Origin of the sequence: Rhodococcus sp. NPDC057297, assembly GCF_042667435.1 — a bacterium.
Taxonomy (GTDB): domain Bacteria; phylum Actinomycetota; class Actinomycetes; order Mycobacteriales; family Mycobacteriaceae; genus Rhodococcoides.
In genome coordinates, this window is record NZ_JBHUZE010000004.1 from 258305 (window position 1) to 315975 (window position 57671).

51 protein-coding genes (1 of these 51 cut by a window edge) are annotated in these 57671 nt (G+C 64.9%); 25 read left to right on the top strand and 26 right to left on the bottom strand.

Features of this window, described 5'->3' with window-relative positions:
* Nucleotides 1-170 precede the first annotated feature (170 nt).
* Complete coding sequence (locus ACFULT_RS14660; RefSeq protein WP_378481782.1) at nucleotides 171-1571, bottom strand: DUF349 domain-containing protein; 1401 nt, start codon at nucleotides 1569-1571, stop codon at nucleotides 171-173.
* Nucleotides 1572-1780: 209 nt separating this feature from the next.
* Here ACFULT_RS14660 and ACFULT_RS14665 point away from each other — a divergent pair, with 209 nt between their 5' ends.
* The 5 genes from ACFULT_RS14665 to ACFULT_RS14685 all read left to right on the top strand — a co-directional run bounded on the left by ACFULT_RS14665 (nucleotide 1781) and on the right by ACFULT_RS14685 (nucleotide 7022).
* A complete protein-coding gene (locus tag ACFULT_RS14665; protein WP_378481783.1) occupies nucleotides 1781-2515 on the top strand; it encodes a hypothetical protein in 735 nt (244 codons plus the stop codon).
* Nucleotides 2512-3429 carry a tRNA (adenosine(37)-N6)-dimethylallyltransferase MiaA gene (miaA, locus tag ACFULT_RS14670; RefSeq protein WP_378481784.1) on the top strand — a complete coding sequence of 306 codons (918 nt, stop codon included), beginning with the start codon at nucleotides 2512-2514 and terminating at the stop codon, nucleotides 3427-3429. Before ACFULT_RS14665 ends, miaA begins: the two co-directional genes overlap by 4 nt.
* 19 nt (nucleotides 3430-3448) lie before the next feature.
* Entirely contained in the window at nucleotides 3449-4318 is an 870-nt protein-coding gene (gene dapF / locus ACFULT_RS14675) for a diaminopimelate epimerase (RefSeq protein WP_378481785.1), read from the top strand.
* Between the two features lie 222 nt (nucleotides 4319-4540).
* On the top strand, nucleotides 4541-5989 hold the full coding sequence (gene hflX, locus ACFULT_RS14680) for a GTPase HflX (protein WP_052059547.1): 1449 nt from the start codon (nucleotides 4541-4543) through the stop codon (nucleotides 5987-5989).
* A gap of 19 nt (nucleotides 5990-6008) precedes the next feature.
* A complete protein-coding gene (locus tag ACFULT_RS14685) occupies nucleotides 6009-7022 on the top strand; it encodes a hypothetical protein (protein ID WP_378481786.1) in 1014 nt (337 codons plus the stop codon).
* A gap of 4 nt (nucleotides 7023-7026) precedes the next feature.
* Here ACFULT_RS14685 and ACFULT_RS14690 read toward each other — a convergent pair whose 3' ends face one another.
* Genes ACFULT_RS14690 through ACFULT_RS14705 form a run of 4 tightly spaced genes read right to left on the bottom strand, consistent with a single transcriptional unit; the run spans nucleotide 7027 to nucleotide 11211 of the window.
* On the bottom strand, nucleotides 7027-7284 hold the full coding sequence (locus ACFULT_RS14690) for an HPr family phosphocarrier protein (protein ID WP_019664096.1): 258 nt from the start codon (nucleotides 7282-7284) through the stop codon (nucleotides 7027-7029).
* A 54-nt stretch (nucleotides 7285-7338) separates the two neighbouring features.
* On the bottom strand, nucleotides 7339-9420 hold the full coding sequence (locus ACFULT_RS14695; protein WP_037112878.1) for a fructose-specific PTS transporter subunit EIIC: 2082 nt from the start codon (nucleotides 9418-9420) through the stop codon (nucleotides 7339-7341).
* Between the two features lie 10 nt (nucleotides 9421-9430).
* Nucleotides 9431-10447 carry a 1-phosphofructokinase family hexose kinase gene (locus ACFULT_RS14700; RefSeq protein ID WP_378481787.1) on the bottom strand — a complete coding sequence of 339 codons (1017 nt, stop codon included), beginning with the start codon at nucleotides 10445-10447 and terminating at the stop codon, nucleotides 9431-9433.
* A complete protein-coding gene (locus ACFULT_RS14705) occupies nucleotides 10444-11211 on the bottom strand; it encodes a DeoR/GlpR family DNA-binding transcription regulator (protein ID WP_037112882.1) in 768 nt (255 codons plus the stop codon). Before ACFULT_RS14705 ends, ACFULT_RS14700 begins: the two co-directional genes overlap by 4 nt.
* A gap of 188 nt (nucleotides 11212-11399) precedes the next feature.
* On the opposite strand from ACFULT_RS14705, the gene ptsP reads away from it, so the two are divergent.
* From ptsP to ACFULT_RS14720, 3 genes are all read left to right on the top strand, one after another.
* Entirely contained in the window at nucleotides 11400-13109 is a 1710-nt protein-coding gene (gene ptsP, locus ACFULT_RS14710; protein ID WP_378481788.1) for a phosphoenolpyruvate--protein phosphotransferase, read from the top strand.
* Nucleotides 13110-13132: 23 nt separating this feature from the next.
* The gene (locus ACFULT_RS14715) at nucleotides 13133-14398 is read left to right on the top strand and encodes a uracil-xanthine permease family protein (protein ID WP_378481789.1); all 1266 of its coding nucleotides are present in this window, start codon (nucleotides 13133-13135) and stop codon (nucleotides 14396-14398) included.
* 101 nt (nucleotides 14399-14499) lie between these two features.
* Nucleotides 14500-15642 (top strand): acyl-CoA dehydrogenase family protein, encoded by a 1143-nt coding sequence (locus tag ACFULT_RS14720; RefSeq protein WP_037112885.1) that lies wholly within the window; start codon nucleotides 14500-14502, stop codon nucleotides 15640-15642.
* 139 nt (nucleotides 15643-15781) lie between these two features.
* On the opposite strand, the gene lexA is transcribed toward ACFULT_RS14720, so the two are convergent.
* Complete coding sequence (lexA, locus tag ACFULT_RS14725) at nucleotides 15782-16480, bottom strand: transcriptional repressor LexA (RefSeq protein ID WP_019664089.1); 699 nt, start codon at nucleotides 16478-16480, stop codon at nucleotides 15782-15784.
* A gap of 408 nt (nucleotides 16481-16888) precedes the next feature.
* Between lexA and ACFULT_RS14730 the strand changes: the two genes are divergently transcribed.
* Nucleotides 16889-17302, top strand: a complete 414-nt coding sequence (locus ACFULT_RS14730) for a hypothetical protein (protein WP_378481790.1) — start codon at nucleotides 16889-16891, stop codon at nucleotides 17300-17302.
* A 127-nt stretch (nucleotides 17303-17429) separates the two neighbouring features.
* Nucleotides 17430-17894 (top strand): transcriptional regulator NrdR, encoded by a 465-nt coding sequence (gene nrdR / locus ACFULT_RS14735; RefSeq protein ID WP_026347603.1) that lies wholly within the window; start codon nucleotides 17430-17432, stop codon nucleotides 17892-17894.
* Nucleotides 17895-17905: 11 nt separating this feature from the next.
* Here nrdR and hrpA read toward each other — a convergent pair whose 3' ends face one another.
* Nucleotides 17906-21805, bottom strand: coding sequence for an ATP-dependent RNA helicase HrpA (gene hrpA / locus ACFULT_RS14740; protein ID WP_378481791.1), 3900 nt, complete (start codon nucleotides 21803-21805; stop codon nucleotides 17906-17908).
* Between the two features lie 84 nt (nucleotides 21806-21889).
* Between hrpA and ACFULT_RS14745 the strand changes: the two genes are divergently transcribed.
* Together ACFULT_RS14745 and ACFULT_RS14750 are read left to right on the top strand one after the other, a co-directional pair.
* Entirely contained in the window at nucleotides 21890-22534 is a 645-nt protein-coding gene (locus tag ACFULT_RS14745; RefSeq protein ID WP_019664085.1) for a Pr6Pr family membrane protein, read from the top strand.
* Nucleotides 22535-22544: 10 nt separating this feature from the next.
* Complete coding sequence (locus ACFULT_RS14750; RefSeq protein WP_378481792.1) at nucleotides 22545-23804, top strand: aspartate aminotransferase family protein; 1260 nt, start codon at nucleotides 22545-22547, stop codon at nucleotides 23802-23804.
* On the opposite strand, the gene ACFULT_RS14755 is transcribed toward ACFULT_RS14750, so the two are convergent.
* Nucleotides 23788-24012 (bottom strand): hypothetical protein, encoded by a 225-nt coding sequence (locus ACFULT_RS14755; protein WP_037112892.1) that lies wholly within the window; start codon nucleotides 24010-24012, stop codon nucleotides 23788-23790. The two genes, ACFULT_RS14750 and ACFULT_RS14755, sit on opposite strands and share 17 nt — an antisense overlap.
* Before the next feature lie 174 nt (nucleotides 24013-24186).
* On the opposite strand from ACFULT_RS14755, the gene ACFULT_RS14760 reads away from it, so the two are divergent.
* Entirely contained in the window at nucleotides 24187-24849 is a 663-nt protein-coding gene (locus tag ACFULT_RS14760; RefSeq protein WP_037112893.1) for a hypothetical protein, read from the top strand.
* Here ACFULT_RS14760 and ACFULT_RS14765 read toward each other — a convergent pair.
* Nucleotides 24839-25516 (bottom strand): PhzF family phenazine biosynthesis protein, encoded by a 678-nt coding sequence (locus ACFULT_RS14765; RefSeq protein WP_378481793.1) that lies wholly within the window; start codon nucleotides 25514-25516, stop codon nucleotides 24839-24841. The genes ACFULT_RS14760 and ACFULT_RS14765 overlap by 11 nt on opposite strands.
* 78 nt (nucleotides 25517-25594) lie before the next feature.
* Between ACFULT_RS14765 and ACFULT_RS14770 the strand changes: the two genes are divergently transcribed.
* On the top strand, nucleotides 25595-26530 hold the full coding sequence (locus ACFULT_RS14770; RefSeq protein ID WP_037112896.1) for a LysR substrate-binding domain-containing protein: 936 nt from the start codon (nucleotides 25595-25597) through the stop codon (nucleotides 26528-26530).
* Here the strand turns inward: ACFULT_RS14770 and ACFULT_RS14775 are convergent.
* From ACFULT_RS14775 to sthA, 4 genes are all read right to left on the bottom strand, one after another.
* Nucleotides 26518-29028: a DEAD/DEAH box helicase gene (locus ACFULT_RS14775; RefSeq protein ID WP_378481794.1), complete on the bottom strand. Its 2511-nt coding sequence runs from the start codon at nucleotides 29026-29028 to the stop codon at nucleotides 26518-26520. The genes ACFULT_RS14770 and ACFULT_RS14775 overlap by 13 nt on opposite strands.
* Before the next feature lie 60 nt (nucleotides 29029-29088).
* Entirely contained in the window at nucleotides 29089-30126 is a 1038-nt protein-coding gene (locus tag ACFULT_RS14780; RefSeq protein ID WP_037113345.1) for an alpha/beta fold hydrolase, read from the bottom strand.
* 216 nt (nucleotides 30127-30342) lie between these two features.
* Entirely contained in the window at nucleotides 30343-31320 is a 978-nt protein-coding gene (locus ACFULT_RS14785; RefSeq protein ID WP_094721747.1) for a proteasome assembly chaperone family protein, read from the bottom strand.
* 186 nt (nucleotides 31321-31506) lie between these two features.
* Complete coding sequence (gene sthA / locus ACFULT_RS14790) at nucleotides 31507-32922, bottom strand: Si-specific NAD(P)(+) transhydrogenase (protein ID WP_019664076.1); 1416 nt, start codon at nucleotides 32920-32922, stop codon at nucleotides 31507-31509.
* A gap of 154 nt (nucleotides 32923-33076) precedes the next feature.
* On the opposite strand from sthA, the gene ACFULT_RS14795 reads away from it, so the two are divergent.
* The 4 genes from ACFULT_RS14795 to ACFULT_RS14810 all read left to right on the top strand — a co-directional run bounded on the left by ACFULT_RS14795 (nucleotide 33077) and on the right by ACFULT_RS14810 (nucleotide 36909).
* Nucleotides 33077-34162 (top strand): S-(hydroxymethyl)mycothiol dehydrogenase, encoded by a 1086-nt coding sequence (locus ACFULT_RS14795; RefSeq protein ID WP_094653448.1) that lies wholly within the window; start codon nucleotides 33077-33079, stop codon nucleotides 34160-34162.
* Nucleotides 34159-34785 (top strand): MBL fold metallo-hydrolase, encoded by a 627-nt coding sequence (locus ACFULT_RS14800; RefSeq protein ID WP_378481795.1) that lies wholly within the window; start codon nucleotides 34159-34161, stop codon nucleotides 34783-34785. Before ACFULT_RS14795 ends, ACFULT_RS14800 begins: the two co-directional genes overlap by 4 nt.
* Nucleotides 34786-34886: 101 nt before the next feature.
* Complete coding sequence (locus ACFULT_RS14805; protein ID WP_378481796.1) at nucleotides 34887-35648, top strand: sensor domain-containing protein; 762 nt, start codon at nucleotides 34887-34889, stop codon at nucleotides 35646-35648.
* Between the two features lie 148 nt (nucleotides 35649-35796).
* Nucleotides 35797-36909, top strand: coding sequence for a DUF4192 domain-containing protein (locus ACFULT_RS14810; RefSeq protein WP_378481797.1), 1113 nt, complete (start codon nucleotides 35797-35799; stop codon nucleotides 36907-36909).
* 27 nt (nucleotides 36910-36936) lie between these two features.
* On the opposite strand, the gene galE is transcribed toward ACFULT_RS14810, so the two are convergent.
* Together galE and ACFULT_RS14820 are read right to left on the bottom strand one after the other, a co-directional pair.
* Nucleotides 36937-37920: a UDP-glucose 4-epimerase GalE gene (gene galE, locus ACFULT_RS14815; protein WP_037113010.1), complete on the bottom strand. Its 984-nt coding sequence runs from the start codon at nucleotides 37918-37920 to the stop codon at nucleotides 36937-36939.
* Nucleotides 37921-37934: 14 nt separating this feature from the next.
* Nucleotides 37935-38621 carry a metal-dependent transcriptional regulator gene (locus ACFULT_RS14820; protein WP_019664070.1) on the bottom strand — a complete coding sequence of 229 codons (687 nt, stop codon included), beginning with the start codon at nucleotides 38619-38621 and terminating at the stop codon, nucleotides 37935-37937.
* A gap of 158 nt (nucleotides 38622-38779) precedes the next feature.
* On the opposite strand from ACFULT_RS14820, the gene ACFULT_RS14825 reads away from it, so the two are divergent.
* Nucleotides 38780-40051, top strand: a complete 1272-nt coding sequence (locus tag ACFULT_RS14825; protein ID WP_176460104.1) for an acetoin utilization protein AcuC — start codon at nucleotides 38780-38782, stop codon at nucleotides 40049-40051.
* Nucleotides 40044-42722, top strand: coding sequence for a GNAT family N-acetyltransferase (locus tag ACFULT_RS14830; RefSeq protein ID WP_378481798.1), 2679 nt, complete (start codon nucleotides 40044-40046; stop codon nucleotides 42720-42722). Before ACFULT_RS14825 ends, ACFULT_RS14830 begins: the two co-directional genes overlap by 8 nt.
* Nucleotides 42723-42831: 109 nt before the next feature.
* On the opposite strand, the gene ACFULT_RS14835 is transcribed toward ACFULT_RS14830, so the two are convergent.
* The 3 genes from ACFULT_RS14835 to ACFULT_RS14845 form a co-directional block, all read right to left on the bottom strand.
* Complete coding sequence (locus tag ACFULT_RS14835; RefSeq protein ID WP_037113014.1) at nucleotides 42832-43803, bottom strand: sigma-70 family RNA polymerase sigma factor; 972 nt, start codon at nucleotides 43801-43803, stop codon at nucleotides 42832-42834.
* Between the two features lie 105 nt (nucleotides 43804-43908).
* Complete coding sequence (locus tag ACFULT_RS14840) at nucleotides 43909-45453, bottom strand: methyltransferase (protein ID WP_378481799.1); 1545 nt, start codon at nucleotides 45451-45453, stop codon at nucleotides 43909-43911.
* Between the two features lie 31 nt (nucleotides 45454-45484).
* The gene (locus ACFULT_RS14845) at nucleotides 45485-45853 is read right to left on the bottom strand and encodes a DUF3099 domain-containing protein (RefSeq protein ID WP_019664065.1); all 369 of its coding nucleotides are present in this window, start codon (nucleotides 45851-45853) and stop codon (nucleotides 45485-45487) included.
* An 82-nt stretch (nucleotides 45854-45935) separates the two neighbouring features.
* On the opposite strand from ACFULT_RS14845, the gene ACFULT_RS14850 reads away from it, so the two are divergent.
* The gene (locus tag ACFULT_RS14850) at nucleotides 45936-46172 is read left to right on the top strand and encodes a DUF3039 domain-containing protein (protein ID WP_037113017.1); all 237 of its coding nucleotides are present in this window, start codon (nucleotides 45936-45938) and stop codon (nucleotides 46170-46172) included.
* Here the strand turns inward: ACFULT_RS14850 and ACFULT_RS14855 are convergent.
* A complete protein-coding gene (locus tag ACFULT_RS14855) occupies nucleotides 46145-47356 on the bottom strand; it encodes a YihY/virulence factor BrkB family protein (RefSeq protein WP_378481800.1) in 1212 nt (403 codons plus the stop codon). The genes ACFULT_RS14850 and ACFULT_RS14855 overlap by 28 nt on opposite strands.
* A 205-nt stretch (nucleotides 47357-47561) precedes the next feature.
* On the opposite strand from ACFULT_RS14855, the gene ACFULT_RS14860 reads away from it, so the two are divergent.
* Nucleotides 47562-49298, top strand: a complete 1737-nt coding sequence (locus ACFULT_RS14860) for a DEAD/DEAH box helicase (protein ID WP_094721732.1) — start codon at nucleotides 47562-47564, stop codon at nucleotides 49296-49298.
* Between the two features lie 93 nt (nucleotides 49299-49391).
* Here the strand turns inward: ACFULT_RS14860 and ACFULT_RS14865 are convergent, their stop codons facing one another.
* A complete protein-coding gene (locus ACFULT_RS14865; protein ID WP_037113023.1) occupies nucleotides 49392-49586 on the bottom strand; it encodes a hypothetical protein in 195 nt (64 codons plus the stop codon).
* Between the two features lie 249 nt (nucleotides 49587-49835).
* Here ACFULT_RS14865 and ACFULT_RS14870 point away from each other — a divergent pair, with 249 nt between their 5' ends.
* Nucleotides 49836-50195, top strand: a complete 360-nt coding sequence (locus ACFULT_RS14870; RefSeq protein WP_094721731.1) for a DUF952 domain-containing protein — start codon at nucleotides 49836-49838, stop codon at nucleotides 50193-50195.
* Nucleotides 50196-50226: 31 nt separating this feature from the next.
* Here ACFULT_RS14870 and ACFULT_RS14875 read toward each other — a convergent pair whose 3' ends face one another.
* The 4 genes from ACFULT_RS14875 to ppgK all read right to left on the bottom strand — a co-directional run bounded on the left by ACFULT_RS14875 (nucleotide 50227) and on the right by ppgK (nucleotide 54604).
* Nucleotides 50227-50868, bottom strand: a complete 642-nt coding sequence (locus ACFULT_RS14875) for a response regulator transcription factor (RefSeq protein WP_094721730.1) — start codon at nucleotides 50866-50868, stop codon at nucleotides 50227-50229.
* Nucleotides 50865-52109: a sensor histidine kinase gene (locus ACFULT_RS14880; RefSeq protein WP_378481905.1), complete on the bottom strand. Its 1245-nt coding sequence runs from the start codon at nucleotides 52107-52109 to the stop codon at nucleotides 50865-50867. The genes ACFULT_RS14875 and ACFULT_RS14880 overlap by 4 nt, the downstream gene beginning before the upstream one ends.
* A gap of 125 nt (nucleotides 52110-52234) precedes the next feature.
* Nucleotides 52235-53641 carry an RNA polymerase sigma factor gene (locus ACFULT_RS14885; RefSeq protein ID WP_037113029.1) on the bottom strand — a complete coding sequence of 469 codons (1407 nt, stop codon included), beginning with the start codon at nucleotides 53639-53641 and terminating at the stop codon, nucleotides 52235-52237.
* A 123-nt stretch (nucleotides 53642-53764) separates the two neighbouring features.
* On the bottom strand, nucleotides 53765-54604 hold the full coding sequence (ppgK, locus tag ACFULT_RS14890) for a polyphosphate--glucose phosphotransferase (RefSeq protein WP_037113030.1): 840 nt from the start codon (nucleotides 54602-54604) through the stop codon (nucleotides 53765-53767).
* 162 nt (nucleotides 54605-54766) lie between these two features.
* Here ppgK and ACFULT_RS14895 point away from each other — a divergent pair, with 162 nt between their 5' ends.
* Complete coding sequence (locus ACFULT_RS14895) at nucleotides 54767-55735, top strand: inositol monophosphatase family protein (protein WP_241483917.1); 969 nt, start codon at nucleotides 54767-54769, stop codon at nucleotides 55733-55735.
* A gap of 77 nt (nucleotides 55736-55812) precedes the next feature.
* On the opposite strand, the gene cei is transcribed toward ACFULT_RS14895, so the two are convergent.
* The gene (gene cei / locus ACFULT_RS14900) at nucleotides 55813-56493 is read right to left on the bottom strand and encodes an envelope integrity protein Cei (RefSeq protein ID WP_037113397.1); all 681 of its coding nucleotides are present in this window, start codon (nucleotides 56491-56493) and stop codon (nucleotides 55813-55815) included.
* A gap of 539 nt (nucleotides 56494-57032) precedes the next feature.
* Between cei and ACFULT_RS14905 the strand changes: the two genes are divergently transcribed.
* A complete protein-coding gene (locus tag ACFULT_RS14905; RefSeq protein ID WP_019664051.1) occupies nucleotides 57033-57335 on the top strand; it encodes a DUF4193 domain-containing protein in 303 nt (100 codons plus the stop codon).
* Between the two features lie 93 nt (nucleotides 57336-57428).
* On the opposite strand, the gene ACFULT_RS14910 is transcribed toward ACFULT_RS14905, so the two are convergent.
* Nucleotides 57429-57671: the 3' portion of a DUF3093 domain-containing protein gene (locus ACFULT_RS14910; protein WP_378481906.1), read on the bottom strand. It continues 228 nt past the right edge of the window; the window shows 243 of its 471 coding nt (coding positions 229-471); its start codon lies beyond the right edge, outside the window — the gene reads right to left on this strand; it ends in the stop codon at nucleotides 57429-57431.

Sequence of the window (57671 nt, forward strand, 5' to 3'; positions counted from 1 at the left end):
AACCTGGGCGACAACCCACACGCGCGCCCACCCCCCCCGGCCCTACACCACACGGGCGCTAACGCCCGGTCCGGTCAGTCTGACTGACCGAACGGCGCTTTCGCTCCGGGACGGGGGTGCGCTCCGGGACGGGCGTGCGCTCCGGGACGGTGCGTGCTGTCGGGAAACGGCTAGAGCTCGCCGACCGCGCCTTCGGCGGCGTCGGCCCATTCGCGCCATTGCTGCGCCTGTTCGCGGGCGCGTTCGGCGTCCTTTTCCTTGCCCGCGGCGGATGCTTTGGCGGCCTGCTCCTCGAACTGCTCGACGCGCTCGCGGAACTGGGCGGCGCGGGCGAGCGCTTCGGGATCGGTCCGACGCCACTGCGCGTCGACGGCGTCGCGAACCGATTTCTCGATGGCGCGTAGCTTGCCTTCGAGTTCCTGCATCTTGTCTCTGGGCACTTTGCCCAGTGCGTCCCACTTCTCCTGCAAATCGCGGAGTGAGGCGCGGGCGGCGTCGAGGTCGGCGCCGGGGTCGATGCCGGCGTACTTCTGGAGCAGTTCCTCCTTGGCGACTGCGTTCGCCTCGAACTCGGCGTCACGTTCGGACGCTGCCGCGTTGCGTGCGGCGAAGAACACGTCCTGGGCCGCTTTGAAGTTCTTCCACAGTGCGTCGTCGGCGTCGCGGGGTGCGCGTCCGGCGGCTTTCCATTCGGTGAGCAGGTCCCGGAACGCTGCCGCTGTCGGGCCCCACTCGGTGGACGAGGACAGGGCTTCGGCCTGCGCAACGAGTTCTTCTTTGCGTGTTTTCGCAGCCCCGCGCTCTCGGTCCAGGTCTGCGAAGTGTGCTCCGCGGCGACGGTTGAAGTTCTCGCGAGCTTTGGAGTAGCGCTTCCACAGTGCGTCGTCGACCTTGCGGTCGACTCCGCGGATGGTCTTCCACTCGTCGAGAATTTCGCGCAGACGATCTCCTGCGTGCTTCCACTGCGTGGACTCAGTACCGATCTGTTCCGCCTCGGCGGCGAGCTCTTTCTTGCGTGCCGTGTGTGCGGCGCGCTCGGCTTCCTTCTCGTGGCGCGCAACGGCGGCGGCAGTCTCGGAGTGTTCGACGACGAGTTGCAGTCGCTCGGCGAGCGCGTCGAGGTCGCCGATGACCGCGGCGGTGGGCAGTGTCTCGGCCAGTGCTTCCGCGGCGGCCTTGGTCTTCTTCGCGTCCCCGGAACCGGCGGTGAGCCTGGCCTCGAGCAGAGCGATCTCGGTGGACAGATCGTCGTACCGGCGACCGAAATGCGCAAGACCCTCGGCCGCGTCACCGGCCTGCCACGAGCCGATCTGTCGTTCACCGTCAGCGGTCCTGACCCACGCCGTGCCGTCGTCGTCGACCCGTCCGAATTTGCTCGGATCACTCGGCGCCGCCAGGGCGGGCGTCACGGTTGTGACGTGCGTCGCCACCGGATGAGGCTTGGGGCCGCCACCAGGCTTCGGACTACCAGGCTTGGAGCCGCCGGGTTTCGGGCCGCCGGGCTTGGGGCCGCCGGGCTTGGGAGCACCGGGGGTGTTTTCCCCGCTGGTGTGGCCGTCGGTGTCGGTCATCGTTCCTCATCTCTGCCGCGCGTCACGGCTGCCTGTATCGCGCTGTATCGAGTGCTTCACCACCATCGGTCGGTATCGACCGATCGAACCATTCAAACAGGTGCGGGCGAGGTTGGTGTGCTCGTCCGGCGATTACGACGCCGAGTGTCTTCGCATGCGGTCGCTGCCGCGTCGTCCCGGTACTGCATCACCGGCTAGCGTTGGGTCCCGTGTTACGTGCCGTGGCCTTGGTGCCGTCCCCGCCCCTCCTGGTGCCCGAATTGACGGGAAGTGGTGCCGCCGACTCGATCGACGTCCGCGCGGCTGCCTGCGACGCTGCCTCCTACCTCGCATCGGTCGCTGATACCTGGGTGGCGATCGGTGTGGCCGACGTCGCTCGTCGGATCACGCACCCCGCCGCGGGGTCGTTCACGGGGTACGGCGTCGATGTGCGCGTCGATCTGTCCAACGGTGACTCCGAGTCCGATCCCACCATGCCGTTGCCTGCGCTGATCGCGGGATGGCTCCGCGGGCAGGTGTCGGCGGGGGAAGCATCGAGCGAGATCGCGGTCGACGTCGAGCTTGTGGCAGATCGTGGCGTTGCGAACGATCACCGGCGATTCGGGGCGAACCTGAGAACCGAGATCGACGGGCGGGGGACCGATTGGGGGCTGTTGGTCGTCGCCGACGGTGCGACAACATTGACTCCCAAGGCACCTGGTTCCTACGACGATCGAGCCGAGTCGGTTCAGCGTGACATCGACGACGCTCTTGCCGCAGCCGATACAGGAGCATTGACCCGGCTCGACCCCGTGCTCTGCGGCGAGGTCGGGGTCGGCGGATTGGCTGCCTGGCAAACCGCAGCCGGTGTCGTCGGTGACGACGTCGTCGATGTACGCACGCTCTACCGGGGTGCTCCGTACGGGGTCGGTTACTTCGTCGGCACCTGGACCCTCGCACGATGACCGACGTATCGAGCGAGAGCATGCGGCCGATCGCCGTGATCGGGCCGACGGCAACGGGTAAGTCCGATCTGGGTCTCGATCTTGCGGAAACGCTCGGCGGCGAGGTCGTCAACATCGATGCGATGCAGCAGTACCGCGGCATGGACATCGGCACCGCCAAGCTGGCGTTGGACGATCGTCGCGGAATTCCGCATCACCGGTTGGACGTTCTCGACGTGACCGAGACCGCGACGGTGGCGAACTATCAGAGCGCGGCGGTACGTGACGTCGAGGACATCATCGCGCGCGGCAAGATTCCCCTCATCGTGGGTGGGTCGATGATGTACGTGCAATCTCTGCTCGACGAGTGGTCCTTTCCCGCAACCGATCCCGATGTCCGCGCCAAATGGGAGAAGGTGTTGGCCGACGGAGGTACCGAGGCGGTCCACCGTGAGCTCGCGCTGAAGGATCCGGAGGCCGCGGCGTCGATCCTTGCCACGGACGGTCGGCGCATGGTGCGGGCACTCGAGGTCGTCGAGATCACCGGAGCACCGTTCGCGGCGTCGGCACCGACCATCGGCGAGCCCCGCTGGGGAACGCGCTTGCTCGGCGTCGACCGGGAGACCACCGAACTGGACGAGCGGATCGCGCGTCGTACCGATCTGATGTTCGCCGCGGGCCTCGTCGACGAGGTGCGCGCGCTGATCGACGTCGGTTTGAAGGACGGTGTCACCGCCTCGCGCGCGATCGGTTACGCGCAGGTCCTGGCGTTTCTCGACGGCACGAGCGACCTCGACCACGCACGTGAACGCACGTTCATCGGCACCCGCCGATACGTACGTCGACAGCGCTCGTGGTTCCGGCGCGACCCACGGGTGCACTGGCTCGACGGTGCGAACCCGTCCCTGCTGGCGTCCGCGCTCGAGGCGCTGTAGCGCGGATAGACTTCCGGTCATGCACTTCGCGAAAGGTCACGGAACGCAGAACGACTTCGTCGTGCTGCAGGATCCGAACGTCCAGATCGAGCTACTTCGGCCCCGGGTCGCCGCTCTGTGCGACCGTCGTCGCGGTCTCGGTGCCGACGGAGTGCTGCGCGTTGCACGGGCAGGGCAGTTGCGTGACGCAGGTGTGCTGGATCGCCTGCCTGCGGGTGTGTCCGCCGAGGACTGGTTCATGGACTACCGCAACGGTGACGGCAGCATCGCCGAGATGTGCGGCAACGGGGTGCGGGTGTTCGCCCACTACTTGCGGGCCACCGGGCTCGAGACCGAGGATCGATTCGTCGTCGGTTCACGAGCGGGAGCCAGGCCGGTCACGGTCCATCGCTTCGACGACACCACCGCCGACGTCACCGTCGAGATGGGCGACGTGCATCTGATGGGGTCGAGTGCTGCAGTACTGGGGGGCCGCCGCTTCGAGGGCATCGGTATCGACGTCGGCAACCCGCACCTCGCGTGCGTGGACCCCGATCTGGACGTCACCGCGCTCGGCGGGATGGACTTCTCGTCGGCACCCGAACTGGACGGTGACTTCTTCACCGCGGGCGCGAACGTGGAAATCCTCACCCGCCTGCAGTTCGGCCGGGTGGACATGCGCGTGTTCGAACGTGGTGTGGGGGAGACGCGCTCGTGCGGTACCGGCACGGTCGCGGCCGCGGCCGCGGCGCTGTCGTACGAAGGGCTCGACTCCGGCCAGGTCGTGGTCGGTGTACCCGGCGGCGAGGTCACCGTGTCGATCGACGATTCCGGCGCAACGCTGCGGGGCCCGTCCGTACTGCTGGCGAGCGGCGACGTCGACGACGACTGGTGGCGTCGCATCGCATGAGCCCACGACCGGGCGGGAGCGGGAAACTCGCGTGCACACGCTGGGGATTTCGTGGATCATGGATGAAGTTGGACAGACAACGAGTTGTAACAACCGGAATCGTTCGATTCCCGGACCTAAGGATTGACGGAAATAACGGATACACAGAATCACGACCACGCCGACGACTCGCAGAACGGGTTCGCCTGGACGCGTGAAGAGAGCGAAGCGTGGTCCAAGAGGATCGCGCGCTCTCCGCTTCCCGCGTCCGATCAGGGTGATGGCAGCTCCGACAGCAGACCGTCGACGGGCGACATGCAGCTCGAGGAGCGCACCGCTCTCCGGCGCGTCGCCGGGTTGTCCACGGAACTCGCGGACGTCACCGAGGTCGAGTACCGCCAGCTTCGGCTCGAACGCGTCGTCCTGGTCGGGGTGTGGACGACCGGAACCGCAGCGCAGGTGGAGAGCAGCATGGCCGAGCTCGCCGCACTCGCGGAAACAGCGGGCTCCGAAGTACTGGACGCATTGGTTCAGCGACGAGACAAGCCGGACACCGCTACGTACATCGGCTCGGGCAAAGCGCACGAACTGAGGGACGTCGTGCTGTCCACCGGCGCCGACACGGTGATCTGCGACGGTGAGCTCACACCCGCGCAGCTCAACGCACTGGAGAAAGTGGTGAAGGTCAAGGTCATCGACCGGACCGCACTGATCCTGGACATCTTCGCCCAACACGCGACATCGCGTGAAGGCAAGGCGCAGGTCGCGTTCGCGCAGATGGAATACATGCTTCCGCGTCTGCGCGGCTGGGGTGAATCGATGTCGCGTCAGGCCGGCGGCCGTGCAGGCAGCAATGGCGGTGTGGGCCTTCGCGGACCCGGTGAGACCAAGATCGAAACCGATCGCCGACGGATTCGCGAGCGCATGGCGAAGCTCCGCAGGGAGATCAAGGGCATGAAACAAGCCCGCGACACCAAACGCGAGAGCAGGCTGAAGAGCACGACCCCCAACATCGCGATCGTCGGATACACCAATGCGGGTAAGTCGTCACTGCTCAACGCGCTGACGGGTTCGGGTGTCCTGGTTCAGAACGCCTTGTTCGCCACCCTGGATCCGACATCGCGAAAGTCCACGCTGGAAGACGGGCGAGCCATCGTCCTCACCGACACGGTCGGCTTCGTCAGGCATCTCCCGACGCAGCTGGTCGAAGCATTCCGTTCGACATTGGAAGAAGTCACCGACGCCGATCTGCTTCTGCATGTCGTCGACGGGTCGGATCCGCTGCCCACGGACCAGATCAAGGCCGTGCGGGAAGTCATTGTCGACGTCGTCAAGGAACGTGACTCGACGATGCCGCCGGAGCTGATCGTCGTGAACAAGATCGATGCAGCAGATCCGGTCCAGTTGACCCAGCTTCGCGGGCTTCTGCCCGGAGCGCGGTTCGTGTCGGCTCGTACCGGCGAGGGAATCGACGAACTGCGCGATCATCTCGGTGAGATTCTGGCGTGGCCCGAAGCCGAGATCGACGTCCTCGTTCCGTACACGCGAGGCGATCTCGTCGCACGCATTCACACCGAGGGACGGATCTCCAAGTCGTCGCACGAGAGCGACGGCACTCGGGTCGAGGCGCGAGTTCCGACGGCACTGGCCTCCGTCCTGGCCGAGTTCGCGTACGAACCGGCTGCTGTCTGACATCGGCGTGCGTCCGGGTGTGCTCGCGGTAGCCGTAGCAGTGGCGGCGCTGACCGTCGGTGCCGGCGCATCGACCGCCCATGCTCGGCCGGAGGTGCGGCAGGAACCGTCGGACACCTACTGCACTCCGACCGACCCGGCACTCGAGGAGTTGTCGGGGATGACATTCGTCGACGGTGTGCTGTATGCGATCGGCGACAGCGGAACCGATCACCGGGTGGCCGTCCTGGACGACAGCTGTGCCGTGACACGGTGGCTGGACGTTCCGGTCGACCCGTACGACGTGGAGGACATGGCCTCGTACGACGGTGACCTCTGGTTGTCCGATACAGGTGACAATCAGAGCAGGCGTGACACCGTCGCGTTGACCCGGATGGATCCCGTCACCGGGCAAGGCGAGCTACACCGGTTGATCTACCCGGACGGGCCGCACGACGCGGAGGCTCTGCTGATCGAGCCCGGTGGTCGTCCTGTCGTCGTCACGAAGGAGCCGACCGGGGTGAGCGGAATCTACGTCCCCGCCGGTGGCGAATCCGTGACCGAGCTGGCGTCACCGGGGCCCACCGCTCTCACGAAGGCCGGGGAATCGACGTTCGAGCGGACCGACACGGCTGGGGGTCCGCCGTTCATCATCGGGTCGATTCTCGCGACCGGGGGAGCGGTGAGTGCCGACGGGACTGTCGCTGCCGTGCGGACGTATACCGACACCTACCTGTTCTCGGTGCCCGACGGCGACGTCGTACGAGCTCTGTCCGGTGAGCCGGAGATCGTAGCGTTACCTGCCCAGCCTCAGGGTGAGGCACTCACATTCGATTCGAACGGCAACCTGTTGATTGCCTCCGAAGCCGCAGGTGGGCCGGTTCCCCCCATCGAAGTGCTGAGCGGCGCAACAGCACTCGTCGAAACACCGACACCGGCGACGGGAGCTTCGCAGCAGCCGAGTGGCCGATGGCCGCTGGGTGCGCTCGCCGTCGCCGGTGTCCTGGCGATCGTGTCGATCTTCTACACCGTCGGGGCAGCCCGACGGCGTTGACGGGTCAGGCGTCGAGGTCGGACGCGACGAGCGCAGCCACCTTGTCCAGAGCCGCCTGGTCCTCGCTCTCGACGGTCACCTCGGTGCCCTTGGCTGCACCGAGGGTCATGATCATCAGCGCGGATCCGGCGTCCACCGGCTCCTCGCCGTCCACGGCGAGAGTGACGTCGACGCCTGCGTCGGCAACGGCCTCGGCGATGATCGCTGCGGGTCGCGCGTGCAGACCGATTGCGGATCCGACGGTGACTGTGGTGCTGGGCATGAATTGCTCCTTCTTCGTTGGGGGGTCAGGCGGTGACGATCAGGGGGGTGATGATCAAGCGGTGACGAGGTCGGGGTCGATGGCCGCTTCCGAGGGGGCGTTCTTGCCCTTGGCGAACTGCTTGGCGGCGATCACGAGCACGGCGGCGACGATCGTGCCGACTGCGAGGGCGAGCAGGAACCACAGGATGCCACCGACGGCGAAGAACACGAAGATGCCGCCGTGCGGAGCACTGAGGGTGACGTCCATCGCCATGATGAGCGCACCGGTCACTGCGCCGCCCGCCATCATCGACGGAATCACGCGAAGTGGGTCGGCGGCCGCGAACGGAATCGCACCTTCGGAAATGAACGCTGCACCGAGGAACCATGCGGCCTTGCCGTTCTCGCGTTCGGCTTCGGTGAAGATCTTCGGGCGCACGGCCGACGCGAGTGCCAGAGCGAGCGGCGGCACCATACCGGCGGCCATCACGGCAGCCATGATGCGCAGCGATGCGGTGTCGGTGACCGACAGGCCTGCAGTGGCGAACGCGTACGCGGCCTTGTTGACCGGGCCGCCGAGGTCGAAGCACATCATCAAGCCGAGGATGATGCCGAGGATGATGATGGAGCTACCGGACAGGCCGTTGAGCCAGTTGGTCAATCCGCTGGTGATGGCGGCGAGCGGCTTCCCGAGCACGAGGAACATGATGCCGCCGACGATCAGAGTCGCGAACAGCGGAATGATGACGACCGGCATCAAGCCACGAAGCAGAGCCGGGATCTTCCACCTGCTGATCCACAGCGCGACGAAACCGGCGATCAGACCGCCGACGAGGCCACCGATGAAGCCTGCACCCACCAGGACGGCCACGGCGCCAGCCGTGAAACCTGGCGCAAGACCGGGCCTGTCGGCAATGGCGTACGAGATGTAACCGGCCAATGCAGGAACCAGGAAGCTGAAGGACAGCGCGCCGATCTGGAAGAGGACAGCTCCGAGGTAGATCTTCAGCCCACCGTCGGGCAACGCGGTGAGCGAGTTGTTGACGACGATGTCCTCGGCACTCTCGGAGATGGTGTATCCACCGAGCAGGAAGCCGAGTGCGATCAGGAGTCCGCCCGCTGCGACGAACGGGATCATGTAGCTGACACCGGTCAGCAGGATCTGCCGAATGCGCGTGCCCCATCCCAGTTCGCCCGCGCCGGAGGACGCGGTGCCTGGATCGGCTGCCGTCCCGGAGACACGGGCGGCGTTCGGATCGTTCGATGCGCGCAGAGCTTCGGTGACCATCACGTCGGGCTCGTTGATGGCGCGTTTGACCCCGGACGAGATGACAGGCTTGCCGGCGAAGCGCTCCTTGCCCTTGACACCGACGTCGGTGGCGAAGATGACTGCTTCTGCGCTCGCGATCAGTGCTGGGTCGAGCGGCGTGCTTCCGCTCGACCCCTGAGTCTCGACGTGCACCGTGACGCCCGCGCGATCACCGGCGGCGACGAGTGAATCCGCGGCCATGTAGGTGTGGGCGATGCCCGTGGGGCACGCAGTCACGGCGACGATGTGCTTGGGATTTTCCGCCGCGGAGGACGGGGCCTCGGGTGCGGAGTGCTTGGCCGTGCTGACTGCGGCCCCGGCTGTGGTGGCCGCAGCAGCAGGGACAGCTGCCGACTTCGGTGCCGTGGCCTTGGGTGCGGGGTTGATGACACCGTCGACGAGAGCGACGACGTCCGCGGCCGTCGGAGCTTCGCGCAACGATGTCACGAACTCGGGCTTGACCAGCGCCCGAGCCAGGCTGGAGAGCAGCTTCATGTGTGCCGAACCCGCACCGGCCGGCGCCGCGATGAGGAAGACCAGATCGGCCGGGCCGTCGGGCGCACCGAAATCGACCTTGGGGTTCAGACGCGCGAATCCGAGCGACGCCGTCGTGACCGCCTCGGCGCGGCAGTGGGGGATGGCGATGCCGCCCGGCAATCCGGTCGCCGACTGCGCTTCGCGGGCCAGCGCGGCGTCGCGGAGCGGTTCGGCATCGGTGGCGCGCCCGGCGTCGGCGAGAAGGGTCGAAAGCCGTGCGATGACAGCGTCTTTCGATTCACCGAGGTCCGCGTCGAGGACTATGAGGTCCTCCGCGATGATCGCGGGATCGTTGGTGGGTGTGGACATGACGTCGCTCCTACGAGGTGAGGGTCTTCGAGCTGGGGGAGGGCTGTGGGTTGTGTGAATTCGGTGACTGCACGGCTTCGACGGTCACCGAGTCGGGACGAGTCTGTTCGGGGGTGGGAAGGGTGGTGCCGGGCAGAGCCGTCGCTGCGGTGCCGTACGCCACGGCTCGACGGATCAGGTCGGCGGGTGGGCATCGCTCTATGTCGGCGAGGATGTAGCCGGCAAGGGACGAATCTCCCGCGCCGACGGTGCTGATCGCGTCGATCTTCGGTGGCGAGGCGAACCACGCACCCTCCTGGGTCACCAGGACCGCTCCCGCGCTGCCCAAGGTGGCGAGCACCGCACCGACGCCACGCTGCAACAGGATTCGACTCGCGTCGATCGCCGCAGTCGGATCCCCCGCAGCTGCCGCACGCTCGAGGTTCTCGGCATCCGCTCCGGTGAGCTGCGCGAGCTCCTCCGAGTTGGGCTTGATCAGGTCCGGCGCGGAACGGGGGAACGACGCCGCGAGCGCGAGAAGCGGTGCATCCGACGTGTCCACGGCAACCTTGCACGCCGTCGTGGACTTCAGTGCCGCCACGAGTTCCCCGTACCAGCCGACAGGTATGCCGGGGGGAAGAGATCCCGACAAAGCCACCCAGGTTGCATCTCGTCCCAGGTCGACGACCGTCTCGAACAGTTCAGTCCTGGCTGCCTCGGACAACTCCGCGCCCGGCTCGTTGATCTTGGTGGTGACGCCACCGGGCTCGCTGACGGTGATGTTCGTCCGAGCGAGCGCGCCCGTCGGGACGGCGCAGTAGCGGACCCCCTTGTCGGACAGAGCCTCGAGCAGAGGGTCGTGCTCGGATGCAGGAAGCACCGCCATGGCCTGCACGCCGGAGGCGGTGAGAACCCTGGCCACGTTGACGCCTTTGCCTCCCGGGTCGCTCACCGACGCTCGTGCACGATGCACGCCACCGCGCACGAGCTCGGTATCCAACACCACCGTTCGGTCGATACTCGGATTGGCGGTCAGTGTGACGATCATGCGATCACCACCTCGATTCCGTTGTCGGTCAAACTCTTACGGTCGGAGACCGCGATCTGGGCGTCCGTCACCACGACATCGATGTTCTCGAGTCGGGCGAAGCTGACCAGATGCTCGCGGCCGATCTTGGAAGAATCGGCAAGTACGACCACATGATTGGCGGAGCGCACCATTGCTCGTTTCACGGCGGCCTCGTCGCTGTCCGGGGTCGACAGCCCGTGTCCGAGACTGAGTGCGTTCGTACCGATGAACGCCACGTCCACCCGCAGCCACTCCAGCGATGTCAGTGCTTCCTCGCCGACGGCCGCCTGTGTCGCACCTCGAACTCGGCCGCCCAGCATCCGAAGGCTGATTCCGGACAGGGGTGCAACTCTCGCTGCAATCGGAACGGAGTTGGTGACCAGGGTGAGCTCGCGGTCGGGGCCGATCAACGCGGCCAATCGACCCGTTGTGGTTCCGGCGTCCAGCACGACGCTGCCACCCGAACCCGGGAAGTACTCGACCGCAGCGGCAGCGATCGCATCCTTCTGTTCGGCTCGCGTGTATTCACGTTCACCGACGCCGGGCTCGGTGACCGTCAGGGCCGACGCGGGCACCGCACCGCCGTGCACGCGCCGAACCACACCGAGGCGATCCAGCATCGCCAGGTCCCGGCGAACGGTCTCCGTGGTGACCCCGAACGAGGTGGACAGATCGGCCACCGAGACACGTCCACGACTGGTGATCAGTTCTGCAATCGATTGTTGACGTTCCTCTGCGTACATCTGTTCCTCCTCTCCGTCGTGCGTGCGGGCTGCGCTCTGGCCCAATTACGTGTTGGTTTATGTTGTTTTACGCCCGTATCTGTTGACATGTCAAGAGCAAAGAGTAATCTGAGTCACAACAAGTCGATCACAGCGGATGCGGACACATGCCCACTTCGCCGCGCGCACTTTTCGTTCAAGGAGGACACATGACGGGATCGCACCTCGCCGAGAACCAGGAGACCGGAGCATCACTGGCCGGTTCGGCGGTTCTGACCGGCACGCCCGTCGTACCCGGAGTCGGTTACGGCCCGGTGATCAGGCCCGGCGGTCGGCCGGACGTGCCCGTCGACGACACGGTGTTGGACGAGCACGCACGCGGGCCCGAGCTCGAGAAGTTCCGTGAGGCGACGTCAGTGGTGGCAGGTCGGCTTCGGGGCCGCGCAGAGTTGGCCACCGGAGCGGCGTCGGAGGTGCTCTCGGCCAATGCAGCCATGGCTCAGGACCGCGGTTGGCTGAAGGCTGCCGAGAAGCACATCGCTGCCGGAGCGTCCGCGACGTCGGCGACCAATGCCGCGACCGAACAATTCGTAACGATGTTCACCAAGCTCGGCGGCCTGATGGCCGAGCGCGTCACCGACCTGCGTGACGTCCGGGATCGGGTCGTCGCGCAGATACTCGGATCGCCGGAACCGGGTGTTCCGGCCCCGACGGTTCCGTCCATCCTTCTCGCCGACGACTTGGCGCCCGCCGACACGGCCGGTCTGGACCCGAACTTCGTCGTCGGGCTCGCGACGTCACTCGGCGGACCCACCAGTCACACTGCGATCATCGCCCGTCAGCTCGGAATCCCCTGTGTCGTAGCGGTGTCCGGTCTCGATGACGTGGCGGAAGGGACGCCCGTGGTGGTCGACGGTATCGCCGGCAGCATCGTGCTCGAACCGGACCCGGCTCTGGCCACGCAGGCTGTGTCCGACGCGCGCGCAGAACTGGATCGGGTGTCACAGTGGGCCGGGCCGGGTTCGACATCCGACGGGCATCTCGTGGACATCCTCGCCAACGTCCAGGACGGTGCCGGTGCCCGCGCCGCTCGCCTGACCGCGGCCGAAGGCATCGGTCTGTTCCGCACCGAATTGTGCTTCCTGGACCGCGACGCGGAGCCGACGGCAGAGGAGCAGGCAGAGATCTACAGCGAGGTTCTCGACGCCTTCGCCGGGCGCAAGGTAGTCGTCAGGACCCTGGATGCGGGTTCGGACAAGCCGTTGCGTTTCGCGAATCACGCGGACGAGGCCAACCCTGCCCTCGGAATTCGCGGTATTCGAATCGCCGCGCAGGACAGGGGAATTCTGCTTCGCCAGCTCGACGGAATCGCCGCCGCCGCGACCGCGACGGGGTCGACGCCGTGGGTGATGGCCCCGATGATCGCGACCGCGGCCGAGGCCGAAGCGTTCGCGGAGGACGTGCGGGCACGCGGGTTGAAGCCCGGTGTGATGATCGAGATTCCCGCCGCGGCGTTGATGGCCGAGCACATTCTCGAACACGTCGACTTCCTGTCGATCGGAACCAACGATCTCGCTCAGTACACGATGGCTGCAGACCGGATGTCTCCGCAGCTGGCCGACCTCACCGATCCGTGGCAGCCGGCGGTCATCGCGCTCGTCGCCCACACGGCGAAGGCGGGCGCGGCAGCGGGCAAGCCCGTCGGGGTATGCGGTGAGGCGGCGGCAGACCCACTGCTGGCGTGTGTGTTGGTGGGTCTGGGGGTCACCTCGCTGTCCGCGGCGTCTGCCGCCGTGGCGCACGTCGGGGCGAAATTGTCCTCCGTCACGCTCAACCAGTGCCGCGCCGCTGCCGACGCCGCCCTGAAGACGGACAGCTCGACCGCGGCTCGTGCAGCGGTCACCGCGCTTCTGGCGTGAATGCCCTCTAGGATTCACTGCTTGTGAGTCGAAACTTCGGATGGACCCTGCACGGCGACGGAAAGACGCCCTCCGCGGGCGCGGTCGTAGCGCCCGACGAGCGGCTGTCATGGCCTCGCACGGTGGGTATCGGCATGCAGCACGTGATCGCGATGTTCGGCGCGACACTGCTGGTGCCGACGGTGACCGGATTCCCGGTCACGACGACCCTGCTGTTCTCCGGAATCGGTACCGCCCTGTTCCTGATCATCACGCGAGGCCGGATACCCAGCTACCTCGGTTCGTCGTTCGCGTTCATCGCACCGCTCAGCGCGGCGCAGGCGGATGGCCCGGCAGCTCAGCTCGGTGCGGTCATGTCCGTCGGAATCGTGCTGGCCGCAGTCGGATTCGTCGTGAAGTTCGCCGGCGGGCGAGTGATCGAAGCAGTCATGCCGCCCGTCGTGACGGGTGCCGTGGTGGTGCTCATCGGCCTGAACCTGGCTCCCGCAGCGACGTCGTCCTTCGAGGCGCAACCACTCGTCGCGGCAGTCACCCTCGTGGCCATTCTCGTGGTGACCGTGGCCGGTCCAGGACTCCTCGGCCGGCTGGGCATTCTCGTCGGCGTCGTCATCGGCTGGGTGTTCGCGGCGGTGGCCGGACAGATCGACGCAGCGAAACTCGACGCCATGCAGGCCGCCTCATGGATCGGAATGCCCGAGTTCCGTGGACCCACCTTCGAGCTGTCCGTCGTTCTGATCGCCCTGCCCGTGGTCATCGTTCTCGTCGCCGAGAACGTCGGCCACGTCAAAGCAGTATCCGCGATGACGGGGAAGTCGCTGGACGACCTCGCCGGAGACGCACTCATCGCCGACGGGCTGGCCACGACACTCGCGGGTGCAGCGGGAGGTTCCGGCACGACCACCTACGCCGAGAACATCGGGGTCATGGCCGCCACCCGCGTGTACTCCACAGCCGCATATTGGGTCGCAGCCGTCACGGCAATCGTGCTCGCGTTCTCCCCGAAGTTCGGTGCACTGGTGTTCACGGTTCCCGATGGCGTCATCGGCGGCGCCACGCTCGTCCTCTACGGACTCATCGGCCTACTGGGAGTCCGGATCTGGTCCGACAACAAGGTCGACTTCACCGACCCGGTCAACCTCACCGTCGTCGCGGCCGCACTGGTCGCGGGAATCGGCGACCTGACCTTGACCATCGGATCGGTCGACCTCGGCGGAATCGCATGGGGCTCGGTGGGCATCCTCGTCGGCTACCCGGCTCTGCGCGCACTCAGCAGGCTCGCTACCCGCTAGTTCGGTCACCGATCCTGCGCGGCTCGGTCATCGACCGAGGTCGGGCGCGGTCGTAGTGTCGAGGGAACGCACGACAAGTGTCACCCTCGAAGGAGTAACCCGTGGACCGCACCCTGTTCGAACCCGAGCACGACCTCTTCCGCGAGTCGTACCGCAAGTTTCTGGACCAGCACGTAGCCCCCAACCATGCGCGCTGGGAAGAGCAGAACATCGTCGATCGTGACGTCTGGGTGGAAGCTGGTAAGCAGGGCTTCCTGGGAACGGCAGCACCCGAGGAGTTCGGCGGCGGCGGGGTCAAGGACTTCCGGTACAACGCCATCGTCACCGAGGAAACCACCCGCGGCGGATACAGCGGTATCGGGTTCACTCTCCACAACGACGTCGTTGCTCCCTACCTGATCGAGCTCACGAACGACGAACAGAAACAGCGCTGGCTCCCCGGGTTCTGCTCGGGCGAACTCATCACCGCGATCGCCATGACCGAGCCCGGTACCGGCAGTGATCTGCAGGGAATCAAGACCCGCGCGGTTCGCGACGGCGACGAGTGGGTCCTGAACGGATCCAAGACCTTCATCACCAACGGGATCAACGCCGACCTCGTCATCGTCGTCGCGTGTACTGACCCGGAGAAGGGTGCGCAGGGCTTCAGCTTGCTGGTCGTCGAACGCGACATGCCGGGCTTCGAGCGCGGACGCAACCTCGACAAGATCGGCATGAAAGCCCAGGACACCGCGGAGCTCAGTTTCACCGACGTTCGAATCCCCGCAGCCAACCTCCTCGGTGAGGAGGGAATGGGCTTCATCTACCTGATGCAGAATCTGCCGCAGGAACGGCTCTCGATCGCTGTCGTCGCAGCCGCAGCCATGGAATCCGCGCTGGACATGACCATCCAGTACTGCCGGGACCGCAAGGCGTTCGGCAAGTCCATCGGCAAGTTCCAGAACACGCGTTTCGTGCTCGCCGAACTGGCCACGGAAACGACCGCGACACGCATCATGGTCGACAAGTTCATCGAACTTCTCAACGCCGGCACGCTCACCGTGCAGGAAGCTGCCATGGCGAAGTGGTGGACAACCGAGAACCAGGTCAAGTTGATCGACAGATGCCTACAGCTGCACGGCGGTTACGGGTACATGAAGGAATACCCGATCGCCAAGGCCTACATGGATTCGCGCGTGCAGACCATCTACGGCGGCACCACGGAGATCATGAAGGAGATCATCGGCCGAGGACTGGACCTCTGACCTCGTCGTAACCCCGAGCGCGCGCCGCCGCACCCCCCGAACGGAGCGAACGTGACGTTCGGTCACTTCAAGTGACCGAACGTCACGTTCGCTCCGTGTCGGTACGGGGGGTACGGGGGAGGTGGTGATACGAGCGCGCTCAGAGCTTGCGCATCACGGTGACGACCTTGCCCAGGATTGCTGCGTCGTTGCCGGGAATGGGCTCGAACAAGGGGTTGTGCGGCATCAACCAGACATCACCCTTGGTTCGCTTGAACGTCTTGACGGTTGCTTCGCCCTCGATCATGGCCGCGACGATGTCGCCGTTGTCGGCGACGCTCTGCTGACGCACGACAACCCAGTCTCCGTCGCAGATTGCTGCATCGATCATGGATTCGCCGACGACTTTCAGCAGGAACAGCGACCCCTGACCCACCAGTTCGCGGGGGAGTGGGAACACGTCCTCGACGGCTTCCTCGGCGAGGATCGGTCCGCCCGCGGCGATTCGACCGAGAACCGGCACGAAAGTCGGCGTCGGCAACTGGTCCTCGGACGGAGCGGAACCGTCGGCGACGGCGGCCGCGTGATCCGCTTGCACCTCGTCGAGCCCCCGCACGTCGACGGCCCGAGGACGGTTGGCGTCGCGGCGGAGGAAGCCCTTGCGCTCGAGCGTGCGCAGCTGGTGTGCCACTGACGATGTGGACGTGAGCCCGACGGCATCGCCGATCTCGCGGATGCTCGGTGGATAGCCCCGCTCGGTGACCGACGCCCGGATCACCTCGAGCACCTTGCGCTGACGCTCGGTGAGTCCGGCGTTGATGTCCGTTCCCTCGCCCTCGAACGCCTTCGCGGTCGGCACGGCAGCAGGCTTGCCCGCAGCAGCCTTGCCGGCCGTACTTTTGGTCGCCGTAGTTTTCGCTGCCGCAGTTTTCGTCACAGCGGGCTTCCCGGCAGCCTTTCCGTTCGACCCCGTGCCGTTCGACCCGCTAGAGGTCTCGTCTTTCATTCGTGCGTCCTCCTGCGTGATGCGTGCGTGTGCCGGAACTCGAACGTGCTCGAAGACCAGAACGCGTGGGATGGATGTGACGTGTGGTTTCTGACACGAACTTAGCCCGTTATCGCTGTTGGATCAAACATCTGTTCGATCCGTGTCGCGTTTTCTACTGACTTTGTCGGAGGTGCGTGATAGAACTTTCGAACAAGCGTTCATCGAACGCCTGATCGAATAGCGTTCGAATCCACGTCTCGTTCGACACCGGAGGTTCCGATGAGCATCACTACCGAGCGGCCCGTCCGTACGGAGCAGCACCAGCAGACTCGCCGTGCTGTCCGTACCCGTCAGACAGAGTCGCAGCGTCGTGCGACGATGCAGCGTCGCCGTCATGTCGGCGTGTCCGCGGTCCGCGGCGGCCAGCACGACCGGCGGGCCGACGGGTGCGCAGATCAGGCGCATCGTAGCCAGCGCATCACCGTGCTCGGTGCGGTGGCGGGAGTGGTGGGGACCGCTGTGGTGCTGTTGGCGCTCGTCGGAATGGCAAACCTTCGCGCATCGTCGCTCGAATCCGTTTCCGCGCCCTCCAGTGTCACGGTCCAGGTCTCGGACGGCACGGTCTTCAGCAGCACGGTCTTCAGCAGCACGGTCTCCGGCAGCACGGTCCCTAACGGCACGGTAGGCCCGTAGCGCTGTGTTGTGTCTGCCCCGTCTGCCAGGGGACGGAGCCGGCTCGGTTCCGCTCCGAGTATCCTCGAAGCCTGTGCCTCCTGTGTGCCGTTCGGGGGTGCGTGACGGCTACGACGGAGGCTCAACCATGCATTGCCCGTTCTGCAGGCACCCCGACTCGCGCGTGGTGGATTCGCGGGAAGCAGACGAGGGTCAGGCAATTCGTCGTCGACGTTCGTGCCCGGAATGCGGCCGTCGGTTCACCACTGTCGAGACTGCGGTGCTGGCTGTGGTGAAGCGCAGTGGGGTGACGGAGCCCTTTTCCAGGGAGAAGGTCGTCAAGGGTGTGCGACGCGCATGCCAGGGCCGCGATGTCGACAACGATGCGTTGAATCTGCTCTCACAGCAGGTCGAGGATGCGGTCCGAGCGTCGGGATCGGCCGAGATCCCCAGCCACGAGGTGGGTCTGGCCATTCTCGGCCCCCTGCGTGACCTCGACGAGGTCGCCTACCTGAGGTTCGCGTCGGTGTACCGCTCGTTCAGCTCCGCCGAGGATTTCGAGAAGGAAATACTCGATCTTCGTGCGCACCGGCAGGCTGCCGCGGTCGACTGACGCTCGCCGGTTCACGAGCGTGCCGCGACCTCCATGGCCCGCATGAGACGCTTCTCCGACACCGGATAGGCCGTGCGGATGCTCTGCGCGAACAGGCCGACTCGCAGTTCTTCGATCATCCAGAACACATCCTGCACCGCTGAAGTGTGGTGCTTGGTCTCCGGTAGCGAGCGGAGCATCCTGTCGTATGCCTCGTACACGCGGTCGAGTACGTCCATACCTGCATCGTCACGTCCGGCACTGCTCGGCAGAGAATTCAGGCGTGCCGTCGCGGCGTTGAGATAGCGCGGGATATCCACGAGGCGCGTCGATCCGAACTCGAACACGAAACCGTCGAACACCAGTGAAGACAGCTGTTCTCGTACATCGTCGGCTGCGTCGCCCTGTAGAGGATCCAATACGGAACGCAGTTCCAGTGCTGCGGTGAGAATCGGCCGAACCAGTCCGAGTATCCCGCTGGTCCGTCGAGCGGTGTCGGCTCCGACCGCGGCGGCGAGTACCGCGAACTTCTCGGGAGACCGGACAGGGCCTCCGTGCGCGGTCATCGACTCGTCGACAGCAGTTTTCCTGCAGTCGTCGAGCAGGCTTTCGACGCTGCCGTAGGGGTTCTGGCCGAGGGCCAGTCGTTCACGCGTCGGGATGCCGGCAAGCAACGCCTTCGTGCCTCGTGGTGCCGACTCCAGAAGAAGTGCGCGCGTTCCTTCGCGCATCGCGGCGCGCTGAGCAGCCGGGGTGCTGAGAACACGGACGGCCACGCCGCCGTCTTCCTGGATGAGGGCCGGATAACCGGTCACCGTCTGTCCCGCGACCGATGTGGAGACCGTTGCGTCCAAGGTTCCCAGCGTCGACGACGTCCATGCCAGGGTCGCCGGTCGCTCGGCTACACCCACCGCACTCGCGACTTCACGATCGACTCGAGGCGCCAGTGCTTTTCGCAGTGCAACCAGGTCCTTGTTCGATCCGAGCGTCTTGCCGTCGGTGTCGACCGCGACGAACGTCATCCTCAGATGTGCGGGCAGAGAACCCAGATCGACATCGTCCGGATCGATTCGTGTGGACCCCAGCCGCGAGAGTTCACGAGCCAGCGCTGTCACGATCGGCTCCGAGCGCGGTTTCATCGACGCCAAAGCGGCAGAGGCGAAGTCGGGTGCAGGAACGACGGTGCGCCGTTGGGCCTTGGGCAGAAGTTTGATCAGGGCCGTGACAAGTTCTGCGCGCATACCGGGCACGAGCCAGTCGAACCCCACCGGCTGGACCTGTGCGAGAAGTGCGATCGGGATCCTGGCTGTGACACCGTCGGCTTCGGACCCCGGTTCGAACTGATAGGTGAGGGGGAAGAGGATCTCTCCCTGTCGCCACGCATCGGGGTAATCGCCGCCGAGAACCGACGCCGCGTCACCATTCACCACCGTCTCGGTGGTGAAGTCGAGAAGATCGGGTGTACTCCGGCGAGTTTTCTTCCACCAGGTGTCGAAGTGACGAGCGGACACGGCCTCCGCGCCGATCCGTGCGTCGTAGAAGTCGAACAGTGCATCGTCGTCGACGACGATGTCGCGGCGGCGGGCCTTGTTCTCCAACTCGCCTACGTCGTCCAACAACTCACGGTTCCTGTGGAAGAACGGGTGCTGAGTCTTCCACTCGCCCTCTACGAGTGCGTGCCGGATGAACAGCTCGCGTGACGCCTCCGGGTCGACGGTGTGATAGTTGACGGGCCTGCCTGCGACCAGTGGGATGCCGTAGAGCGTGACGCGCTCGTAGGCCATTGCGGCTTGGCGTTTGGTGGACCAGTGCGGTTCCGAGTACGTCCGCTTGATCAGATGCGGTGCGAGCCGCTCGGCCCACTCCGGTTCGATTCGCGCTGCCATTCGGCCCCACAACCGTCCGGTCTCCACGAGTTCGGCGGCCATCACCCAACGCGGAGGGTTCTTGAACAATCCACTGCCGGGGAACACCGCGAAGTGAGTGCCGCGCGCACCGAGGAATTCGCGTTTGTCACCCTCGCGAAGGCCGATGTGCGACAGCAGACCCGAAAGAAGAGACTGGTGCAGAGCTGTCGGGGTCGACGGGGAATCGGGGATGCTCCACCCCATCCCTCGGGTGATCTGCCGCAGTTGACCGTGCAGGTCCTGCCATTCCCTGATGCGCAGGTAGTGCAGGAACTCGGCACGGCACATTCTGCGAAACTGGTTGGAGGACAAGTCGGTTCGCCGGTCCCGAAGGTACTTCCACAACTCGACGTACGCCAGGAAATCCGAATTGGGGACGGCGAAGCGCGCATGCTGTTCGTCGGCGGCTTGCTGGTGTTCGGTGGGACGCTCCCGTACGTCCTGGATGGACAATGCCGACACGACGATGAGAGCATCGGCGAGTGCCCCGGTGTTGTTGGCTTCCACCAACATCCGACCCATTCGAGGATCCACGGGCAGAGCCGCGAGCTCGCGCCCGATGGGCGTGAGCTCCGATTCGCCGGTTCCGCTGGACGGTTTCAGCGCACCGAGCTCCTCGAGCAGGCCGATTCCGTCCCGAATGCTGCGCGGGTCGGGCTCCTCGACGAACGGGAACTCCTGGATCTTCCCCAGACCGAGGGACGTCATCTGCAGGATGACCGACGCCAGGTTGGTCCGCAGGATCTCCGGCTCGGTGAACTGGGGACGGGACTCGAAGTCGTCCTCCGAATAGAGTCGGATGCAGATTCCGTCGGCGACGCGTCCGCACCGGCCTGCCCGCTGCCTGGCGGACGCCTGGGAGATGGGCTCGATCGGCAGCCGCTGGACTTTGGTCCGCAGTGAATAGCGGGAGATGCGAGCTGTTCCAGGGTCCACCACGTACCGGATGCCAGGAACCGTCAACGAGGTCTCCGCGACGTTGGTGGACAGTACGACTCGTCGGCCCGTGTGCGGGGTGAACACTCGATGCTGCTCGGCCGCCGACAGGCGCGCATACAGTGGCACTATCTCGGTTCCGCGGAACTGTCTCTCGCGCAGCGCATCCGCAGTGTCACGAATCTCGCGCTCGCCGGACAGGAAGACCAGGATGTCGCCGTCGCCCTCGCCGATCAGCTCGGCGACGGCGTCGCACGTGGCGTCCACCGGATCGAGATCCACGGTGCTGTCGTCGACATCGATGGACAGCGGGCGATACCGCATCTCCACAGGGAACGTGCGGCCGGACACTTCGACGATGGGCGCCGCAACGCCGTCCCGTGCGAAGTGCTGGGCGAACCGTTCCGGGTCGATGGTGGCGGAGGTGATGATCACCTTCAGATCCGGGCGGCGGGGGAGGAGCTGAGCCAGATAGCCGAGGATGAAGTCGATGTTGAGGCTGCGTTCGTGTGCCTCGTCGATGATGAGCGTGTCGTACTGCCGCAGAAGACGGTCACGTTGGATCTCGGCCAGCAGAATGCCGTCGGTCATGAGCTTCACGAGCGTCGAATCCGACGACTGATCGGTGAACCGGACCTTGTAGCCCACCGACTCACCGATCGATTCGCCCACTTCCTCGGCGATGCGTTCGGCGACGGTCCGTGCTGCGAGACGACGAGGCTGCGTGTGCCCGATCGATCCTCTGATGCCGCGTCCCAGTTCCAAGCAGATCTTGGGTATCTGCGTCGTCTTGCCCGATCCCGTTTCACCGGCGACGATCACGACCTGGTTGTTCGCGATGGCGTCGGCGATGTCGTTCTTGCGGAGACTGACGGGCAGCGACTCGGGATACTCGATACGGGGCAGCGCCGCGCGCCGGTTCGCTACCACCGATTCCGCCTTCGCGACCTCACGTTCGACGGTGTCGACGGCGTCGGGTGTGCGGGCGCGGTCGAGTCTGCGACGCAGCCGGTGTTCGTCCCGAATCGAGACGTCGGCCAATCTGGTCGACAGTGCGCGACGACGTTCTGCGGTGGATGAGGTAGACATGCTGGCACAAGGATAGTTGCTGCAGCGTCCGCGGTGTCGGCGCGGTACACACCGATGGGTCGTCGGCCTGTGCAAAGATCGGCTATGCCTACCGATTCCACGTCGATAGTAATCAGAATTGCGAGGGTTGGGTTCGCTCTTCTGACAGCCGCAGCCCTGGCGACGATTCTCGCGAAAGGTGTCGGGACCGAAGGTTTCTCGGTCGCGAACTATTTCAGTTACTTCACCGTCCTGAGCAACGTGCTGACCGTCGTCGTGCTGGGTATCGGCGGCATCGTCGATCCTCCAGGCGAGGGATGGCAGTTGTTCCGGGGTGCCGTGACGCTGTACATGGTGATCACCGGGATCATCTATGCCGTTCTTCTGGCGAACATCGACGTCGGTGTCGCGGATCCGTGGACCAACAACGTGGTGCACAGAATCATGCCGGTGGTCCTGCTTCTCGACTGGGTGATCGTTCCCGCACGCAAGCGGATCTCGGAGGCGCGGTCTCTTCTGTGGCTGCTGTTTCCGCTTGTCTACGGGATCTACAGCCTGATTCGAGGCCCGATCGTCGACTGGTACCCCTACCCGTTCCTCGACCCCCGAGGGCAAGGTTATGTCGCGCTCGTCATCGGACTGGTGGTGCTGACCGTGGCATTCGTGCTGATGGCACTCGCCGTGAACGCCGTCGGCCGACTCGGCAGCAGATGGCGACTCGGCAGTGGCGCGGACGACCGCAGTGACTAGGCTTCGGAGCATGTCTTCCGCGACCGAACCGAGTTTCGAATCCAGACACTCCGCGCTGTGGCACGGTTTCGCCGACATGGGCGCAGTCACCGCGTCCGGGCCGTTCGTCGTCGCCCGCGGTGACGGCGCCTACATCTACGACCGCGACGGTAACGAGTACCTCGACGCCACCGCCGGACTCTGGTTCACCAACGTCGGGCACGGTCGTCGCGAGATCGCCGACGCGGTCGCGACCCAACTGTCTTCTCTTGCGCATTACTCCAACTTCGGAGACTTCGTGCCGGAGACCACGTCGGTCCTCGCCGAGCGTCTCGCCGAGATCGCACCGGTCGCAGGCAGCAAGATTTTCTTCACCTCGGGCGGATCCGACTCGATCGACACCGCGGCCAAGCTGGCTCGGCGCTACTGGCACGAGGTGGGCAAGCCCGAGAAGACGCTGATCGTGGGGCGGCAGAAGGCATATCACGGTATGCACGTGGCAGGCACGTCACTAGCCGGCATTCCGGTCAACCACGAGAACTACGGCACACTGATGCCCGACGCCAGGACTGTCGCGTGGGACGACGCGAAGAGCCTGTTGGCGCTGATCGAGGAAGTCGGGTCCGACAAGATCGCTGCCTTCTTCTGTGAACCCATCATCGGCGCCGGTGGCGTCTACCTGCCGCCGGACGGGTACCTGGCGGAGGTCAGGCAGATCTGCCGAGACAATGACGTGCTGTTCGTCGCGGACGAGGTCGTCACCGGGTTCGGCCGTATCGGCGGATCGTGGTTCGCGTCCTCTCGGTTCGATCTCGCACCGGATCTGATGACCACCGCCAAAGGGCTCACCTCGGGATACGTTCCGATGGGTGCAGTGTTCATCGCCCCACAGATCGCCGAGCCGTTCTTCGCAGGCGGTGCCTGGTGGAGGCACGGGTACACCTACGGCGGCCACGCCGGTGCGGCCGCCGCGGCCCTCGCCAACCTCGACATCGTCGAACGCGAGAACCTCCTGCAGGAATCTGCTCGCCTGGAGTCGTCGTTGCACACCTACCTCGCGCCGCTCGCCGATCACCCGCGTGTTCAGGAAGTGCGCAGCGGGCTCGGTGCGGTGGCGGCGATCCAGCTCGCGGATCCAGCCGAAGCCTTGCCGTTCGTCAAGACACTCCGCGAGCACGGGGTGTCCGGCCGCGCAGCCGGACAGGGAGCCATGCAGATCTCTCCGGCATTCGTCATGACCGACGCCCAGGTGCAGGAGCTCGCGACTCGTATTCTCAGCGCGCTCGGCTGAACCTGGCCCGGAGGCGCTGCCCGCGAGTCGGTGTGGGCAGTGACGGCGGCGGTTCGGTTTCCGCAGCCTCGGCGAACCGACGGTGCAACTGCGCGCGTACCTCGTCCGGTGCGTAGGCGCGGCGAGTGCGCTCGGACTTCACGACGAGTGCTCCGGTGGCCGCGACACCGACTACGCCCGCGAGGCCGAGTAGCTTCCACAGCTTCATCGCTTCACCGTACTGGGATGCGGGGCCGGGAGTGGAGCCGGCAGGAACGACCCAGGATGGCCGGGAGTGGAGCCGGCAGGAACGACCCAGGATGGCCGGGAGTGGAGCCGGCAGGAACGACCCATGAAGGCCGGGAGTGGAGCCGGCAGGAACGACCCCTTTACGCTGGGTCTCATGACTGTTTCGTCGATTTCGCTCGACACTGCTGTCGATGCCACTCGAACCGGTGACATCTGGATCTTCCGTGGACATTCGGCGGCCGATCGGGCGATACAGACGTTGACCAACAGTCCGGTGAACCACGTCGGAATGGCCGTGGTCGTCGACGATCTTCCGCCGCTGATGTGGCATGCCGAGCTGGGGAAGACGCTGCAGGACATGTGGACGGGCAATTTTCAGCGCGGAGTCCAATTGCACGACCTGCGAGCGGCGGTTCTGCAGTGGTCCGACAAGTACTCTCAGCGATGCTGGCTGCGGCAGTTGAGTGAGCCCGTGACCCGCGAGCAGGAGGATGCGCTGATGCGCACCATCGCGCGGATGGACGGAACCGCGTTCCCGACGACGGCGAAGTTGGCGGGCAGTTGGTTCAAGGGACGGGTACCGACGTTTCGTCGCCGATCACGCGAGGACGAGGCCGCCGGATCCGCGGCACTCGAAACCGCGTACTGCGCGGAAGTGGTTGCGATGACGTACGACTCGATGGGGTTGCTGACGGGCAACAAGAAGGCGAACTGGTTCGACCCCGGAAAGTTCTGGAGCGGCGATCGGCTCCCTCTTGCGCCCGGCGTCACGCTCGGCGACGAAATTTTCGTCGACGTGCCCGCTGTCACACGGTGATGGTGTTCTCCGACACGGTACGACCACCCAGCTCGATCCAGTCCCCGTCGCGACCGGTGACGAGAACGGAACCGCGTCCCTGAGCGACGACGAGTGCCCGCCCGAGTACTCCGGTGATCCAGACTGCCGCCGCGCCGGTGGCCTCGTCCTCGGCAATTCCCATGCTGGGTGCGAACATTCGTGACCTGATGTGCCCCGCGCCTTCGTCTGTCCAGGCCCAGGCGTAGTGGTGATCGTCGGTGAACGACGCGGCATCGAGTTCGTCGACGTCGGCAGCGGAGTCCAGGTGATGCTCGACGAAGTGCGGTGTCCATTCCTGTTTGGCTTTGATCCAGGACATGTCACCGTCGTAGCGGACCGCGAGGTCGGAAGCGGGAACGGTCAATACATCTATCGGGGTGCCCTGTGCGCGCAGCCACCACGACAGCCCGACCGTGGGATGTCCGGCGAACGGCAGCTCCTGCGCCGGGGTGTAGATGGTCGCTTCGGCGCGAGCCGGATCGCCCGAACTGCGGCTGTAGAAGATGGTTTCGCTGAATCCCAATCGATGCGCCAGTGCCTGTCGTTCGTTCTCGGGGACGTCCTGGGCGTGGACGATTCCCAGGGGATTGCCGTAGTTGCCGTCCTGATCGGTGAACACTCGCACTACCGACACGTCGATACCCATGGCGGCAGAGTCTACGCGAGCGCTGACAAGCACTCCGGGCGAAAGGTGTTGCCGATGAGTTGGCCTAGACTGATCGGTATGTCCGATCAGAGTTATCAGCCGACGCTGTCGCAGTTGCGCGCATTCGTGGCGGTCGCCGAGCACCGCCATTTCGGTACCGCGGCAGCACGGCTGAAGGTCAGCCAGCCGACGCTCTCGCAAGCGCTCGCATCGCTGGAGCAGGGCCTCGGCGTCCAGCTGGTCGAGCGCAGCACGCGAAAGGTGCTGGTGACCACTGCAGGCAATCAGCTCCTGGGGCGGGCGCGAGCCACTCTGGAAGCGGCGGACGGCTTCGTCACGGAAGCGTCCGGCTTGGGCAGCACGTTGGCGGGCCCGCTCCGGTTGGGCCTCATTCCCACCGTCGCACCGTACGTTCTGCCCGCCCTGCTGCCGGCAATCGGTGCCGAGTATCCGGATGTCGTGCCGTTCATCGTGGAGGACCAGACCGAACGACTGCTCGCCTCGCTGCGGAGCGGTGCGATAGAAGCTGCCGTCGTCGCGTTGCCGACCGAAGAGAACGGTCTGGTCGAAATCCCCGTGTACACCGAGGACTTCGTCTTGGTCGTGCCGCCTGCCCACGATCTTGCGGGCCGAACCGGGCTCGCGCTGAACGTCCTCGCGGGGCAACCCATGTTGCTCCTGGACGACGGGCACTGTCTTCGTGATCAGACACTCGATCTGTGTCGATCCGTCGACGGTGCGCCGATGTCGAGCGACACGAGGGCGACGTCTCTGGCCACCGTCGTTCAGTGCGTCGCGGGCGGTCTCGGCGTGACACTCGTCCCGCGTTCGGCGGTGGAGGTGGAAACCGGCAGGGGAGCACTCGGTATCGGCGAATTCGCGGACCCCAAACCCGGCCGCACGATGGGACTGGTCCACCGAGCGTCGAGTGCGCGCGGCGACGAGTATCGAGCGATCGCCGACCTCATCTCTCGCATCGGTGCCCGGGTGGCCGGCCCGAATCAGCCCGCCTGAACCACGATCTCGTCGAACACGATCTCACCCGCAGCATTCGATTCCTCGAGGTCGATCGTTCCGACGAGCGACCATCCCTGGTCCCCATTGGGATCTTCGATGATCTGCCGCACCGTCGTCTCGTCCTTGCCCACGACGAGATCGAACAGGGCCGGGCCCCGCGCCGACGGGCCGGTGCCCATCTCCCCGTACTCCTCGAAGTACGGTGCCAGATCGAATTCCCAGTCGGGGCCGTCGTCGAGCTCGTCGAGAGCATTCCATCGGCGCCCGGCGGCGAGTTCGATTCGCTTGAAGACGGCGTTGCGGACCATGACTCGAAAAGCCCTGGGGTTGGCGGTGATCGGTTTCGGAGAATCCCCGCCGTACGCCTCCGGCCTGGTCTCCGGCTCCTCACCGGGGTCGGTCAGGTTCTCCCATTCGTCGAGCAGGCTGGAGTCGACCTGACGGACCAGCTCGCCCAACCATTCGGTGATGTCCTGCACCTCCTCCGTCCTGGCCTCGGGGGGAACCGTCTGGCGTAGTGCCCGATAGGCATCGGCGAGGTAGCGGAGAACGAGTCCCTCGGAGCGGCTGAGCCCGTAGTGACTGATCAGTTCCGCGAACGTCATGGTCCGTTCGATCATGTCGCGGACGACGGATTTCGGCGACAACGCAACGTCGTTCAACCAGGGGTGGCCTCCCCGGTAGATCTCGAACGCGGGGACGAGGAGCTCGGACAACGGCTTGGGCCACGTCACCTCTTCGAGGAGCTCCATCCGCTCGTCGTACTCGATGCCGTCGGCTTTCATCTGCGCTACCGCTTCACCGCGTGCGGCGTGCTGCTGAGCCATCAAGATCTGGCGTGGGTCGTCCAATGTCGATTCGATGATCGACACGACGTCGAGGGCGTGTGTCGCGGATTCCGTGTCCAGCAGTTCGAACGACGCCAGCGCGAACGGGGACAGCGGCTGATTCAGCGCGAAGTCCGGTTGCAGGTCCATCGTCAAGCGGGCGTATTTTCCGTCGGCATCCGGCTCGGTCGATTGCTCGACGATTCCGGCGGCAACGAGCCCGCGGTAGAGGGTGATCGCCCGAAGAATGTGTTTGCGTTGGGCGGGGCGAGTCTCGTGACTGTCCTCGAGCAGGTGGCGCATCGCGGTGAAGCAATTCCCGGGCCGGGCAATGACATTGAGAAGCATGGAGTTGTTCACCGAGAAACGGGACGTCAGTGGCTCCGGGCTTGCCGCGACGATCCGCTCGAACGTCGGCTCACCCCAGGACACGAACCCGTCCGGTGCCTTCTTGCGTTGAACGCGCTTGAGCTTCTTGGGGTCGTCACCTGCTTTGGCGACCAGACGTGCGTTCTCGATGTCGTGTTCCGGCGCCTCGACGACGACGGTCCCGAGGGTGTCGTACCCCGCGCGCCCCGCGCGGCCTGCAATCTGATGGAACTCGCGGGCGCGGAGTTGGCGCGTACGAATCCCGTCGTACTTGGTCAGCCCGGTGAACAGCACCGTTCTGATCGGGACGTTGATGCCGACGCCCAGCGTGTCGGTACCGCAGATGACCTTGAGCAGGCCGTCCTGAGCAAGTTTCTCCACGAGTCGTCGATACTTGGGCAGCATTCCCGCGTGGTGGACCCCGATGCCGTGGCGGACCAGCCGAGACAGCGTCTTGCCGAATCCGGTCGTGAAGCGGAACTGGCCGATCGCGTCCGCGATCTGGGCCTTCTCCTGCTTGGACGCGACGTTGACGGAGGTAAGAGCCTGAGCGCGCTCGAGGGCAGCTGCTTGCGTGAAGTGCACGACGTACACCGGGGCGAGGTGTGTCTCGACGAGTTCCGCGATGGTCTCGCTGATCGGTGTGGTGACGTACGAGAACATAAGGGGGACCGGTCGTTCCGTGCCGGACACCACCGTGGTCACCCGCCCCGTGCGCCTGGTCAGATCGTCCCGGAAGAACGAGACGTCACCGAGGGTGGCGGACATCAGAAGGAACTGCGCGTTCGGGAGTTCGATCAGAGGAACCTGCCAGGCCCAACCGCGATCCGGCTCGGAGTAGTAGTGGAACTCGTCCATGACGACCTGTCCGATGTCCGAGTCCGCGCCCTGGCGCAGCGCCAGGTTCGCAACGATCTCCGCCGTGGCGCAGATGATGGGCGCTCCTGCGTTGACCGAGGCGTCACCTGTCATCATCCCGACGTTCTGTGCTCCGAAGATGTCGCAGAGAGCGAAGAACTTCTCGCTGACGAGAGCTTTGATGGGCGCGGTGTAGAACGTCCGCCGCCCTGCAGCCACGGCCGCGAAGTGGGCACCGACGGCAACCATGGATTTGCCCGATCCGGTGGGCGTGGCCAGGATGACGTTGGAGCCCGACACCAGCTCGATCAGCGCCTCTTCCTGCGCCGGATACAGCGACAGGCCGCGCTCGGCCGTCCACTCCTGGAAGATGTCGAACAGGGTGTCCGGATCCTGCGCCTCGTCGGTGGTGGGATCGGGGACGAGATCGAAGAGGAGCACCTCTACAGGTTATGGGTCGACGGGGACGTCGATGTCACCGGAGTCCTTCGAGCCCGGCCGTCACGTGGCGCTGCGCTCGTCCGAACCCATCGCGCCGAGCACGGCCAGACGTGTACTCGCACTGCCGGAGATCATGTCCTCCCCGACCCCTGTCGCAAGGAGGTGTCGCCACCGCGCCTCGTCGAACTCGAGCGTCGTCGTCTCGTCGAAGAATGCTTCGAGTACGCGGAGGAATCGAATCGGGTCGTCGCGGAACGGGAAGTGACCGGATCTGCGAAACACCTCGAGCTTCGACCCGGGCATCGCTGCATGCGCGAGGCGCGCGTGGCTGATCGGAATCACCGAATCCTCGTCGCCCCAGACCAGGAGGACAGGCAGGCTTTCGGTGAGATAGCAGCGATCGAGCATCGTCACCACCTGTCCCCGCCAATCGACGACGGCTCGAAGGGTGCGTAGATATGCCTCGGACGCAGTCGGGTCGGGGAGACCGCTCAGCACACGCACGAGGTCCGGGGTGTCGTGCAGCAGCCCACCCGGTCGAAGCGGAGATCCATTGACTCGTCCCACGACCGACCCGGCCAGCTTCACCAGAGACAGTGCACCCGGGATGCGCAGCAACTTCACGGCCTCGCTGACGAGGGGGAGCGAGGCGATCCTCAGGATCGGATGAACGTCCTTCGTCACGCCTCCGGATGCCACCAGGACGAGACGGTCGACCATGTGCGGGAACTGGTACGAGAACTGCATAGCGACGCCACCACCGAGCGAATGCCCGACGACCGTCACGTGCTCGATGCCGAGCACCGACAGTAGATCCCGCATCCCGTTGGCGTAGGCAGCCACCGAATAGTCCGCGCGAGGTTTGTCCGACTGCCCGTGCCCGAGTAGATCGGGTGCGATGACGGTGTAGTTCTGCGCGAGGTGGGGAATGACGTCGTTCCAGGTCTCGGAGTTGTCGCCGATCCCATGGATGAGCAGCAACACAGGTCCCTCGCCTGCGATCCGGTAAGCGCGCCTGTACCCATGGACGGTGCGGAAGGCGAGCCGCGGTGCAGAATCCGGCACCGGACGCAGCTTGCGTGTGCGCGGATTGCTCATCTCGCCTCCTTCGTCCGACGAATTCCGTCCTGCCGTGGCAGGGATCTCGACTAAGACTCTCGCACGAGTTCGCGGCATCGGCGAGATATCGAGCGGATTTACAGTTACAGGTATGTTTCGGCTTGTCGGGGGCTGTTCGTTACACCGAAAAGGGCGATGTCAGGGGTGAAACATCACACCTGACATCGCCCGTGAAGAATCGGTCACCGAAACCGGTCAGGGGTTGTCGTGGCCCTCGTCCGTGGCGTCCGGGTCGGTCGGGGCACCGGACTCGGTGCCGAAACCGGTCTGCTCGGCGAGGAACTTCTCGAATTCCGCACCCAGTTCGTCACCGCTCGGAAGGTCCTGATCCTTCGCCAACAAGGTCGACTGCTGCTCCTGGGCTGCGACGTACGTGTCGTACTGACGCTCCAGCGCGTGCACGACCGACTGGACTTCCTCGTTGCCGGTGATGTGCTCGTCGACTTGTTCTTTGACGCGAGCCGCCGCCTGCCCCAGCGCGACGAGGGGGAGGTCGAGCTCGCCGGCGGTGCTGACGTTCTCGAGCAAGGTCTCCGCGGCCGCCGGGTAATCCGTCTGCGCGAGGTAGTGCGGAACGTGAACGGAGAATCCCATGGACTCGTGACCGTGCTGGGCCATCCGTAGTTCGAGCAGCGACGAGGCGCTACCGGGAACCTGCAGTTCACCGGACCAGCTCTGATCCTCGGGAACCAAGTCCTTGTTGGACGAGTGGGCCGTCACACCGAGCGGGCGAGTATGCGGGATGGCCATCGGGATCGAACCGAGACCGATGGTGCGACGAACCCCGAGTTGCTCGGCCAGAAGGCGTACCGCAGTGGTGAACTTCTCCCACCGCAGATCCGGCTCCATCCCGGACAACAGAAGGAACGGCGTGCCGGTGTTGTCCTTGACGGCGTACAGATTGAGCTCGGGAGCGTCGTAATCCGAGAAGTGATCGGACTTGAAAGACATCGTCGGGCGCCGCGACCGATAGTCGATCAGCTCGTCCACATCGAACGACGCGACCAACTCCGTTTCCAGCGTCTCCCGCAGATGCTTCGTCGCCAGCTTGACCGCATGACCGGCGTCCGAGAATCCTTCGAGACCGTGGACCAGGACCGGACCCACTCCGTCGCTGGAAGAGATCTGTGGAGCCGGAAACTCCAGCTCGTACATACTCGACTTCTCGTCCATGCCGGACCCCTTTCGCTAGTTCGTTCGAGGCCCGGTGCGCGAGGAAAACGCCGAAACCGACTTCGAAACAGGATACTCGTCCGGTTCGGGCGGTAGCACCGGAAGTCGCTTTCACGACGCCCACTCCCCAGTGGAACACCTCCGGTCGTGTCGTTCATTCCCCGTGACCGCTCGACGAGACTTCGGTCAGCCCCCGAAACTCTCGAGTGCCCGGATCTTGTTGGTGACGTCCAGGGCCGCGACCTTGTACGCCTCCGACAAAGTGGGGTAGTTGAACACGGCGTCGACCAGGTAATCGACGGAGCCACCGCACCCCATGACTGCTTGTCCGATGTGGATCAGGTCGGTGGCTCCCGAACCGAAGATGTGCACCCCCAACAGCGACCTGTCCTCCGTAGACACGAGCAGCTTCAGCATGCCGTAGGAATCACCGGCAATCTGGCCTCGTGCCAGCTCCCGATAGCGCGACACACCCACCTCGTACGGGACGGAATTCTTCGTCAGCTCCACCTCCGTGGCGCCTACGTAGGAAACCTCGGGAATCGAGTAGATTCCGATCGGCTGGAGGTCCATCAGCCCTTTGCTCGGTTCACCGAACGCGTGGTACGCGGCCAATCGTCCCTGATCCATCGACGTAGCGGCCAGTGCAGGAAACCCGATGACGTCCCCGACCGCATAGATGTGATCGACCTTCGTCTGGAAGTTGTCGTCGACGAAGATGCGGCCACGAGCGTCCGCCTCGAGTCCCGCGTTCTCCAGTGACAGTGCATCGGTCAACCCCTGGCGTCCCGCCGAGTACATGACGGCTTCGGCCGGGATTCGTTTACCGCTGGCCAGTGTGGTCACCGTTCCGGACGGTCCGACATCCACTGCCGTGACTGCTTCACCGAAACGGAACGTCACCGCCAGATCACGCAGATGGAACTGCAGTGATTCGACGATCTCGCGGTCGCAGAAGTCCAGCATGGTGTCTCGCTTCTCGACGACGGTCACCTTCGTGCCGAGTGCAGCGAACATCGACGCGTATTCGATCCCGATGACGCCCGCGCCGACCACGACCATCGACGCGGGGATGAACTCGAGATTCAGAATGCCGTCGGAATCGAGGACTCTGTAGTCGTCGAACTCGATGTCCGCGGGTCGCGCCGGGGCGGTGCCTGTGGCGATCACGACGTTCTTCGCCTTGACGGTGATCCGCTCGCCACGCTGGTCGTCGTCGATGTCGACGGTGTGCGCATCCAGGAAGCGACCCGTACCGGTGATCAGTTCGATTCGGTTCCGCAGCAGCTGCGAGCGGACGACCTCGATCTCCTTGCCGATCACATGAGCGGTACGAGCAAGCAGATCCGCCGGAGTGATGTTCGCCTTGACACGGTAGCTGGCACCGTACAGCTCTCTCTGATTCATTCCGGTGAGGTACAGAACGGCCTCGCGCAGAGTTTTCGACGGGATGGTCCCGGTGTTCACACAGACACCGCCGAGCATCTTTCCCTTCTCCACCATGGCAACCCGTTTACCGAGCTTTGCCGCCGCGATGGCGGCCTTCTGCCCACCGGGTCCCGAGCCGATCACCACGAGGTCGTATTCCATCGATGCAGACATGGATCATGAATACTCCGCGTGCGCGAAGTTCGGATGCCGCTCCGGTCACAAGCACGTGAACACCGAACAGTTCGGCATGTACGAATGTCGCTACTCCTGCATGGGTTGTGGAAGTGTGATGTCAGGACATTTCAACCCGAGTGTGGAGGAAGCAATGCCGCAAACAGTGCGTGCCGTGGTCGCGAAGGCGAAGGGTGAGCCGGTCTCGATCGAGCAGGTCACTATTCCTGATCCTGGTCCCAACGATGTCGTGGTGAGGATCGCCGCGTGTGGGGTGTGTCATACCGATCTGCATTATCGCGAGGGTGGCATCAACGACGAGTTCCCGTTTCTGCTCGGCCACGAGGCCGCCGGGACGGTGGAGTCGGTCGGTGATGCGGTGACGCATGTGGAGGTCGGGGATGTCGTGGTGTTGAACTGGCGTGCGGTGTGTGGTGAGTGTCGGGCGTGCAAGAAGGGCAAGCCGTGGTACTGCTTCGATACGCACAATGCGTCGAAGAAGATGACCCTGGCCGATGGCACGGAGCTTTCGCCGGCGTTGGGTATCGGTGCGTTCGCGGACAAGACGTTGGTGCACGAGGGTCAGTGCACGAAGGTGAATCCGGAGTCCGATCCTGCGGTGGTGGGTCTGCTGGGGTGCGGTGTGATGGCTGGTCTGGGTGCGGCGATGAACACCGGCAACGTCTCGCGTGGTGATTCGGTGGCGGTGATCGGGTGTGGTGGTGTCGGTGATGCGGCGATCGCGGGCGCTCGTCTTGCGGGGGCGACGACGATCATTGCGGTCGATCGGGACAAGGGCAAGCTCGAGTGGGCCAAGGATCTCGGTGCCACGCACACCGTCGATGCGTCGGTGGTCGATGCGGTGGAGGCGGTGCAGGAGCTGACCGGTGGGTTCGGTGCGGATGTGGTGATCGATGCGGTGGGGCGTCCGGAGACGTGGAAGCAGGCGTTCTATGCCCGTGATCTTGCCGGGACGGTGGTGTTGGTGGGGGTTCCGACGCCGGAGATGACGCTCGAGATGCCGTTGATCGATTTCTTTTCACGTGGTGGGTCGCTCAAGTCGTCGTGGTATGGCGATTGCTTGCCGGAGCGTGATTTTCCGTTGTTGGTGGATTTGTACGAGCAGGGTCGGTTGCCGTTGGAGAAGTTCGTGACCGAGCGGATCGGTATCGAGGACATCGAGGCTGCGTTCGAGAAGATGCACAAGGGCACGGTCCTGCGATCGGTGGTCGAACTATGAGCCTGCGCATCGACAAGGTCGTGACCTCGGGAACCTTCGCTCTCGACGGAGGTGAATGGGATGTCGACAACAACATCTGGCTGATCGGCGACGACAGCGAAGTGGTGATCGTCGATGCTGCTCACGACGCTCGCCCCATCATCGAGGCCGTGGCAGGCCGGAGGGTGAAGGCAATCGTGTGCACACACGGCCACAATGATCACGTCACCGTCGCGCCGGAGTTGTCACGTGAGCTCGACGCTCCGATCCTGCTCAATCCGGCCGACGATGTGTTGTGGGAGCAGACCCATCCCGGACTCGCGCACTCCACGCTCGAGGACGGTCAACGAATCTCCGTGGCAGGTACGGAGATTCTCGCTCTGCACACCCCGGGACATTCGCCGGGTTCGACGTGCCTCTATCTACCCGAAGCCGGGCAGTTGTTCTCCGGCGACACCCTGTTCTCCGGTGGACCCGGTGCGACAGGACGGTCGTACTCCGATTTCCCGACCATCATCGGTTCGATCCGGGATCGGTTGTTCGCGCTGCCGGCCGAAACCCGCGTGAACACCGGACACGGTGACGGAACGAGCATCGGCGACGAGTCCCCACACCTCGAGGAATGGATCAAACGCGGAAGCTGACGTCCACTGTGTTCGCCGGGGTAACTCGACGAACACGCGCGTGCCTTACGTCCGGTTTCACCCTCCGAATGAGAGGGTGGAACCGGACGTCTCATGTCTAGGTGAACACAGGCGAGATGTCCGGTAATTTCCGTGGCCAAAGTCTGGAGGCTCTTCCCGTGGTGCGTCGTTACGCAGGACATCGACCGACTCTTCTCGGGATCGGCATCTGTACCGCCGTCACCCTGGTCGCGTGCGGGTCCAACGTGTCCGGTACCCCCGAGCCTGCCGGAACCAGTGAGGCACCGTCGGTATCGAGCGAAGCCGCGGACCTGAATGCACTGTTGGTCGATCCGTCGGTGTTCCCTGCACCGTACGAGGCCATAGTCCTTCCACCACAGGCGATTGCGCAGGCATCACCGGATCTGACGGGCATTCCCGCCGGCGCCGAGGTGAGCCCGGCCGGCTGCAAACCCAAGGAAGTCAGAGCGGGCGAAGCTGCCTTGATCGTCGGCACCGACAACACGGACCGCGCCACGATCTCGGTCGAACTGACCGCAACCGACGAGCCGTTGTCGGTACGGGAATCGCAACTTGCCGAATGCGCCGAGGTTCAAGCGACGAAATCCGGCGCAACGTCCACTATTCGGTCCACGGTCGTCCCGGCCCCTCCCATCGACGCCGACGACACTCTCGCCGTTCGTCAGACAGTGTCGTCGGGAACGGGGTCGGACACGGTGACGCAGTCGATGTTGACGCTTCTGGCCCAGGTCGGAGACGTCAGAATCGCAGCGACCTACATGTCCTTCGAGCAGGGCGCGACCGACGGCGCGACGTTGGACGAGGTCTTCACCGCATCGGTGCAGAAGGTGAAGGCCGGCTAGCACATCCCACCGACTTCACGCGTGCAGTCCACTCGTGGATCGGCCACCGCAGCCCGCGGTTGTCCACAGGGTGCCCGTCATCCACAGGTGATCTTCCGTCGCAGGTCGGAACCGGAACTCGGAGATCGGCCGAGGCACGCTGTGCACCATGACAACCGACTCCGGCACCCACCGACACCCGCCGACACCCGAGCGCATCGTCGGTCCGGGTGAACTCATCGCCGCAATCCCGGCGTTCCTGGGATTCACACCCGAGCGCTCGCTGGTCTTGATGTGCCTCGACGTCCTTGCCGGGTCGACCCTGGAAGTCCAGACCGTGATGCGACACGACCTGACCTTGCCGGACCGTTCCGAAGGGCAGTCGCTCTTCGAGTCGGGTGTGACCGAGGACATGCAGAGCGTCATCGAACATTTCGCTGAGATGTGCGCCCAGTATCAGGTCCGGGCCGCACTCGCAGTCATCGTCGACGATCGTGGTGTCACCGTGGACGGACGGTTCAGGGGACTCGCACATCGATTGTCCGACCAGCTGCGAGTTCGGGGGGTCGAACTGACCGAGGTGTACCTGATCGCAGAGGTGACCCGCGGGAGCCGGTGGAGGTCCGCGATCGGCGTCATGGAGTACGGATACCTCACCGACCCCAGAACATCGCCCGTTGCACTGGCGTACATGCTCCAAGGTCGCGGAGTACACGAATCCCGCACCATGCTGGCAAGAACCGTTCGGCCGGTGGACGATCCGCTGTCGCGGGAAGTCGCGCGGACACTCGCTTCGGGCGCGGTCGTCGACGTCGGCAGCGACCGCGAACGTCTCCGCTCGATCGTCGACCAGTTGAAGGAATGGTCGGGGTACTCTCCCGACAATCCTGCCGTGGTCACTCTGCCGCCGGAACGGATCGCGGAGTTCGGAACGGCGGTGAACCACGTCATGGTGCGCGACAGCGTTCTCGCACTGGCGCTCACCGGCGTCGCCGGGCTGGCCGAACAGTTGTGGACTCTGCTGATGCGCACGTTGCCCGCACCGGAACGGGCATGCCCGGCAACGCTGTTGGCGTTCAGTGCCTATACGCGGGGCGAAGGCACGCTGGCCTCCGTTGCACTGGACATCGCCCACCAGGCCGACGAGAACTACTCGCTCGCCCACCTGCTGAGCCGCTCGCTCGCCGCGGGCGCGCGGCCCTCGATGATCCGGGAGGTGGCGCTCAGCGGATATGCAGTGGCCGAGCTGTGCGGAGTCGCGCTCCCGCCGCCGGTGGACTGACCTCTACCGAAATGCCCCTACCGGATGCTACGGCCGTGCCGAATGCGCTCGATCGCCCAACTTCTGGAGGAAGTTCCACGCATCGGCGACGATGACATCGAGGTCGGTCCTCTGCGGCGACCATCCGAGTTCGGTGGTGGCCAGGTCGCTCGAGGCGATGAGCACTGCCGGATCACCCGCTCGGCGCGGAGCGTTCTCCACCGCGATGGGCAGGCCGGTGACGCGCGCGCAGGCGTCGATGACCTCACGCACCGAAAAACCTTGACCACTACCCAGATTGAAGATCGTGTGCGATCCCGACGTTGCCGACTCGAGTGCGAGGATGTGGGCATCGGCAAGATCGAGGACGTGGATGTAGTCACGCACCGCGGTGCCGTCGGGCGTCGGCCAATCCGTACCGAACACCGAGATCTTGGCCCGCTGGCCGAGCGCGGTTTGTAGGACCAGCGGAATCAGATGCGTTTCCACGACCCGGTTCTCGCCGAAACCCGCGTACGCGCCGGCAACATTGAAGTACCGCAGGCTCGTCGCGGCCAGGCCGTACGCGTTCGAATACGACGTTATGGCATGGTCGATGGCCAATTTGGTTGCGCCGTACGGATTGGTGGGCGCCGTCGGCATCGACTCCGTGATCGGAGTTCGCTCCGGCTCACCGTATGTCGCGGCCGTGGACGAGAAGACGAGCTTCGGTGTGCCCGACTCCCTGATCGCCTCGAGCAACGCGAGCGTGGTCACCACATTGCCCGACCAGTACCGATCCGGCGCTACGACGGACTCGCCGACGAGGGACTGCGCTGCGAAGTGCAGAACCCCGTCGAATCGGCCTTCGCCGAGAATCGACGACGCGACATCCTTGATGTCCGCCTCGACGAACTCGGCGCCCGCCGGAACCGCATCCCGGTTGCCGGTGGACAGGTTGTCCACCACCACGACCTCGTGGCCGCGTTCGATCAGGACGGCAGCGCACACGCTACCGACGTACCCGGCTCCACCGGTCACCAACAATTTCATGTCCGTGACTCCGCTCAGACCTGCTTCACCTGGACGGCATGAGCCATCTCCTCGGAAATGTCGATGCCGTCGTGGCCGGGGACAGTGATCGTCACCGTGCCGGGCTTGGCCTCCACCGTCACACGCGCGTCGGGCACGACGCCTGCATCACGCAGCTGCGCGATGACCTCGGGATCGGACTGGACGTGCTCTGCGAGACGGCGGACGACCACGGCCGTCGCATTCCCATGAGGCAGATCGGTCAATCTGATCAGGTCCTCCGGTGCGGCAGCCGGCTGACCGAGCCCGAGTTCGGCCAGGCCCGGAATCGGGTTTCCGTACGGCGACGTCGTCGGGTTGTTCAGTACGGCTACGAGTCGACGCTCGACTTCCTCGCTCATGACGTGTTCCCAGCGGCATGCCTCGGCATGGACGTCTTCCCAGCGCAGACCGATGACATCGACGAGCAGCCGCTCGGCGAGCCGATGCTTGCGCATCACCGCGACGGCCAGGCTGCGGCCCTTCTCCGTCAGTTCCAGGTGGCGGTCACCCGCAACCGAAAGCAGCCCGTCTCGCTCCATTCGAGCGACGGTCTGGCTGACGGTGGGACCGCTCTGTTCGAGGCGTTCGGCGATACGTGCTCGCAGCGGTACGACGCCCTCTTCTTCCAAGTCGTAAATCGTCCGGAGATACATCTCCGTGGTGTCGACCAGATCCTTCACACTCAACCCCTTCGTCGCAACGGATTCTACCGTTGATCGGCGCATAGTGGCGCCGTAGGCCATGTGCCCGCGTGCCGCGAATTCGTACCCGCCGGTAACCGACTACAACACCGAGGGACGCTCGCACAGTCCCGGCGCGACAAGTAGCGTTGCGTGTCATGGCAGATCAGGCGACGGCATCGCCACCACGTACTCCGGTGGCAGGCGACGACATCGTCGTCTGGAGCGCGGAGTACCTCTCGTACCGGTGGAGTGCGGATCATCCGATGAACCCGACGCGTCTGGATCTGACGATGCAGCTCGCGCGACAGATCGGCGTTCTGGAGGGAATCGAACTCGTCGAACCCACTGCGGCTCCGGACGACGAGCTGCTCCGAATTCACACACCCGCCTACATCGAGGCGGTCAAACGTGCGCCCGAGAAGGGTACGGCGTTGGTGGATCCCGATCACGTGGAACACGGATTGGGATCGGACGACAACCCGGTGTTCGAGAAGATGCACGAAGCATCCGCGATGCTCACCGGTGGTTCACTGACCGCGGCACGGGAAATTGCGGCCGGACGAGCACGGCGGGCCGTGAGCATCGGCGGCGGGATGCACCACGCCATGGCCGACTGGGCATCCGGATTCTGCGTCTACAACGACGCTGCGGTTGCCATTTCGTGGTTGCTCGACAACGGTTTCGACCGTATCGCCTACATCGACGTCGACGCCCACCACGGTGACGGCGTGCAACAGGCGTTCGTCGGTGACCCCCGAGTGCTGACGGTGTCACTCCATCAACATCCCGCGACGCTGTGGCCCAACACCGGATGGTCGAGCGAAGTCGGCTCTGGGCCGGCCGAAGGGACCGCGATCAACATTCCGCTGTTGCCAGGAACCGGAGACCGGTTGTGGCTGCGTGCGTTTCATGCGATCGTGCCGGGGGCCATCTCGGCGTTCCGTCCGCAGATCATCGTCAGTCAGTGCGGCGTGGACAGTCACCGGGAGGACCCGTTGGCCGACCTGGCGTTGACCGTCGACGGTCAGAATGCGGCATTCCTCGCCATGCGCGACCTCGCGGACAGGTACTCCGAGGGGCGGTGGCTCGCGGTCGGCGGAGGTGGTTACGGTCTCGTGCGCGTTGTGCCCCGTGCATGGACGCATCTGATCGCTGCCGCTCTGGGCCGGAGCATCGACCCCGGCCTCGCTCTGCCCGAGCAGTGGCGTGACCGTGTGCGCACGATCGCTCCGAGTGTCGACCTACCGCAGGTGATGGGAGACGGCGGGGACATCGACTATCCCCCGTGGGACGGCCCGGGCGGCGCCGTGGCGGGGAGCGTCGAGGCCGCCGATCGTGCGCTCGAGCGTGTCGACTCGGCGATCATCGCCACCCGGCGAGCAAGCTTTCCCCTGCTCGGCCTCGACCCGGAGGACCCTCGTGACTGAACCCACCGCCAAAGAGCGCGAACGAGAACGTGCCGAGACGTCCTTCCCCAAGCACTGGGTCGCCGACGTGTTGGCCTCCGACGGGGGAGTGGTCCATCTCCGGCCGATCGTCCCGTCGGATGCGGACGCTCTCGTCGCTTTCCACGGGCGCCTCTCCGAACGCACACGCTATCTGCGTTACTTCGGCCCGTACCCGACGATGCCGCAGCGTGATGTCCTCAACTTCACGACGGTCGACCATCACTCCCGAGTCGCGTTCGTCGCCATCCTCGGTGACGACATCATCGCCGTCGGTCGATACGAGCGACTACCGGAAGGCGACGGCAACTCGGCGGAGGTCGCCTTCGTCGTCGCCGATTCTCACCAGGGCCGTGGACTCGGACCGATCCTGTTGGAACATCTCGCCGGAGCGGCGGCCGAGAACGGGGTGACGATGTTCGTCGCCGAGGTTCTTGCCGAGAACCGCAATATGGTGACGGTGTTTCGCGAGGCCGGATACCAGGTCTCGCGAAGCTACGAAGGTGGGGTTCTACGGCTCGAGTTCGCCATCGATCCCAGCGAAGCTCTTCTCTCCGTTCGTAATTCGCGTGAGCGGGCAGCCGAAGCCCGTAGCGTGCGTAACGTGCTGAGCCCGACGTCCGTTGCCGTGATCGGCGCCTCCACGGACAGTTCGAAAGTCGGCAACGCAGTGCTCGCGAACCTCCTCGCGGGTGGCTTCACCGGGCCGGTCTATCCCGTCAACGCCGACCACCGATCGGTTCGTGGAGTTCGGGCCTACCCGACAGTCCACGACATTCCGGATTCGGTGGATCTGGCAATCGCGGCCGTGCCCGCGGATTCGATCGACGAGGTGCTCGACGACTGCCTCGACAAGGGTGTGAAGGCACTCGTGGTCGTGTCGGCGGGATTCGGTGAATCCGGTCCGGAAGGGCAAGAGAACGAACGTCGGCTCGTGCGATCCGCACGTGCCCACGGTATGCGGTTGGTCGGACCCAACGCCCTCGGTGTCGCGAACACCGACCCGGAGTTCGCGCTGAACGCGACGCTCGCACCGTCGCTTCCCATGCCGGGGCACGTGGGTTTCTTCTGTCAGTCGGGCGCGCTCGGAATCGCAATTCTGGATCAGGCCACCAAACGCAGTCTCGGGTTCTCCACGTTCGTCTCGGCAGGAAACCGTGCCGATGTCTCGGGTAACGACTTACTGCAGTACTGGGATTCCGACCCCGCGACCGAAGTCGTCCTCCTGTATCTCGAAAGCTTCGGTAATCCACGGAAATTCACCCGAATTGCGCGCCGGGTGGCACGGTCCAAGCCGATCGTCGCCGTCAAGAGTGGACGTGGTGCGATTCCGCCGGCGCTGGCCACGGGGCCGGACATCGACGATTCGATCGTGAAAGCTCTGTTCGAGCAGGCAGGTGTCATCCAGGTCGACACCATCGCACAGCTCTTCGACTGCGCAATCCTGTTCGGCTTCCAACCGTTGCCCGCGGGCCCGCGCGTGGCGGTCGTCGGCAACTCCACTGCACTCGGTGTGCTTGCAGTCGACGCCGCGCGTGCCGAAGGACTGCATGCGGGAGCGCCCATCGATGTCGGTCCTCAAGCGGGTCCGCAGGAGTTCGCGGCGGCTGTGTCCGGCGCATTGCAGGCGGGTGACGTCGACTCGGTGATCGTGGTGTTCGTACCGCCGGTCGCAGTGACCGTCGAGCCCTTCGCCGAAGCACTGGGCAACGCCGTCCGCGGCGCCGACAAGCCGGTGCTGACGACGTTCCTTGCCACCGAGGGTATTCCCGACGTGCTGGCGGTCCGGGGTGAGCAGGGTCAGCCCGTGCGTGGTTCGGTTCCGTCGTATTCGAGCCCGGAGCGTGCCGTCACGGCACTCGCCAAGGCGTGGCGCTACAGCGCATGGAGAAGCAGACCTGCGTCCACCCCGATTCGACCGAACGGAATCGACTCCGAACGTGCATCGGCTCTGGTCCGTGGGTGGATGTCCGGCGGCAAGAATCGATGGTTGTCGGATTTCGAATCTGCAGAACTGTTGTCCTGCTACGGTATCAGCGTCGTGGACTTCCGGTCGGTCACCGACGAGGCCGAGGCTGTCGCCGCAGCCGAGGAACTCGGATATCCCGTCGCCGTCAAGGCAACCGGACCACAGTGGAAGCATCGTCCGGACCTCAGTGGAGTTCGTCTCGACCTCGCGGGCGCGGACGCGGTGCGTATTGCGTATCACACGCTCGCACACGAGACGGGCGAACCACTGCTACAGGTGCAGCGTATGGCGCCGAAAGGCATCGGGTGCGTCGTGCAGGTCCAGGACGACCCGAGCTTCGGATCGTTGATCTCGTTCGGGTTGGCGGGCGTCATCTCGGATCTACTGGGGGACCGCGCATACCGCGTGCTCCCACTGACCGAGGACGAAGCCGTGCAACTGATCGACGCGCCCAAGGCCGCGCCTTTGCTGTCCGGCTACCGAAACGCCGTACCCGTGAACAAGAGCGCACTTGTCGACCTCGTCCAACGAGTCTCGGCGATGGCCGACGACATCCCGGAACTTCGCGAACTCGTCTGTGAGCCCGTCTTGGCGTCGGCGAGTGGAGCGGAAATCATCGATACCCGCCTCCGCGTCGGTCCTGAACCCACCCGAGCGGACCTTGGCCCTCGGCGATTGCGATGACCGACACAAGCAGTAGCCGCTCCGAGTGCACGAGCACTCGGAGCGGCCACTGCTTTGGGTGAGTCAGCGGGACGAGTCACCGCTGCACCACCTGATCGGGGAGTGCTGCTCAGCTCGCGTACGAGCGAAGCTTCTCCGCGCGGTCTCCCTGGCGTAGCTTCACCATGACCTCACGCTCGATCTGACGGACACGCTCGCGGGACAGGCCGAAGAGCTTGCCGATCTGGTCGAGGGTGCGGGGCTGACCGTCGTCGAGACCGTAGCGCAGCCGAATGACCTGCTGTTCACGCTCGTCGAGCGTTCCCAGCACCGTCCGTACGTCGGTGTGAAGCAGACCGGCGATGACCGCGTTCTCGGCCGATGTGGCTTCGGAATCCTCGATGAAGTCTCCGAGCGGTGCTTCTTCGTCGCTGCCGACAGGCATGTCGAGGCTGACCGGGTCACGGCTGTGGTCGAGAAGATCTGCGATCTTCTCGGCGGGAATGCCGGATTCGTTCGACAGTTCCTCGTCGGTGGCCTCACGGCCGAGCTGCTGATGCAGTTCACGCTTGATCCGGGCCAGCTTGTTCACCTGCTCCACCAGGTGGACTGGAAGCCGGATCGTACGGCTCTGATCTGCCATGCCACGCGTGATGGCCTGGCGAATCCACCACGTGGCATACGTGGAGAACTTGAACCCCTTGGCGTAATCGAACTTCTCCATCGCTCGGATCAGACCCAGGTTGCCTTCCTGGATGAGATCGAGCAGAGGCATTCCGCGTCCGGTGTATCGCTTGGCGAGGGACACGACCAGGCGGAGGTTGGCCTCCAGAAGGTGGCTACGGGCTGCACTTCCGTCGCGCACGATGATGGCGAGATTCCGCTTCTTGGCGGCGGTCAACCGCTTGGTGTTCTCCAGCACGTTCTTCGCGTACAACCCGGCCTCGATCCGCTTGGCGAGATCCACTTCCTCGTCGGCGGTCAGCAGGGCTGTACGTCCGATTCCGTTGAGGTAGACGCGGACCAAGTCTGCGGCCGGACTCTGGGCGTCGAGGTCGGCATCGCTGGGGCGCGGGCGGGTCGTGGTGCTGGGGCTGGTCATGACTTGCCTCCTGATCGGTGGTGTCTCATAGTGCTCAACGTCCGGAAGACTTCGATAAGTTCCCGCGCTCGACCCTGTGATACCCGCCTGACCAGGCTCTATCCCTTACTCGGCCTGAGAAGTTGCTGAGAAGCTCTTCCCGGTCGGAACTTGCCCCGATCGGGCCCGAAAACCTCGAGGCCTGATCAATCCATGACGAAAGAGATCGACCACCAAGGTCAGAGCTGCAGGCGTCAGGTCCTCCGGTTCCGCGCCGTGCGCAACCGCGAGCAGTTCGATCAACTCGGCCAGCGGCAACCCACCCGGGGACATTCCAGCGAGCAGGGCGGCGCCCAGGTCGTCGATCTCGTGTTGCCAGTTCGGTCCGTTGCCGCGGTGCACGCGGGTCACCACCGGCGTCCACCCCTCGTCGCCCGGCAGTGACACCTTCTCGAGTGCCGTTGCCGGATCCAGCTCGAAGACAGCTGTCTCGACGTCGTTCTCGCGTAACCACGTCAGCCGAGCGAAGTAGTCGATCGCCTCGTCGCCCAGCGGATCCTCGAACGCGTGCCGCAGGTCTTCGGCAAGGACGTCGGTGGGAAGGTCGGTTCGGCGTAGATAGACGAACCCGAACCCGATGCCCGTCACGGCAGCTGCCTCGAAATGATCGAGCCACGCCTCCGCCTGGGCAGCTCCGGCTCCGTCCCGCGGATCGACGCCGCCGTCCTTCATCCATGTCCCCACGTACAGGGCCGGATCTGCGACGTCACGTTGGAGGATCCACGCGTCGACGCCGTGCTCGGGCAACCAGGACGCCACCCGGCGTCGCCAGTCCTCGCCGTCGACATGAATCCACGACGCGAGGATGGCTGCCGTGCCACCGACAGCGAGATGCGTCGGAGCCTGCTCGATCATGAGCCGGCTCGCGCCGTCCAGATCGATCCCCGAGTCGCGATAGCTGTGGCTGACCGTGCCGAGACCGACGACGAACGGCGGATTGGCGACGATCCGATCGAACACACGTCCCTCCACCGGTTCGAACCACGACCCACGAAGAAGCTCGACATCCATGTCGTTGAGTGCGAACGTGGCCGCGGCCAGCAGCATCGACCGCTCGCTGATATCGGTTCCGGTCACCGATTCCGCATAGTGCGCCGCGTGGACAGCCTGCACTCCGCACCCTGTTCCGACATCCAGAACGGACTGAACCGGTGTTGTGGGAGTTCCGCGAAGCAAAGACAACGACGCCTGACCGACCCCGAGAACGTGATCGGACGCAGTCGGGGAGTCCCGCATGCTGCCGTCGAGATCGGACACGACCCAGCGGGTACCCGATCCGGTGTCGAGCGGCCTGATGTCCACGGCAGCCCGTACCAGACCTGGGCCGCTGTGCCCGACGATTCCCGCCGCGACAGCGTCGTCCAGCAGCAGTGGTGCCAGTGCCGCCGACGCATCGGCCGCGGGAACGTCGTCGACGAGCAGGAACAGACGAATCAGCACGCCCAGATCCCCGAGCGCGCGGGACGCCCGCCGAACCGGAACCGGCTCACTGCGGCCGAGCGCGGAATGAGCATCGTCGCCGAGGGCGTCGAGCAGGGCATCGGCGAAGTATCCGACCCGAAGGAACGCGTCGCGTAGCGGTGGGCAGGCCGAGAGCAGCGGTGCAGTCACGTTGCTCAGTCTCTCAGGACGGAGCGATCGATCAGTCCTCGCCTGCTTCGATCACGTGGTGCGCCCGCGCCTCGATCGCGGGGTCCTCCTGTCGGCGGCCGTCGTAGCGACTCACCTCGTCCTTCGTTCGAGGCGGTCGGTCGTTGGCGATCAACACCGCCATCCACGGAAGTGGGATGGAGACCCCGACGATCGCCATGGCAATCCACGGGTTGGCCCAGATGCTGTAGGAAACGGCGGCGAGCACCAGCGCGGGGATCCGAAACGACATGATGAACATGTACTTCTTCACGCGAGCACGATGCTGTTCTTCCACCGACGTTCGTGCTTCGGTGATCAGTGCTGGGTGACGGGCCGAGCCGCTGTCCGCCGGGTCGGAGAACCCGGATGTTCGCGTCATACCTCCACTGTGTCACTACGTTGCTCGGATTGCACTGAGCGGTAGGTGGTCGTGGGTAGCTTCGGTGCGGAATAATCAAGGCATGAGCACTCAGACCAAGGAACGTCCCGATATCGCGCCGGACGACACCACCGACGACGACCGGCCCAAATTCTTCCACTACGTCAAGAAGAACAAGATCGCCGAGAGCGCGGTCATGGGTACCCACGTGGTTGCACTGTGCGGCGAGGTGTTTCCCGTCACCAAGTCGGCCAAGCCCGGTTCGCCGGTCTGCCCTGACTGCAAGAAGGTCTACGACGGCTTGAAGAAGGGCGACTGATCCGACCTCTCCGGCCCACCGTGCTGCTGAGCAGACGGACGGGTCGGGCCGGTCGTGGTCGGGCCGGTCGCGGACGGGTCGGTCGTGGACGGGTCGGTGGTCGGATCGGCGGTCGGCCCGAGTTCCGCTTGTGGCGATTCGGCCCGTTTGGGTCGTGAGCGGTCGCCTGTCAGACGGATGGGACCGGTGGCGAGGCGCCAGGCGACGGCGGACACGGCTCCCGACTCCTCGTAGGCGGCCTGCGCGGCGAGCCACTCCCTCATCTGCTCGATCCTGGTGGCGCGCGCTGGAAAGAACTCCTGGATGGTCGCGTTGAATTCGGCGCCGAGCACCACGGCGAAGCCGAGGAAGAACGTGAAGAGCAGGAACGCGATCGGGGTCGCCAGCGCACCGTAGGTGTAGCCGGTGCCGGTGACCCAGGTGAGGTAGAACCGCAGCACGGCGCTCGCGATCATGAAGAAGACACCGGCCAGCAACGCGCCGCCCAGAAGTCGATGCCAGGGCAGGGACGTGTGCAACGCGACCTTGTACAGAGTGGTCAGTCCGACGATCAGCAGCAGGCCGACGGCCGGGTAATACAGGATGTCGATCAGTTCGCTACCGATCTCGAACCACGAATCGGGAAGCAGAGCCTGAACGTACGTCGGCCCGAGTGCGACGAGCGGAAGCACGAAGACCGCGACGACCAGGAAGGCGACGTACAGCAGGAGCGCGAAAATACGCTGCCACACCGGATTGCGAGCGTCCTGCTGACCGTGCGCTTCGACGATGGAATCGACGAACGTCGAGATGGCCGACGACCCTGCCCACAGCGACAGAACGAAGCCGCCCGAGACGATCTCGCCCCGACCCTGCTGAAGAATGTCCTGCACCGTCGGTTCGATGATGCCGTCGACGACGCTGTCGCTGAACAGAGTGCTACTGAACGTGATGATCTTGGACTCGATGATGTCGATGGTGTTGGGCCCGAACCATCCCGCGACGAATCCGAGGCTTCCGAGGACACCGAGCAGCAGGGGCGGCAGCGACAGGGTCTGCCAGAACGCCGCGGTCGCGGATTTGCTGAAAATCGAGTCGTCCCAAGCCTTGGCCAGTGTGCGCAAGGTCACCACCCACACGAGCCGCACGGGGTGGCGTGCCGACAACTGCTCGGTCGGCGAGGGGGAAGCCGTCGATTCGCTCATGGTCACTCCAGCATTCCTGACGTCGAGCACGAGTGCTCGTTCCACCCCGCCTGCAGCCCTTCGGCGTGTCGTACGACTCGCTCTAGCTCGGCGATGAGGAATCGGTCGGTGCCGAGAGTTAGGCTCCACGGCGGACACTGCAAGGCGAGGCGAGAGCGCGAGGACATTCATCGATGCCAGGAATCGGCGGCCAGTGAGCGCTGACATGACCGACACGACAGACCCGATCGACACCTCGACTGCACCCTCGGCAGGTGGTGCGCCGCTGCGTGCGTGGCAGAGGCGCGCTCTGACGAAATATCTGGTGTCCTCGCCGAAGGACTTCCTGGCAGTCGCGACGCCCGGTGCAGGCAAGACGACGTTCGCGTTGCGAGTGGCGTCGGAGCTGCTCGCTCACCGGACGGTCGATCAGGTGACCGTTGTCGCACCGACGGAGCACCTGAAGCACCAGTGGGCTGAATCTGCAGCGCGAGTGGGCATTGCACTGGATTCTCGGTTCTCCAACTCGACCGGGCAGACGTCGAGTGACTATCACGGCGTCGTCGTCACGTATGCGCAGATTGCGTCGCACCCGTTCAGACACCGGGTCCGCACGGAGAGTCGCAGGACTCTCGTCATTCTCGACGAAATCCACCACGGCGGCGATGCCAAGAGTTGGGGCGAGGGCATTCGAGAGGCCTTCAGCGACGCCACTCGTCGCCTCGCTCTGACTGGAACGCCGTTCCGCAGCGACGACAGCCCCATTCCGTTCGTGAATTACGAGCCGGACCAGGACGGTCTGATGCGCTCGCGCGCGGACCATGCCTACGGCTACTCGGACGCCCTTGCCGACGGCGTCGTGCGCCCCGTGGTGTTCCTGGCGTACTCGGGCGAGGCCCGGTGGCGAGACAGTGCAGGCGAGGAGTACACGGCGCGTCTGGGTGAGCCTCTGAACGCGGAGCAGACCGCTCGTGCGTGGCGGACCGCGTTGGATCCGCAGGGAGACTGGATGCCTGCGGTTCTGCTCGCGGCCAACACTCGCCTCGGTCAGTTGCGGGCCGGCGGAATGCCCGACGCGGGCGGCCTGGTGATCGCGACGGACCAGACCGTCGCTCGCGCGTACGCCAAGTTGATCGAGGTCATCACCGGCGAAACACCGTGCATCGTGCTGTCCGACGACCCGACTTCCTCGGCGCGGATCGCGGAATTCGGCAAGAGCAACCAGAAATGGATGGTCGCGGTTCGGATGGTGTCCGAAGGCGTGGACGTTCCGCGTCTCGCTGTCGGGGTGTACGCCACCAGCGCGTCCACGCCGCTGTACTTCGCACAGGCCATCGGTCGATTCGTGCGATCCAGGCGGCCGGGGGAGACGGCCAGCGTCTTTCTCCCCTCGGTACCGGTTCTCCTCGACCTGGCGAGCCAGCTGGAGGCGCAACGCGACCACATTCTCGGCAAACCGCACCGCGAGAAGGACGGCCTGGACGACGACCTTCTGGCCGACGCGAACAAACAGAAGGACGAGCTGGGCGAGGAGGAGAAGGCCTACACCTCACTCGGTGCCGACGCCGAGCTGGACCAAGTCATCTACGACGGATCCTCGTTCGGCACGGCGACCTTCTCCGGCAGTGACGAGGAAGCCGACTACCTCGGGCTTCCCGGACTGCTCGACGCCAAGCAGATGAGAGATTTGCTTCGTCAGCGCCAGCAGGAACAAATGGAGAAGCCGGCGACTCCCGCCCCTGCGGTCCCACCGCCTGCCGCGTCGGAACGCGTGTCGACGGCAGGTCAGTTGGCCGCGTTGCGGCGTGAACTCAATTCCCTGGTTGCGGTGTACCACCACCGCACCGGGAAGCCGCACGGGGTCATTCACGGCGATCTACGACGTGTGTGTGGTGGCCCCCCGACTGCCATGGCGACGGCGGATCAGTTGAGCGAGCGAATAGCCCAGCTGCGCAAGATGTGACGGGTCCCACGACCTGAACACAGAAGAACGGGTGGCCGCTGATGCGGCCACCCGTTCTCGGTATCGATGTCGTTGTCGGCAGGTTTACCGGCCCTACACCGCGGAGCCCGATTCGGTCATCACCGTTGCGTTCACTTCACGCAGACGGTCTTCGTGCTCCTTGGCGTGGTGACCGCAGAAGAGAAGTTCTCCTCCGGTCGCGAGCACAACACGTGCGCGAGCCCCTGCACCGCACCGGTCGCACCGGTCGGCAGCTGTCAACTGTGGGCTGGTCAATGTTCCGGGCATGACTCCTCCGTACTGGCGTTCGGTGTCACCCGATTGCCTGGGGCCGGTCCGCCGCGTCGGTATGGCGCGGTCCGTACACTCTTTCAGACGATTGGCAGTCACGTGTTGTTCCCGCGCGCGTTTCTTTGTGTTGTCACTAACACGAAACACAAGGAAACCTGCTGGCCGCGCGTGCTCAGCCTCCGACTGTTCGCTGACAGCTGATTCGAGAACCCCGCGGAACGGCCGAGCCTGGAACAATCATCGCTCGTGAGTGACACCTCGGAAACCTTGCTGCACATCTGCACTCTGGCGGACTGGCTGTCCGTTCGAGAGTCACCGGGGATCGAGCCGGAATCGCTGTCGGCCGTCGGCTTCGTGCACCTCTCGACGCCCGCGCAGGTGCACTTGCCGGCGAACCGACTGTTCGCCGGCCGAGACGATTTGATTCTGCTCGTTCTCGATCCGGCACGACTGGGGTCGCCCGTGCGCTGGGAGCCTGGAGTGCCGGGTGACCCCGACGCAATGGTCTTTCCTCACCTCTACGGGCCGCTGCCCACCTCGGCTGTGACCTCCGTCGTCGAATACCTACCAGGCGACGACGGCATTTTTTCCCCGCCGCATCTGTAGATCTGCTGAATCGGGGTATTCGTGGCGCCGGTCAGCGCGGTTGTGACCGGGCGAGGATCGCAGCCTGTACGCGCGAGGTGACTCCCAACTTGGTGAGCACTCTCGACACGTGCGTCTTGACGGTGGTCTCCCCGATGAAGAGCTCACGGGCGATCGCCGCGTTGGACATCCCGTCGCCGAGGCACCGAAGGACATCGTGTTCGCGATCGGTCAGGTCGGCCAGCCCAGGAGGTCCGACCTTCGAAATGTCGCGGCCGCCCGCCGCGAACGCGTCGATCACCCTACGAGTGACTTCGGGCGCCAGCACGCCGTCGCCGGCGTGAACGGCCGCGATGGCGTCGAGCAACGCGTCGGCGGACACCGATTTCAGAACGAAGCCCGACGCGCCCGCCTCCAGAGCACGGAACACGTAGTCGTCGATGTCGAACGTCGTCAGGATGAGAACACGGGCGAGTTCGTTCCCGACGACGGCAGCGGTTGCCTCGATGCCGTCGAGACCCGGCATCCGAACGTCCATCAGCACGACATCCGGTGAGTGCGCTCGTGCCTGGTCGACCGCGTCCTGGCCGTCGACGGCCTCGCCGACCACCGTGTACCCGGGCGCTGAACCCACGATCATCGCCAGGCCCGAGCGAATCGCGGCATGGTCGTCGGCGATCAGTACTCGGATCACGGTGTCGACGTCTCGGGCGTGGTCGACAGGGGCAGAACGGCTTCGACGATCCATCTCCCGCCGTCCGATCCGGCATGGAAAGCGCCGCCGAGAAGTTCGGCACGTTGTGTCATGTTGGTCAGTCCCGCTCCTGTGTGTCCGGTCGTGTGCGCCGACGATTCGGCCGTGGAGGGCAGCGTATTGACGACTTCGATTCCGAGGCGGTCGTCGTCGCACCTGAGGACGAGCTCGACCGGTTGACCCGGCGAATGAACCACCGCGTTCGTCAACGCTTCCTGGACGATCCGAAACGCGGCGTGATCGACCGCCGCCGGAACGAACCGTGCCGACGGTGCTCCGGGTGCGAAGTCGCCACTGACAGTGACCTCGGTACCACTTGCGCCTGCGGAGGCAACGAGCCTCCCCAACTCGGCAATCCGCCCGGGGGAGCGGGTCTCGTCCACACCTCCACCTCCGTGTCGCAGCAGTCCGATCATCGCTCGCATCTCGGTCAACGCATCGGTGCTGTTGGACCGGATGGACGACACGACGTCCGTAACACGGTCGGCCGCCGAGGGCGGAGAGTCGGCGCTGCGTCCAGCGGCGGCGATGCGCAGCGCTGCCTCGGACTGGATCGCGATCGCCGACAGGTGACCGGCGACGACGTCGTGGAGATCACGGGCCATGCGCGAGCGTTCCGCGTCGATTGCAGCACGTCGGTCCAGCTCCGCGATGACGGACACGGCCTCGGCTCGCTCGCGTTCACTGTGCGCGATCTCCTTGTGCTGACGGATGTTCAACGCCCACCCGAGCGGAGTGCCGAGGAACACTGCAGCACCGCCCAACGCGATGACGACCTCACGCCAGTCCTTCGTGACGACGAAGACGACGGTGCACACCACCACGGTCAGAAGCACGGACATGCGGATGATCCACACCGCCTGGCGCCTGCTGCCGTAGAGCGCGACGCAGTACACGAGGTCGGTCATGATCAGCCAGATCGGCAGGGACGCTCCCGCGAGCAGATCCAGCGTGAATGGAACCGCGGCGGCGCCGAGCGCGAGAACGGGTGCACGCCGTCTACAGAGCGTGCACACGCACAGCAGTGCGAGTATGCCGAACCTGACCCACAGTGCAGGGGGGTCCTCGGCCGGAAGGAAGCTGAAGATGTTCGCCGAATACAGGACGATGCCCACCGACAGGTACGCCGCCACGACGACCACGTCTCTACCCGTCGCAGACAGTTCCGACCAGCGAAGCATCACACCATCACAGCACATTCACCGCGCATCCACGTCCGACGAAGGAGTGACCTTCGGTCGACCGGGGACATGACGAAGCCGCCGCTCCCGAACCGGGGAACGGCGGCTTCGTCGAAGGCGGACTGTCAGTCGAGGTAGTCGCGGAGAACCTGCGACCGCGACGGGTGACGGAGCTTCGACATCGTCTTCGACTCGATCTGGCGGATCCGTTCACGAGTGACGCCGTAGACCTGACCGATTTCGTCGAGCGTGCGGGGCTGACCGTCGGTCAGACCGAAACGGAGCCGAACGACACCGGCTTCGCGCTCGGACAGGGTCTCGAGCACGGACTGCAGCTGGTCCTGAAGCAGGGTGAACGACACCGCGTCGACGGCCACGACAGCCTCGGAGTCCTCGATGAAGTCACCGAGCTGGCTGTCGCCCTCGTCACCGATCGTCTGATCGAGCGAGATGGGTTCACGCGCGTACTGCTGGATCTCCAGCACTTTCTCCGGCGTGATGTCCATTTCCTTGGCGAGCTCTTCCGGAGTGGGCTCGCGACCCAGGTCCTGGAGCAGCTCACGCTGGATACGGCCGAGCTTGTTGATGACTTCCACCATGTGCACCGGAATACGGATGGTGCGTGCCTGGTCGGCCATGGCCCGAGTGATGGCCTGACGGATCCACCACGTCGCGTAGGTGGAGAACTTGTAGCCCTTCGTGTAATCGAACTTCTCGACGGCACGGATCAAGCCCAAGTTTCCTTCCTGGATCAGATCCAGGAACGCCATTCCGCGACCGGTGTAGCGCTTGGCAAGCGACACCACCAGGCGAAGGTTGGCTTCGAGCAAGTGATTCTTGGCGCGGTTACCGTCTCGGCAGATCCATGTGAAATCGCGACGTGCAGCGACCGGGAGCTTCTCGCCCTTCTCGGCGAACTCGCGCATCTTCTCGGTAGCGAACAAGCCTGCCTCGATGCGCTTGGCGAGCTCGACCTCCTCCTCCGCGTTGAGGAGAGCGACCTTGCCGATCTGCTTGAGGTAGGCGCGAACGGAATCTGCCGACGCGGTGAGCTCCGCGTCCTTACGGGCCTGGCGAAGCGCCTCGGACTCTTCCTCGTCCCAGACGAAGTCGCCGGACGCCTTGTCCTCGGCGGTCGGCTCGGAGGTGGCGTCGTCGTCGGCGTCGTCTCCCGCTGCCACGACCTCGACAACGTCGTTGGCGGCCGCAGCGATGTCGCCGTCGGAGATATCGATGTCATCGATGCCGGGAGCATCGTCGTCCCCGTCGGCGGCCGGTGCTGCGTCGCCTGCCTTCTTGGCTGCGGCCTTCTTCGCCGGAGCCTTCTTGGCGGCCGCGCGCTTCGCGGGTGCCTTCTTCGCCGCGGCTTTCTTGGCCGGAGCCTTGGTTGCCGGTGCCGCTTCTGCAGGGGCTGCAGTCGCGGAAGCGACGGCGCCCTCTCTGACGGTGCCGTTCGGTGCCTCCGCAGCAGGTGCAGGGTTCGCAGACTCTGTTGCTGAATCTACGGTCTGACGGATATCGGTGGCTGCCACGTACGCCCTTTCGTGACGGTGTCGTGCGGCGTCACGCCAGAGTGGTTTCCGGCGGAGAGGTCTTGTCGATTGTGCCGGCGTGCAGACCGGCATCAACCATTGTAACGACCCGTCGGGAGTTTGTTACCGAGCCAGTGCCGTATCGGCTGCTGTGTCGGCCGCGAGAGCTGCGCCGACGATTCCAGCGGTGTTCAACAAAGTGGCCGCCACCACGGGCGTTCTGTTGGTCAAGTGCGGAATCCACTTCTCGCTCTTGCGGCTGATTCCGCCTCCGGCGATGAACAGATCCGGCCACAGCAGAGCTTCGAAGGTCTCGAGAACCTTCGACACTTCCTTCGCCCACTCCTTGTAGGACAGGTCCTTGTTCTCCTTCACGGACGACGCCGCTCGATGCTCGGCCTCCTTGCCGTCGACCTCGAGGTGACCGAACTCGGTGTTCGGCAGGAGTACCCCGTTGTGCAGAACTGCGGAGCCGATGCCCGTGCCGAAGGTCAGCAGAATCACGACGCCGTTCTTGTCCTTGCCTGCGCCGTATCGATCCTCGGCGACACCCGCGGCGTCTGCGTCGTTCAACACGACCACGTTGCTGTGCCCCAAAGCCGACGCGAACAGCGACTTCGCGTCGGTGTCGATCCACGATTTGTCGATGTTTGCTGCGGATCGTGCTATCCCTCCGGTCACGACGGCAGGCAGTGTGACGCCCACGGGGCCGGTCCACTCGAAGTGAGCGGCGATGCGGGCCACGACCTCGGCCACTGCCTCCGGCGTCGACGGTTGCGGCGTCTCGATCTTGTACCGATCGCCGACCAGTTCGCCGGTGACGAGATCGACGATTCCGCCCTTGATGCCACTGCCGCCTACGTCGACGCCGAAACCCTGCCGCTGCCGCGCGTCCGTCGGCGTAGTGACGGATCCGGGCTGGATCGCAGGGTCGGACTGAAGGTGCGGGCCTGACTGAGTCATGTGGAGTTCACTCCTGATCATCGGGGCATCTACTCGTGCACGTGCGGTGAAAAGCGTAGCCAAGCTGCGTGCTTCGACAATAGTGCCGCGACGGTGATTCGGCGGGTGTGACGCAGTCCGCACCGACGACCGAGTGGTGCGATTCCCGCACACTGTGATCCGATGGGTTCCGTGCCGACTGCATCCGATGACGCTTTCCACCCGACCTCGACGTCCGCTGCGCCCACCCCTCGGGTACCCGACCCCCGCGTGTCGGAGGAGGATCTGAATGCACTGTCGACGGTGGCGCGTGATGTGGCCCGCGCAGCGGCGGCGCATGTTCGGACTCGGCGTCCGCAGGTGTTCGGGCCCGGCGCGCCCGCGGAGACGTCCGACTCCGGACACTCCGTCCACACGAAAAGCACTCCCACCGATCCCGTCACCGTCGTCGACACCGAGACGGAACAGCTCCTGCGGTCTCTGCTCGCCGAGTCGCGGCCTGCCGACACCATTCTCGGCGAGGAAGGCGGTGGCCAGTCCGAGTCGGTGGCAGGTGTCCGGTGGGTGCTCGATCCCATCGACGGGACCGTCAACTTCCTCTACGGCCTACCCGCCTACTCGGTGTCCGTCGCCGTCCAGATCGACGGTGTGAGCGTCGTAGGGGTCGTCGTCGACGTCGCCCGTGACGTTCTCTACAGCGCATCACGGGGCCACGGCGCCACGGCGGAGTATTCGGACGGCACGGTGGAGCAGCTCGAGTGCAACCCCACCTCGGACGTCGCATTGGCGCTCGTCGCAACAGGTTTCGGCTACGGTGCGGCCAGGCGACGGGTGCAGGGCGCGATCATCGCTGAGTTACTCCCGCGTGTCCGCGACATTCGCCGCGTCGGATCGGCTGCGCTGGATCTGTGCATGGTCGCCTCGGGTGCCGTGGATGCTCATTTCGAACATGGTCTGAGCCCGTGGGACTGGGCCGCAGGATCGCTCATCGCCGAAGAAGCGGGCGCGACGGTCATCGCGCCCGACCCGACGTCGACATCACTCGACGGTGCCGTGACCGTTGCCGTCGCACCGGGAATCGCACGAGAATTCGTGGCGACGCTCGACGACGTGGGCGCGCTGGAGGCGATCTCCGGCGCCGCCGACGCCTGATCTTCGGCGGACCGAGCGGTGAAAGTTACTGCTGCAGTCGAGATCCGCTCGGTCGCCGACGACCGAGCGGATCCGGCTCAGCAGCGTGCGGTGCGCGCCGCTTCGAGCAGGCTGATGTCCAGAGGCGCAGGGGTGGAGCCCTGCGTCACCCCGGCCAGCGACTGTAGTACCGACTCGGCGTCGTCGTTGGGCTGCAAATTCTTGAAGTACGTTCCGAGCGCGAGATCGACGGTGTCGTCGGCGCGTGTGTCCTGGATGAGTTCCGCGCAGGGGGCCGCCAGCCATACAGCACTGGCCGCCGCTTTCCCGTTCTCGCCGAACCGAATCTGGCCCTGGCACTGCATGTTCTGATCGACGTATACGGGGTCGTTGCCGACCTGTACGTCCGGTGCACTTGCGAATCCGTATTCGCTCAGGTCGGCGGCGACGGTCGCGGCCTGCCCGCGCTCGCCGTTCGCGTTGAACACTCGGACCTTGGTGGCGGACAGGGCTGCAGGTTCGGTGTCCAGGAGCGTCTCGCGATCGACCCGCTCACCCAGTGCAACAGGCACCGTTCCGTCGTCGGCAGGGGCCGTCGACGGTTCGTTGCACTCGACGGTGGCCGCGACCGTCTCACCGGAGGTGAACACACGGATCCACGTGAACACGCCGAGAAGTGCCAATACTGCGAGCACCGCGACGATCGGCAGTGCTCGGCGTCGCCGGAAGGGTCGCCCACGATCGTCGAACGATGAGCCCTCGGTGATCAGAGAAACCACGGTGTCGATGCGCCTTTCGTTCGCGAGGATCGAACGCGCGGGCAACGATGGTTCGGACCGATGCTTGCGCGCGCCAGCCCACTGTAGTGCTCACCCGAGAGAATGGCCCTTCGCAGGCATGGAATGCCCGGCGTGTCCGAGGTGTTCAAGGGGTTTGTCAGGTGATTGTGGAGGCAGACGGTGAGGCGGTTTCGTCTATGTCATTCGCTTCGGCTATTGTCTGGCGGCCCCGGTGCTGAGAATTCCGAGCAGTCACCGTGGTGGACGGCAGCGCTGTGTCGATGTCTCGATCGTGTTTCAACCTGGGACGTTCGGGCATTACCCGGGTAGTTTCTCGGGCACCTTGCATCGAGGTCGTCCGTTGTAGAGCAGTACCAGCGGTGTTCGGCCTGCATGTCTTGGCGAGCAGCACCCACAAATGAAGAGAACAGCCGCAGAGAATCAGACACGGTGGAGGCGGCTCGGGAGCAGGCCGAAGGCAACGATCGGCACGTGTCCACCCGCACAACACGCACGAGGACGAGGGGTAACAGAAGACAATGGCAACCGACTACGACGCACCGAGAAGAACAGAATCCGACGATGTGTCGGAGGATTCGCTCGAGGAGCTGAAGGCACGTCGCAACGAGGCGCAGTCCGCGGTGGTCGACGTGGACGAGTCGGACACAGCGGAGTCGTTCGAACTCCCGGGTGCCGATCTGTCCGGCGAAGAGCTGTCGGTACGGGTGGTTCCGAAGCAGGCAGACGAATTCACTTGTTCGAGCTGCTTCCTGGTACACCACCGGAGCAGGCTGGCGAGCGACGCCAACGGCGTTCTCGTCTGCCGCGATTGCGCGGCGTGATTTCGGTCGACGGGAATCGAACGACCTAGCTGAACCACGCCGACCGACAAGGTCACACAGATCAGGTGGTGCAGACGATGCGGCCGAGAGCGCTCAGGCGTGATCTCCGGGGGTGGGCCGCGTCAGAGCCGATACCAACGCGTCGGGGCGTGAGGTACTGACCAACCAATAGGGTGTGGGATCGTCCGGATCATCGAGAACGACGAGAACCATCTGTTTGACCCAAGTGCGGTGTTGAACGAAGGCAAGAGGATCCAACTGCCTTCCCAATGCCGCACTTTTTGCTGTCGCGGGCACGACGGCTGCGCGTGCGATCACGTCGAGAGGTAGATGCGC

Bases quoted from the DNA above. Each gene is read 5' to 3' on its own strand.
- ACFULT_RS14660 (WP_378481782.1), bottom strand. From the start codon at position 1,571: ATGACCGACACCGACGGCCACACCAGCGGGGAAAACACCCCCGGTGCT.
- miaA (WP_378481784.1), top strand. From the start codon at position 2,512: ATGACCGACGTATCGAGCGAGAGCATGCGGCCGATCGCCGTGATCGGG.
- dapF (WP_378481785.1), top strand. From the start codon at position 3,449: ATGCACTTCGCGAAAGGTCACGGAACGCAGAACGACTTCGTCGTGCTG.
- ACFULT_RS14690 (WP_019664096.1), bottom strand. From the start codon at position 7,284: ATGCCCAGCACCACAGTCACCGTCGGATCCGCAATCGGTCTGCACGCG.
- ACFULT_RS14695 (WP_037112878.1), bottom strand. From the start codon at position 9,420: ATGTCCACACCCACCAACGATCCCGCGATCATCGCGGAGGACCTCATA.
- ACFULT_RS14700 (WP_378481787.1), bottom strand. From the start codon at position 10,447: ATGATCGTCACACTGACCGCCAATCCGAGTATCGACCGAACGGTGGTG.
- ACFULT_RS14705 (WP_037112882.1), bottom strand. From the start codon at position 11,211: ATGTACGCAGAGGAACGTCAACAATCGATTGCAGAACTGATCACCAGT.
- ptsP (WP_378481788.1), top strand. From the start codon at position 11,400: ATGACGGGATCGCACCTCGCCGAGAACCAGGAGACCGGAGCATCACTG.
- ACFULT_RS14730 (WP_378481790.1), top strand. From the start codon at position 16,889: ATGAGCATCACTACCGAGCGGCCCGTCCGTACGGAGCAGCACCAGCAG.
- nrdR (WP_026347603.1), top strand. From the start codon at position 17,430: ATGCATTGCCCGTTCTGCAGGCACCCCGACTCGCGCGTGGTGGATTCG.
- hrpA (WP_378481791.1), bottom strand. From the start codon at position 21,805: ATGTCTACCTCATCCACCGCAGAACGTCGTCGCGCACTGTCGACCAGA.
- ACFULT_RS14745 (WP_019664085.1), top strand. From the start codon at position 21,890: ATGCCTACCGATTCCACGTCGATAGTAATCAGAATTGCGAGGGTTGGG.
- ACFULT_RS14750 (WP_378481792.1), top strand. From the start codon at position 22,545: ATGTCTTCCGCGACCGAACCGAGTTTCGAATCCAGACACTCCGCGCTG.
- ACFULT_RS14755 (WP_037112892.1), bottom strand. From the start codon at position 24,012: ATGAAGCTGTGGAAGCTACTCGGCCTCGCGGGCGTAGTCGGTGTCGCG.
- ACFULT_RS14760 (WP_037112893.1), top strand. From the start codon at position 24,187: ATGACTGTTTCGTCGATTTCGCTCGACACTGCTGTCGATGCCACTCGA.
- ACFULT_RS14765 (WP_378481793.1), bottom strand. From the start codon at position 25,516: ATGGGTATCGACGTGTCGGTAGTGCGAGTGTTCACCGATCAGGACGGC.
- ACFULT_RS14770 (WP_037112896.1), top strand. From the start codon at position 25,595: ATGTCCGATCAGAGTTATCAGCCGACGCTGTCGCAGTTGCGCGCATTC.
- ACFULT_RS14780 (WP_037113345.1), bottom strand. From the start codon at position 30,126: ATGAGCAATCCGCGCACACGCAAGCTGCGTCCGGTGCCGGATTCTGCA.
- ACFULT_RS14785 (WP_094721747.1), bottom strand. From the start codon at position 31,320: ATGGACGAGAAGTCGAGTATGTACGAGCTGGAGTTTCCGGCTCCACAG.
- sthA (WP_019664076.1), bottom strand. From the start codon at position 32,922: ATGTCTGCATCGATGGAATACGACCTCGTGGTGATCGGCTCGGGACCC.
- ACFULT_RS14795 (WP_094653448.1), top strand. From the start codon at position 33,077: ATGCCGCAAACAGTGCGTGCCGTGGTCGCGAAGGCGAAGGGTGAGCCG.
- ACFULT_RS14800 (WP_378481795.1), top strand. From the start codon at position 34,159: ATGAGCCTGCGCATCGACAAGGTCGTGACCTCGGGAACCTTCGCTCTC.
- ACFULT_RS14810 (WP_378481797.1), top strand. From the start codon at position 35,797: ATGACAACCGACTCCGGCACCCACCGACACCCGCCGACACCCGAGCGC.
- galE (WP_037113010.1), bottom strand. From the start codon at position 37,920: ATGAAATTGTTGGTGACCGGTGGAGCCGGGTACGTCGGTAGCGTGTGC.
- ACFULT_RS14825 (WP_176460104.1), top strand. From the start codon at position 38,780: ATGGCAGATCAGGCGACGGCATCGCCACCACGTACTCCGGTGGCAGGC.
- ACFULT_RS14835 (WP_037113014.1), bottom strand. From the start codon at position 43,803: ATGACCAGCCCCAGCACCACGACCCGCCCGCGCCCCAGCGATGCCGAC.
- ACFULT_RS14845 (WP_019664065.1), bottom strand. From the start codon at position 45,853: ATGACGCGAACATCCGGGTTCTCCGACCCGGCGGACAGCGGCTCGGCC.
- ACFULT_RS14850 (WP_037113017.1), top strand. From the start codon at position 45,936: ATGAGCACTCAGACCAAGGAACGTCCCGATATCGCGCCGGACGACACC.
- ACFULT_RS14855 (WP_378481800.1), bottom strand. From the start codon at position 47,356: ATGAGCGAATCGACGGCTTCCCCCTCGCCGACCGAGCAGTTGTCGGCA.
- ACFULT_RS14860 (WP_094721732.1), top strand. From the start codon at position 47,562: ATGACCGACACGACAGACCCGATCGACACCTCGACTGCACCCTCGGCA.
- ACFULT_RS14865 (WP_037113023.1), bottom strand. From the start codon at position 49,586: ATGCCCGGAACATTGACCAGCCCACAGTTGACAGCTGCCGACCGGTGC.
- ACFULT_RS14880 (WP_378481905.1), bottom strand. From the start codon at position 52,109: ATGCTTCGCTGGTCGGAACTGTCTGCGACGGGTAGAGACGTGGTCGTC.
- ppgK (WP_037113030.1), bottom strand. From the start codon at position 54,604: ATGACTCAGTCAGGCCCGCACCTTCAGTCCGACCCTGCGATCCAGCCC.
- ACFULT_RS14895 (WP_241483917.1), top strand. From the start codon at position 54,767: ATGGGTTCCGTGCCGACTGCATCCGATGACGCTTTCCACCCGACCTCG.
- ACFULT_RS14905 (WP_019664051.1), top strand. From the start codon at position 57,033: ATGGCAACCGACTACGACGCACCGAGAAGAACAGAATCCGACGATGTG.